This is a genomic window from Salinisphaera sp. RV14, from assembly GCF_052044135.1.
In the GTDB taxonomy this organism is placed as follows: domain Bacteria; phylum Pseudomonadota; class Gammaproteobacteria; order Nevskiales; family Salinisphaeraceae; genus Salinisphaera.
Genome location: NZ_JBQDYF010000001.1, coordinates 113692 through 171362, shown reverse-complemented (window position 1 = coordinate 171362; position 57671 = coordinate 113692). Strand labels below are relative to the sequence as shown.

The following is a 57671-nucleotide window of genomic DNA, read 5'->3' as shown; positions in this document are numbered from 1 at the left end:
CTACGCCATGGTGCTCAACAAGAAAAAACAGATGATCTGGCATTCGCCCTCATTGCTCGGCAGCATCGACATGCCGGCCCTGCCGGCCGTCGGCCAGTGGCAGCAAATGCGCCTCAAACGCGACAATGGCAATCAGCTGCTCACCCTGTCGTTCGGCTTCCGCTGGGTGACCGAAGGCGGCAAGGACTATCGCTATACCCTGGTCGTGGCCGAGAACACCTCCACCTTTGCCAAACAAATGCAGCGTTTTCAGGGCGTGCTGTGGACGCTGTTGTCGGTTTCGGCATTGATTCTGCTGATCGTCGAGTTGCTGATCCTGCGCTGGGGGCTGGCCCCGCTGCGCCGCCTCGCGCGCAACCTCGCCAATCTGGAGTCGGATGACGACCGGCGTCTCGAAGGCCAGTACCCGGACGAGATCCAGCCACTGGTCAGCAACCTGAACACCATGCTGGTCAACGACCAGGCACGCTTGACCCGCTACCGCAACGCGCTCGGCGACCTGGCGCACAGCCTGAAGACGCCCATGGCCATTCTGCGCGGCATTGCCGAGGACCCGACGCTGTCCGGCGAACAACGCAGCGCGCTGAGATCCCAGCTGGCACGCATGAATGACATCCTGGACTATCAACTGCAGAAGGCGGCCGCCGCCGGCAAGCGCAGTCTCACGCGTCGACTCGCGCTCGCCCCCATCGCCGAGCGCCTCGGCCGGGCATTGGCCAAGGTTTACGCCGAATCCGGCATCCGCTTCGACATCCGAATCCCGCCGACCCTGCGCGTGCCCGTGGACGAGGGCGACATCACGGAACTGCTGGGGACGCTGATGGACAACGCGGCCAAGTACGGCAAGGACCGCGTGATCGTGGATGCCCGGCGCAGCGACCAGGGCATGCTGTCGCTATGGGTCGACGACAACGGCCCCGGCTTCAGCGAATCCCAGCCGCACCGCCTGCTCGAGCGCGGCGTACGCGCCGACCGCACGCGCGAAGGCCAGGGGCTCGGTCTGGCGGTGGCCGCCGAGATCGTGCATTCCTACAACGGCGAGATCGAGCTGACTCGAAGCGACATGGGTGGCGGCCGCGTGCTGGTCACCATCGCGGAAAGCTGACCCGACCCGCCCCCCCTCTTATCTTGAACGGCATGACAGAGTGATCCGATGAGCAGCAACGAAAACGACACGCCGCTGGACCCTGAATCCATCCCGCCCGAGGCCCTGGATCCCGCAACCTATCACCGCGTGGTGGGGCCGGCGCTGCAGGCCGCGGCCGAAACCGCCGCCAAGCGGGGGCACAAGTATCTGTTCGACGACATGCCGGCCATGCTGGCGCTGGTCGATATGGTGACCCGGCTCGCCGACCTGTATCGCGAGCACCATCCCGAAGCCGCCACCGACAAGGCCGATCTGATCGACAGGGCGGCGACCGCCGCCTGCGTCATGGTCTTCCAGGAAGCCGAGTTGCCGCCGGACGCCATCGGCCAGTGCCTGGCGGCGCTCGAGACCGCCTACAACCAGATCAATGCGCAGGCCGTGCTCGATCCCGGCGTGCGCTACATCGCCATGGCCTGGTCGCATCTGGACGACGACGAGCGCAAGGATGCCCACCACTGCCTGACCCAGGCCTGCGAACACATGATCGCGGCAATCGAAACCTGGCAAAGCAAGGCCCATTGATGGGCCGGGTCTGCCGTCCCGGCGCCGGCATACGACCCGGCATCGCGCGCACCCGCGGCATGGCCGGCAGCCGCCGGCTGGCAGTGCGCGCCGGACGCCGTTGCGCGCGTTAATCGACTCGGCGCCAGACGCATGAGCCAGCGCCGGTCATGGGCTCAGCCCAGCGTCTGCCCCGGCGCGGCGTCTTCGAGCTGCGGCATGGATGTCAGGTGCGCAATGGTCTGGCGAATGTCCGAGCCGAGCAGACGCAAGGCATGCTCGGCCAGATGCCGCAGCGATTCGTCGATATACAGCCGGTTGCCTTCCTGACGCAGCAATCCCGCCTTGACCAGGGTCTGCAGATGGTTGCGGAACAAGCGCGCGTCGAAGAATTCCGGGCTGTTGCGACCGGTCAACAGTGCCATGCGCTCGGCCATGAGCTGGCACTGGCGCTCGAAGCGACCGCGTTCGACCACGCCGACCTCGAGATTGTGGCTCAGCAGCATGGCGGTCATGGCATAGCGTTCCAGCGATTCCCGCATGATGCGCGCCAGACTCATCAGCGCGGCAAAGGCCTGGCTGCCCGCCACCGGGCGGCGCAGCGCCCCCTTTTCGGTGCGCCACAACAGGCCGCATTCGATCATGCCCTCGACCGCATCGACCAACGCTGAGCGGCATTCGTCGGCCTGCCAGCGCAGGAACAGCTCGGAGGCCAGCAGTGGGTAGAGTTCGACGGCGTCGTCGAGCAATGCTTTTTCGTTACGCTGCTCGAAGTGGGCGAAAAAGTTCGCGATCAGCGACGGCAACGCGAACAGATGCATGACGTTGTTGCGGGTATAGGTCAGCAACACGGCCTGGCGTGAATCCACGGTCAGGATATCGCCCCAGGCGTGCGGCGCCCGGATCAGCCGCATCAATGGCTCCGCCTCGGCCAGCAGTGCCGCGCCGTCGGGCTCGGGCGCACTGGCATCGATGGAATACGGGCAGACATGCGCCAGCCGGGCCAGCAACGTCATGCTGTGGATCATCTCGTCCTCGGCCACCGACTTCTGTGGGGCGCCGAGCAGGATGAGACAAGCCAGGCCGGTGGCGTTGAGGGTGGCGGTTGCATTGATGCCGCGCATGACCTCGGCGGCCAGCGTATCCGTGAACTCCTGCAGCCACTTGGCGCGCGAATCCACGCCGAGTTCGGCCACGCGCTCGCGCCAGTCCGGCTGGTGGGTATCGGCGAATCCGCGCAGCTCGATCGGCGCGCCAAAGGAGACGAACACACGGCCATATTTACGTTTGAGCACCCGGGTGGAACCGCGCACGAGATCCCCCATGGTCTCGCCCTTCTTGACGCGCGTGCCGCGCAGTTCGTCGAAGTAGCCCTTGACCTCCATCACCCGGTCGTAGCCGATATACACCGGAACCACCGATACCGGGGCGTGACCGCTGGTGGCCAGCGCGCTGGCCACGGTCATCTGCAGCATGCCGGTCTTGGGCGCGAGCAGACGACCGGTACGGCTGCGCCCGCCCTCGGGGTAGAACTTCATGGGCTGGCCGCGCGCGACCAGCGTCTCGACATAGGCGCGGAAGACGGCGGCATACAGCCGGTCGCCCTTGAAGCTGCGGCGCAGATAGAACGCCCCGCAACGGCGCAGCAGGCCGCCGACCGGCCAGAAGTTCAGGTTCACGCCGGCCGCGATCTGCGGCAACGCCAGCCCTTCCTGATAGAGGATGTACGACAGCAGCAGATAATCCATATGCGAGCGATGGCTCGGCAGATAGATCACCTCGCGGTTGTCGTGGGCCGCCTCGCGCAGCCGCGGCAAATGCTTGACGTCAATGCCGTCGTAGATGCGATGCCAAAGCCAGGTCAGCACCCGCAACATGAAGCCGATGGCAATATTCGAGTAGTCGGCCGCGATCTCGTCGGCATACTCGCGCGCGCGCACCCGAATCGCGGCCACGTTCTTGCGCTCGCGACGCGCCGTTTCCGTGACTTCGGCAACCACCTTGGGGCTGGCCATCAAGGTGTCGATAAGCTGGGCCCGGCGCGACACCCCCGGTCCCAGCGTGGCGGCGCGCTGGCGCCGGAAATGCACCCGCAGCACGCGCACCAGCTTGCGTACCAGCACGCCGGGCGTGGCGGATTCGTCGACCACATTGCGGTAATCGATGGGCTGGCCGAAGTGCACCAGGGTGTTACGGCCGTTGGCGGCCACGATCAGTATCTTGCGCAACCGGCTGGAGCGTTCGGAATCGGCGAAAAGTATCCGGAAGATCGAGGTTTCCTGCACCGGATTGCGGCCCCAGAACACGGACACCGGCACCAGCTGCACATCGAACGACTGATCGTGCAGACCCCGGGCGACGATGCGTTGCAGCTCGGAGCGCTGGCGCGAGCGCCCCACCGGGACGGCGAGCACCACCGCGCGCCGGGCCGTCGGCAACCGGTTGCCGGCCAGATGGGGCCGCGGCATCCCGTGGCTATCGCAGACCGCCTCCAGCACGAGCCAGTCGAGCAGGCTGTTCACCGGCAGCACATAGCAGACCGGCTTGCTGATATCGAGCGCCAGCTCGTTGAGGTCCGACGGCGATACATGGGTGCCGATCCATGCGCGTAGCGGCCAGCGCACGAGCGGCATGAATATGAGCAACAGACGCAGAACGAATCGAAGCATGGGCGCTCAGCCGCGTGCCCCGAACAAACGCACGCCGCGGCGAATACGCTGGCCGAGGCGCCGTGCGAAACGCGCGAAGCCGGTGCTCGGATGGCGTCGCGCATAGTCCTCGGCGCTCGCGAGATGGGGCGCATGACGTACCCGCAGCTTGGCCAGCGCGCTGCGATCCGCGGCGGCCAACTGGTCGAAGACCCAGTTCCAGGGCCGATTCCAGCGCCGACCGCGACGCACGCGCGCCACGAAATCGACCAGATAGGGCCGATCGTCATCATCGACCAGGATATTGCCGCCGCCCCGCAGGTCGCCATGCGCCACGCCGCGCGCGTGCATCGCCGTCACCAGCGTATCCAGCCGCTGGTAGGCCACATCGCGCGGGCGCGCCCGCGCCCAGGGCGCCGCCGGGCAATACTCGACAAGCACGCCACGCGCATCGACCCGGCGGTACAAACGGGGCACGCCGTCCAGGCCATCCAGCGCCACCAGTGCGCTCACCTCGCGCCAGAGCAGCGCCGGGGCAAGCCAGCGGTTGAACCAACCGGGCGCGCGCCCGTAGTCCTTGAACACCGCGCGCGCCGCACCGTACTCGATCAGTACAACATCGGGCTCGGTCGGACCGCGGGTCTTGTAGTAGCGCGTCGCGGCCGCATGCAGCTGATCGCGCGTCATCTGCATGAGCGCTGCCATATCCGCGTCATCGGACACGAATCGACTAGTTGCTCTTGCCCGAGTCGGGTGCGGCGGCCGGAAAATCGCTGGAACCGTCGTCGGAGCGCGTCAGGCGAGCCGGCACGTTGCCGTCGTACACCGCCTTCTGGCGACTCTCCAGATAATAGCTGCGCACGAAGGCATAGGGATCGAACTGCTGCTTGAGCGTCGAATCAAAGCCAAGCAGGCTGGCCCGCAGGTTCAGGCCCTCGATCCCGCGCAGCGCATACGGCACCCAGGGATAGTCGTTGCTGATCGCGTTGACCTGGCTCATGTAGTTGATCGGGTTGGTGAACTGATCCCCGAATTTGCCGATCAGATCACGCCCGTCGGACGGCCCCAGCAGGGGCAGGTAGATGTACATGCCCGGACCCAACCCCCAGTAGCCCAGGGTCTGGCCGAAATCCTCGTCCGGGTGCGGCACGTGGAGTTTGCTCGCCACATCGAACAGCCCGCCCAAACCGACCGAGGTGTTGATCATGAAACGGCCGAGGGACTGGTTGAACTTGCCCCATTTCAACTGCAGCAGGCTGTTGACCATCGTCACCGGCTGGCTGGCATTGTCGAAGAAATTGGTCACGCTGGCCTGGACCCGCGCCGGGACGACCTTGTTATACACCTTGGCCGCCGGCCGGACGGCGTACTGGTCGGCCTTGTTGTTGAGCTTGAAGTCGAAGCGGTTGACCGGCTCCAACGGGTCCCACGGATCCGAAGGCGGGCTGTGGACACAGCCCGCCAGGACCAGCACGGACAGAAGACTGACCAGGGCGAAATGGAAACGCGACGTAGTAGGCATGAAGTTCTCAACCTCGGAACGGGCGCAGCCCCCGCGCTACTTCAAGGCGCGATAGTGGGCGAACAACTCCGATAGCGAATACTGCGGTGTGAAGTCATAGGTACGTGAGAACAGGCCACCATCGATGATCACCGAATACTTGAAGAAGTCGATCAGGTATTCGGGCGGCGCCAACCGACCGAGCGTGCGAACCGCGCGTCGAGCGAGTGCCGGAGGAACCGATGGCAGGAACAGGCGGCGGCATCCTGCCAGCTGAAGGGCGTCCTGATAGGTCACGTAATCGTCTGGTGCCACATTATATACGCCCGGGTGGTTCTGCTCGAACGCCGCGACCACGGCAGCCGACATGTCGGCAACGTGAATGAACTGCATCAACGGCGAGAACCCGACCAGGCACGGCGCCACCCGCTGGGCGAGCATGCGGCTGATTTCGTTCTTGATACCCGGACCCGCGATATTGCAGGGGCGCAGCACCACGATGTTGAGCTCCGGATGCTTGTACAGGTGAATATTGAACAGGTTTTCGAGTTCGACGGCATCCACGATCTCGGGCATGAGATTGGCCGCCCGCATCGGATACTCCTCGTCAATCAGGCTCGGATTACGCGCATCCGCACCGTAGACGTGGAAGGTCGACAACGCCAGCACCTTCTCCACGCCGTACTTGCGCGCCAGCCGCAACAGACGTGACGTACCCACCACATTGGCCGAATAGCGCCGGCCGCGGGTCGACTGGGTGAACCGGATACGGCCCAGATGCGCAATCCCGACGAAGTCATGCTCGCGAAACACGTCCTCGAACGGACGCTGATTGAAATCCACGACGTAGTCGACGGTATCGGGGTACTCATCCTGGACCCCCCGGAATTCGACGCCGACCACCTGGTAGCCGTGCTCGGTCAGATCGGCGATCACATGCTGGGCCAGCGCGCCGGCCGCCCCGGTAACCATGATCTTGCCGCGATCACCGTGCCCCATGCCGACTTTCGAGGCCCGGGGCTTCGGCGCGCCGACCGGGCCGCGGCGCGCCGGCGTCTTGCGGGCGTCCCGGCCGGCCGGCCCCGCGGAAGGCTTGTCGTCCTTGTTGTCGTCGCTTGCGCTCATGATCTAGAAAATACTCTTGCGCTGGGCGATGCCGGCATCGATCAGGTCGCGGATGGCGTCCTTGACCTCTTCCACCCGCCATTCCACATCACGCTCGCTGGTGACGTCGTTGGGGAAATGCATCGGCGGGCCGAAATTCAGAATCACCCGGGCCGGCAGCGGCACCAGCGGCGAGAGCGGAAAATACGGCATGCCCAGCATCTTCGCGAGCGGCCGGATATTGACCAGCGACGGCATGGTCTCCTCACAACCGACCACACCGACCGGCACGATCGGCGTGTTGTACTCCATCGCCAGATGCATGAAACCATGGCCGAAACGCTGCAACTGATAGCGCAGCCGATACGGCTTGCCCGAACCGCGCACGCCTTCGGGAAAGACCGTGATCGCTTCCTCCCGTTCGAGCATCTTGGCGCAGTTCTTGGCATCGCCGATCACACCGCCGACCGAGTTCATCCAGTTGCCGAGAAACGGTACGGAGGGAAACCAGCGCTCGATCATCGACCGAGGCAGGCGCGCCCCGTCGCCCTTGTTGGCGACGGCAAACGATACCAGCACCCCGTCCATGGGCAACTGGCCGCTATGGTTGCCGACGATCAGCAGTCGACCGCTGGCGGCCACGTTCTCCAGACCATGCGCCTGAACCCGGAAGTAGTTCTCGTACAACCAGCGCACTGCCGTGAACGTGATCTTGGCGGTATCCGGATTCAGCCCCCAGGGGTCGTACCCCAGGCTGCCGATGTTGCCCATCGGCAACCGATCCACGATCGACTCGACCTCGCGCGATACGGTCCGCGGCTTGAGATACTGCCGAATGCGCATATCACTCCTCGCTCGCGGCTCGGGGTCCGCCAGGCCGCCGGGGTTTACACTGGCTCAGTTGGTTCGAGCTTAGCACGCAGACCCCACCCATCTTGACCCCCGATATCGACAAACCAGCTCCGTCTGCCGAACACCGTATCGCGCGACTGCCGATCGAATCGATTGTGCGCGACCCAAATCAGGCGCGCACACGCTTTGACGAGGCCGGCCTGGCCGAACTGGCGGCCTCGATCCGCGAATCGGGGGTGATCCAGCCGATCGTGGTGACCGGCGATGCCGGACACGGTTACCGGCTGCTGGCCGGCGAGCGGCGCTGGCGCGCGGCGCAGCGCGCCGGGCTGGCCGAACTGCCGGCGATCGTGCGCAACGATCTCGATCCTGAACAGGCCCGCGTACTCGGACTGATCGAGAATCTGCAACGGGAATCGCTCGGCGTGATGGATACCGCCCACGGCCTGGCCCGACTGGGCGAGATCCATGGCCTGACCCATGACGCGATCGCCACGCGCATCGGCAAATCACGCGCCTACGTGAGCAATTTCCTGCGCCTGCGCCAGCTCGCCGCACCGGTCCAGGCCCTGCTCGACGAGAACCGACTGTCGATCGGGCACGGCAAGATTCTGGCCGGGCTGGATGTGCCGGCCCAGATCCGGCTGGCCCGGCGCGCCGTGGCCGAGCGCGTCAGCGTACGCCGGCTGGAACACTGGGTGCGCGAACAGGGTCAGCCGCGCGCGACCACCACCGGCGTCCCGCCCGAACTGGCAGACCTGGAACAGCGGCTGGCAGAGCACGTGGGCAATGCGGTGCACATCCAGTACGACCCGGGCCGGCGTCGGGGTGAACTGCGCATTGCGTTCCACGATCTCGATGAATTCGAAGGGCTGCTCGCCCGGCTGGGCTTCAACCCGGAACAGGACAACAGCGCGTAGCCGCTGCCGCGACCGGTGCCGGCGTCCTGCCTACTCCGGGTGATCGCTGTCGCCGGCCGGCTCGACCACCTCGGCGAGACTGAGATTCAGACTGAAACGCTCATCCGCGTCGCTGCCATAGTGCCCGTCGCGATCACGCTGATCGAACTGGACCATGGCCAGCCGCGCCAGGCCACCACGCGGGCCACCGGCCGGCCCCGACCAGACCCCCACACGCGGACCGCCCGGCATGGCCTGGGGCAACCGATCGCCATAGACGGCGCGCAGGGCTTCCGGCATCAAGGCAGCGGCCCCGGCCGCCAGCGGCGCCGTACTGATCTGCATGTCGATCCAGCGCCGCCGGCGCTGTTCAGCGAGCTGCAGACCGGCGCCACGAGGCAACCGCGCCACCGCCCGACGCGTCAACGAGGCCGCCGCCCGGCGCGCGTAACGCGTCAATGGATGCGCATCGGCGGTCGTTTCGTGCGCCAGTGCGACACGATCGGCACCATGTGCCGGCATGCGAAAACAACTGTCGATATGCCCGCGCACCCGCACCGTCTCGCCCATGCCCCGCTGACGGGCGGACAACGCCAGCGTGGCGGTGACCCACGCGGGCCCGCCATAGGGATTGGGCAGGGTCAGACGAAGACTGGCCTCGCGCGCGCCAGACCGATCCGCCGTCGCCAGACCGCCCAGCCGGGCGGCCCGATGCTTGATGGCTCGCCACATGCACGTGTCTCCGAACATGTACAATCTCGGCTTTGAGTATACGCCTGCAAGACGCCATGTCCGAAACACGTTATTTCCGTGTCCGCGGTCGGGTTCAGGGCGTGGGCTTTCGAGCCGCGACCAGCGACACCGCCCGCAAGCTGTCTCTCGACGGCTGGGTGCGAAATCGCGGCGACGGCGATGTGGAGTTGATGGCTCGCGGTGCGCCCGGGAATCTCGACGCACTGCGCGACTGGCTGCACGAAGGCCCCGGCATGGCCCGGGTCGGCGACGTTTCTGAACAGGCCGCCGACGAAATCGATCTGCCATCGCCGTTCACGGTGGCCTGACTCGGGGGCATGCCGGCTTGTTTCGCACCCAAAAAGAGGCCCGAATCGGGAGGGCATCCGATCCGGGCCAGCCAGTGGGCACCGCCAGGGGGCGGGCGGCACCCTGTAAGCGCAGCCGCTCGACTCGGGTAGGGTGCGGCTGCGCGGGCAGAGTCGGTGAAGGGGGAACACCGGTTCTGCGATGGCAACGGTATTGCGCCGTCGCCGTTGGATGAAAATATAGTCACCGGCCGCGACCGCGGCTAATTGAAATTCTCTCAAGGCAACATAGAGCTGCACTATACAGCTATTATTTCGAGTCGACTCAGCGACATACGAACGCTCGGTCGTCCGATCGGAGTGCAAAATGAACCAGGCCGCCACTGCCCACACCCGTCAGACCGCGCAGGAGGCAGCGCTGAGACGCACGTTTGCCATCATCTCGCACCCGGATGCGGGTAAGACCACCCTCACCGAAAAACTGTTGTTGTTCGGCGGCGCGATCCAGCTCGCCGGCACGGTCAAGGGCCGCAAGGCGACCCGCCATGCCACCTCGGACTGGATGGCGATGGAACAATCGCGCGGCATCTCGGTCACCACCTCGGTGATGCAGTTCCCCTACAACGAACGCATCGTCAACCTGCTGGACACGCCGGGCCACGAGGATTTCTCCGAGGATACCTATCGCACGCTGACCGCGGTCGACTCGGCGTTGATGGTGATCGACATCGCCCGCGGCGTGGAGCCGCGCACGATCAAGCTGATGGAGGTCTGTCGGCTGCGCACCACGCCGATCTTCACCTTCATCAACAAGATGGACCGCGACGGCCGGCCGCCGATCGAGGTACTCGACGAGATCGAGGAGATTCTCAAGATAGAGTGCGCGCCCATCACCTGGCCGATCGGCATGGGCCGGGCGTTCAAGGGCGTGTATCACCTGCTCGAGGACAAGGTGCATCTCTACGAGGGCTCCGACAACGAGGCCGGCGGCAAGACCGTGACCCTCGACGGCCTGGACGATCCGCGCCTCAAGGAAATCGCCGGCGACTACTACGACGAACTGCTGGAGGAAATCGAGCTGGTGCGCGAGGCCGGCTCCGGCTTCGACCTTGATCGTTATCTGGCCGGCGAGGTCACGCCCGTATTCTTCGGCTCGGCGGTCAACAACTTCGGCATCCGGCCCCTGCTCGATTCGTTTGTCGAATGGGCGCCGGCGCCGCGACCGCGCGAAGCCACCTCGCGCGAAGTCGTCCCCAGCGAAGAACCATTGTCGGGCTTCGTGTTCAAGATCCAGGCGAACATGGACCCGCAGCATCGCGACCGCATCGCCTTCATGCGCATCTGCTCGGGCCATTACAGGAAAGGCATGAAGATGCGGCATCTGCGCGCCGGCAAGGATATCCGCGTCGGCGATGCCATCACCTTCATGGCCAACCGCCGCGAGGCAGCCGACACCGCCTGGCCGGGCGACATCATCGGCATCCACAACCACGGCACCATCGCCATCGGCGATTGCTTCTCGGAAGGCGAGGATCTGGCCTTCACCGGCATCCCGAACTTCGCGCCGGAACTGTTCCAGCGCGTGGTCCTGCGCGACCCGCTCAAGGCCAAGGCCTTGCACAAGGGTCTGGACCAGCTCTGCGAGGAAGGCGCGACCCAGGTGTTCCGGCCCCTGCACAACAACGACGTAATTCTGGGGGCGGTCGGCACGCTGCAGTTCGACGTGGTCGCCGAGCGCCTGCGCACGGAATACAACGTCAACGCCGGCTTCGAGGGAATCGAGGTCTACACCGCCCGCTGGATCTACGGTGAGCCCCGCGAGATCGAGCGCTTCCGTAATCGCATGGATACCGGCGTGGCGGAAGACCACTCGGGGGCACTGGTGTATCTGGCCCCCTCTCGGGTCAAGCTACAGCTCACCGAGGAACGCTGGCCGGATATCACGTTTGCCAACGTGCGCGAGTTCAACACCGGCACCCAGGCATGAGAGACCACCCGCGGCGCAACCCCAAGCGTGTAAACCCACCACATTGTCCACAATTCACGCAGGTGGTGGTGGGTCGTTGAGGGTTGGCATTTCACGTTTTCAGTCCGCCAATGAACGCAAATGGCGGATTGGGTTCGAGATCTCTATGGTTTCGAGGCGCCACGTGACCTGTCTCTTCGTTCTTTAAGACATTTATCCGCAGATTTCACAGATTTACGCAGATGGCGGTGAGTCATTTGGGGGCACTGGTTCGATCGTGGCGCGAACGGCTGTCTGCTCTTTGTTCCCAAGGATAGCCTTCGAGTTCGGCGTGCTGGCCAACGCTGTCGCCGGTTCGCGCCTCGAATCCGCTACACCACGAAAGCACAACCGCATCTGCGTAAATCTGCGTTGATCTGCGGACCGTTTTCTTCGCCGAGCGAAGCCCGACAAGCACAACGGGGCCTAGCGAACGGTCGCCGCCTCCGGGATTGTCGTTTCCACGAGATCGAGGGCGAGCCCGGCCTTGGCCAGGCGCTCGCCCTCGCGATCCAGATCGGCCCGGGTGAGCGGGCGTTCAGCCAGCCAGTCGGCGTCGATCGAAACCGTCAGCGTGGCATCGCCGTGCGCGAGCGTCACCGGCGGTCGCGTGGCCGGATTGCGTCCGCGATGCAGGATCACGGCAATGCGTAGCGCCAGCACGATATCCCGGGTTCGAGTCTGCCAGGCGGACGGCAGCGCATCGATCAGCTCGGTACGCAGGCGTCCGCGGTGCAGTCGTACGATGGTCGCCAGCAGGTGCTGGTCCATCTGCGAGAAGCCGCGGATATCGGCGTTGTTGAGCAAATACTCGCCGTGCTTGTGATAGGCCCGGTGTGCCACGGCCAGGCCGATTTCGTGCAGCATCGCCGCCCAGCGCAGCACCCGGACCGCCTCTGCCATCCCCGCCGGGAGCTGGTCGCCCTGGTGGCCCTGGTGGCCGGATCGCCAGAGCCGGGCCGCAGTTTCGGCCACGCGCCGGCCATGATCGCGGTCGATGACGAAACGATGCGCGGCATCGTCGACGCCGTCGTCGCGCGAGTCGTGCGCCGACAGACGGCCCAGCAGGTCGCTGATCACCCCTTCCCGCAGCGCCTTGTCCGAGACCTGCATGGCGGTGACGCCAAGGCTTTCGAATATGCCGACAAGCACTGCCAGACCACCGGCGAAGATCGCGCGGCGCTCGCTCGAGACCCCGTCCGGGGCCAGTTTGTCCACGGAGCCCGCCTTGCACAGACGCCGTGCGAGCTTGGCGAGCGCCTCGCTCGTGATCGTCGCCCCGGGCGCGTCCGCGCCGACCACGCGCGCGATCGACTTGATGCTGCCGGAGGCCCCCAGCGCCACCGACCAGCCCAGTTCGCGGTAATCGTACGCCAGCGGTTCCAGCGCCAGGCGCGCCTCCGTGACCGCTGCCTTCCACGTCGTCTTGTCGACACGCCCGTCGGCAAAGAAGCGCGTGGTGTGTGTGACCGCCCCGAGCGCCACGCTCTCTGCCCGGCGCACCTGGGCACCACGACCGATCACCAATTCGGTCGAGCCGCCGCCGATATCCACCACGAGCCGCTGCGCATCGACGGCTTCCAGGTCTTCGGCCACCCCGGCATAGATCAGGCGCGCCTCCTCGACCCCGTAGATGATCTCGATCGGATGCCCCAGCGCGGCCTCGGCGCGGGCGATGAATTCATCGGCGCCCCGGGCCTGGCGCAGGGTATTGGTCCCGACCACGCGCACCCGGGCCTCGTCAAGCTGGGCCAGTCGCTGGCCGAAGCGGGCCAGACAATCGAGCGCGCGCTGCTGGGTTGCCGCATCGATCCGGCCGTCTGCAGAAAGCCCACCCGCCAGTCGTACCGACTCCTTGATACGATCCAGTACGCGCCTCTGGCCCTGCTCGGCCCGGACGATAAGCATGTGAAAACTGTTGGAACCGAGGTCGACGGCGGCGACCGTGACGGGCAGATTCATACGGCGGGGCTTTTCAAGGCGCAGTTCATGCGACTATCTTAAGCAGCTTGGGCAGGGGTTGCGAGGGCACGGCTTGGGGAGCACGACAACAGAGGGCACAAGCCCGACAGCCATGGCGCTGGCCGGCCGGGCGGCGACACTGCCCCGCCTGCGCAGCTACCGCCTGCTCATGATCGCCGCCGTGGCTCTGGTGGCCAGCGGATGCGCCAGCCAGGGACTGCAACGGGGCCATTCCGACCTGAGCCGGACCGGTGGCGGCTCGAAGTATCGCGACAAAAACGAAAGCGCCGAATCCGACCCCGGTATGCGCGCCGGCGCGACGGCCAGGCTGGACGCGGCGCTGCACCGGGTCTATGAACGCTGGGCCGGCACGCCGTATCGTTACGGTGGCCAGAGCCGCAACGGCGTTGATTGTTCGAGCTTCGTGCGCCAGACGGTGGATCGGGTTGAGTCCTACGAACTGCCGCGTACCGCCGCGGCACAGGCCCAGGTCGGGATGTCGATCCCGCGCCGCAAACTCAAGGCCGGGGATCTGGTGTTCTTCAAGACCGGCGCCATATCGCATCATGTCGGCATCTACCTCGGCCGCGGGCGCTTCATGCATGCATCGAGCAGCCAGGGCGTAACCATCTCGCGCCTGGACAATGTGTACTGGCGCAATCACTACTGGCAAGCACGGCGCATTCCGGGCAATCGCCAGATGTGATCGCCGATCGCGGCGACACGCCGCGGCCCGTGTTCGGCACACCCTTCACGATAGCGCGCCCCGCTGCCCTGCGATGAACCAAAAAAAGCCCGCGACGGTAACCGTCGCGGGCCGATGATGACCAACGTCTCGATCCTTCGAGCCCTCAGATCTGTTGCACGCGCCCCTGGTCGGACTGCGCCTGCTCGATCAGCCGATGGGCGACCGAACGACGCAGCATGTCCTGGGCCCGCTCGATGGCCCGGTCCAGACCTTCATGGCGGATCTTGAACTGCTTGTGCGCGCGGGCCTTGAGCTCATCCACGCTCGGGAATTCCGGCAACTCGACCTCGGCCAGATAGGCCTCGGCCGCGCTCCATTTGTCGCGCGCATGGTTGCGCAGGTCGTCCATGACGTGGCTGCCTTCCCAGCGCTCACGGATATTCGCGCTGATGCGATCGGGCGAGAAGCCGGCCGCGATGTAGACCGCGCACTTGTCGATGATCTTCTGGGTGGGCGGCTTCTCGTTGGCGAGAATCGACTTCGGCGGCTGGCGCAGATCCCAGACCAGCCCCACCTTGGAGAGCGCGACCAGCATGTAGTAGGTCGGATCGAACTCCCACCAGAAGAAGCCGTTGCGGGCGGTGGCCGGATAATAGTGATGGTTGTTGTGCCAGCCCTCACCCAGGGAGATGATCGCCGCCAGCCAGTTGTTGCGCGAGTCGTCACCGGTCAGATAACGCTGGCGACCGAACATGTGGTCCAGCGAGTTGATCGTGAACGTGGCGTGATAGACCAGGATGGTCGACAGCAGGAAGCCCACCAGAAAGCCCGACCAGCCGCCGAGCAGCGTGCAGATCACGGCCGTGATGATGCCCGGCATGTACTGGTGGCGCTCGATCCAGCGCAACTCCGGATACTTGGAAAAATCCTTGATCAGGTCCATGTCGGGATTGGAACGCGCCTCGCGATAGACCCAGCCGATGTGGGCGTCGAAGAAGCCGTAGTGGCGCGGCGAATGCGCATCCTCGGGCTCGTCGGTATCGCGATGATGCTCGCGATGCTTGGCCGACCACCAGAGCGGGCCTTTTTGCATCGCGGTGGCGCCGAGAAACGCCAGAATGAACTGGAATACGCGGCTGGTCTTGTACCCGCGGTGCGAGAAATAGCGGTGATAGCCGGCGGTGATGCCGAACACGCGTGCCACGTAAAGGAAAACGCACAGCGACACCGATACCCAGGTGAAGCCGGTCCACCAGATACCGATCAGGCCCAGGTGCATGATCCCCATGGGCAGGAAGTTCCACCAATCGAAGTGGTCGTCCATGTGCTGGTTCTGGGGGAACCGCAACCGCTTGGTCTTTTCGCTCATTGCTTGGCGAGCCTCGTCAGAAATCGTCAGTCTTTTAGCCGCAGTGTACAAACGTGCACAGCGTGTCCGTGAGTATGCGCAGGTTGAGAATCGTTTTCAAGAACTCGCCCTCCTGTTCGTCCATGACACCGGTGCCGGGCCACGGATCGTCATGTGTCCGCGTCGGTTTCCAGGCCGGCGAAATCGAATAGCGCGCCATCGGCCATCTGCGACGGCGCGATTCGCGTCATCGACCGGAAGATGCGCTCGCTGCGCCCCGGGTCCTCGGCCTCCCAGCCTGCCAGCATGGCCTTGACGTTCTGCCGCGCCAGGTTCTCCTGCGAGCCGCACAGATTGCAGGGAATGATCGGGAACTGCTTGAGACGCGAATACTTCTCGATCTCGGCCTCGGCGCAGTACGCCAGCGGCCGGATCACGACGTTGTCGCCGTCGTCGGACTTCAGCTTCGGCGGCATGGCGGCCAGGCGCGCGCCATGAAACATGTTGAGAAACATGGTTTCCACGATGTCGTCGCGGTGATGGCCGAGCGCGATGCGGGTAAAGCCGTTCTCGCGCGCATAGCGATACAGGATGCCGCGGCGCAGACGCGAGCACAGCCCGCACATGGTGGCCCCGGGCGCGATCTTCTCCGTGACCACCGAGTAGGTGTCGCGCTCGATAATCTCGTAGTCGACGCCGAGCCCGGCCAGGTAATTCGGCAGGATATGCTCGGGAAAACCGGGCTGTTTCTGATCGAGGTTGACCGCCCGCAGGGTGAACGACACCGGAGCGACCTGCTGCAGATGAAGCAGCGTATCCAGCAGGGTATAGCTGTCCTTGCCGCCGGACAGGCAGACCATGATGCGCTCGCCGTCGCGGATCATGCCGTAATCGACGATCGCCTGGCCGGCCTGGCGACGCAGCCGCTTGGTCAGTTTTTCGGCCGCATTCGAACCGGGCGTCAGTCCGGTCGGGGCCCGGGTATCGAGAACGGGAATATCGCTCATGGCGCGCCGCGCGCTGGAAATGAATCGACGCTCATTGTACCGGCGTGTCGATCGGCGCCGCTACGCCCGGTCGGCGTGCGCCGGCAACGAACTCAGACACGCGCGACGAGCTGGGCCATCACGCGCCGCGCCTGGGCCGCATAACCGCCGCCGAACAGACGCGCGTGATTGAGCAGGTGATGCAGTTGATACAACGGCCGCCGGATCTCGCGATAGCCGGGCGATGCCGGCCAGGCCCCCCAGTAGGCTTCGTAGAAATCGGGGGAGAAGCCCCCGAACAATTCGGTGAGCGCCAGATCGGTCTCGCGATCGCCATAATAGACGGCCGGGTCGAAGATCACCGGCCGGCCGGCACGGTCGGCCCCGGCGTTGCCGCCCCAGAGGTCACCGTGCAGCAGCGAGGCCTCGGGTTTATGTCCGGCCAGCAGATCCGGCAGGACAGCCAGCAGCCGATCGCCCGCGCGCGCGAGTTCGGGATAATCCGGCGCGAGCGCGTCGAGCATCACGGCCAGGCGATTCTCGCGCCAGAACTCGGTCCAGTCGGCGTGGCGGGCATTGTGCTGGGTGTTCGGGCCGAGCGTGTTGTCGCGCTCCCAGCCGTGGCGCGTGGCCACGATGCCATGCATCTCGGCCAGCCCTTCGCCGAGCCGCGTCATCGAGGCTCGCGTCGGCCGCGCCAGTTCGAGATATTCGAGCACGATGAAGGCGGTATCACCGTTGGCCGCGACCGCGATCGGCTCGGGCACCCGCAGCAGGGTGGCCTGTCGCAGCTCCGACAGCCCGGCCGCCTCGGCCTGAAACATGGCGTGCCGGTCGGCCCGGTTGGTCTTGACGAAGAAACGGCGGTCGCCGTCGGAAACCACGTGTGCCTGGTTGATGTCGCCGCCGAGCGCCGTGCGGTGATCGACCACGGTGAACGGGCGTCCGGTGGCCGCGCCGATCGCGGATTCGATGACCGCCCAGTCGCTCATATCGTCTCACTCTCGGCCTCGAGGCCGAGCTGACCGCGCAGCCGCGGGCCCACGCCGTGTTCGTTGCACAGTTGTTGCAGCCGCGCCGTATCGGGCACCCGTCGGGCGATGTCGCGCTGCGCGGCATCGAGCGCGATATCGCGCACCACGGTGGCCAGGCGCCGCGACAGACGCGCCTGGTCGGCGTGTGCCTTGAGCCGCGTGGCCAGCGATTTTGCCCCGCGCAGGTCGGCCACGCGCACGGCGTCGATATCGGCCAGCAGGGTGTCGATATCGGCAAAGCGCGACAACAACGCCGCCGCTGTCTTGGCGCCGATGCCGGGCACGCCCGGGATGTTGTCGACCGTGTCGCCGACCAGGGCGAGATAATCGGGGATCGCAGCCGGCGCCACGCCGAAACGCGCGCGAACCGCCGACGCGTCGTAGCGGGTTTCGCGGGCGTAGTCCCAGAGGATATCGCCCGGACCGAGAATCTGGGCCAGATCCTTGTCCGAGGTCACCACCGTGACCGGTTCGTCGGCCGCGGCGGCCAGCGTGGCGATCAGATCATCGGCTTCGTACCGGGGGCTGGACAGGGTCGCCACGCCGAGCGCTTCGGTGATCGCCCGGCAGACGCCGATCTGACTCACCAGCTCCGCCGGCGGCTGTTCGCGGTTGGCCTTGTAATCGGCGAAGAACTCGTTGCGAAACGAATGGGTCAACGATTCGTCGAATGCGGCCGCGACGTATGCTTCGTCGGTGGCCGCGAGCAGCGCGGTCAGAAACCCGACATAGCCGTGCACGGCGTTCAGCGGGCGGCCATCGGCGCCGGTGATGGAGTCCGGTAGCGCATGGAACGCCCGGAAGATATAGACACTGGCGTCGATCAGCAGCATGTGGGTAGTGTACTGACCGACGCCCGGCCCGCGCCATGCGCTACCGGCATCCCATTCGGAGACGTTCTATGATTCGCACGATGTGGCGCGCGCTCGCCATGGCTGCCCTGATCGGCCTCACCAGCATGGCAAGCGCTGTTCAGGCCGATACCACCCTGACCTACGTGGGCGCCAGTGGCCAGTACAAGGTCTATATCACGCCCAAGGCCGTGCGCATCGACGGCGACGGCAGCGGCTGGCAGCTGTACAAACGCGGCGACCCGGCGATCATCTCGGTGTCGCCGAAGGATCAGACCTATACCCGGCTCGACAAGAACACGGCCAGCGAAATCCGCCATCAGATGAGTGCGTTGCGCGCCCGAATCGAAAATCGCCTGCAACAGCTGCCGCCGGATCAACGCCCGGCCGCCCGCGCGGCCATGGCCGAAAAAATACCCGGACTGAACGGCAAGCGGGAGTCCATCGGACTGGATCACACCGGGGCCACCGACAAGGTGGATGGCATTGCCTGCCAGGTCATCCAGATCGTGCGCGGCGGCCGACCGGCGCACAAGATGTGCGTGGCCAGCGCCGAGGCGCTGGGGCTGTCCGACGCTAGCTTCCGCACCGTGAAATCGATGTTCGCCTTGTTGCGCGAGATGCTCAGCGGCACCGGCCTGGAGGGCATCGGCCTGCCATATCGAAATCTTTCGGGCATGCCGATTCGCTTCCACGACAGTCTGTCCGGCGAACAACGCGCCCTCGCCGCGTTGAACCACAAGCCCATTGCCGCCAGCCGCCTCGCCATTCCCGGCAACTATGTCGAGAAAAAACCCGAGGCCGCGTCCGCCGGTCGTTAAAGCCACAGCGCAAACAATGAACGGCCCGGAATATCAATTCTCATTCAAAATGAATGAAAAGTATATTCTTATGCCCTCGCTATCTAACCGAAACTATGGTTAGACTTTAGCCACCGGTGCGTCACCGGCCACGGAGATACGGCCGCCCGCCGGCCGACATATAACAACACCATCGACGACTCGAACATGGGCCGAACAAGAATATGACCGTATCGATTGCTGTAGCGAAGGAGACGGCAGCGGGCGAAAAGCGCGTTGCCATGGTGCCCAAGATCGCCGCGAAGCTGACCAAGCTCGACGTGGCGCTCACCGTCGCCAAGGGCGCCGGCGAGGGAAGCCGCATTCCCGACGAATCCTACGACGAGCGCGTGACGCTGTCGGGGCGGGCCGACGAGATCTACACCGCCGATGTGGTGCTCGCGGTCAATGCGCCGGAAGTCAAACAAATCAACAAAATGAAGAAGGGGTCGGTGCTGATCAGCTTCGTCCAGGGGCACAACAACCCGGACGTGGTCGAAGCGTTGCAGAACAACGGCATCACCTGCTTCGCCATGGAACTGATCCCGCGCATCAGCCGGGCCCAGTCGATGGACGCGCTGTCCTCCCAGGCCAATGCCGCCGGCTACAAGGCGGCATTGATTGCCGCCAATGCGCTGGAACGCTTCCTGCCCATGCTGACCACGGCCGCCGGCACCATCCGGCCGGCCAAGGTGCTGGTCATCGGCGCGGGCGTGGCGGGCCTGCAGGCCATCGCCACCGCCGGGCGGCTCGGCGCCAAGGTGTATGGCTATGATGTGCGCACCGATACCAAGGAACAGGTCGAATCGCTCGGCGCCGAATTCCTGGTGGCCGAGGGCGTGAAAGCCGAGGCCGACGGCGGCTATGCGCGCGAGCTGACCGACGACGAGAAAGCCCAACAGCAACAGATGCTGGTCGACAACATGGCCGACGCCGACGCCGTGATCACCACGGCCGCCGTACCGGGCAAGCCGGCGCCCAGGATCGTGTCCAGGGCCATGGTCGAGGCCATGAAGCCCGGCGCCGTGCTGGTCGATCTGGCGGCGGCCGGCGGCGGCAACTGCGAGCTGACGAAACCCGACGAGATCGTCACCCACGGCGCGGTCACCATCCACGGTCCGTCCAACGTACCGTCCCTGCTGGCCGAGCACGCGAGCGAAATGTATGCCCAGAACGTGTTCAACTTCCTGCAGCTGATCGTGGTCGAGGAAGAAGGCCAGGAGGACGCCAAGCCGGGCGAGAAGAAACACAAGCTCGCCTTCGACTGGGAGGACGAGATCCTGGCCAAGTCGGTGCTGACCCGCGACGGTGAACTGGTCAACGAGGCGGTCAAGGCCGCGCTCGGCGCCGCCAGTGACGCGCGCAACGCCAAACAGAAAACTTAGATTCGAGACGGCATTCGGGGAGAGAGAATCATGATTACGGGTTTTGTGGCGCTGTATATCTTCATGCTGGCCGCTTTCACCGGCTACGAGATCATCGGCCGTGTACCCAGCATCCTGCACACGCCGCTGATGTCGGGCTCGAACTTCGTGCACGGCATCGTGCTGGTCGGCGCGATGGTCGCGCTCGGCAACGCCGACGGTTTCTGGGAGACGCTAATCGGCTTCGTGGGCACGATGCTGGCCGCGGGCAACGCGGTGGGCGGTTATGTCGTGACCGAGCGCATGCTCGAAATGTTCAAGTCCTCCAAGGACTGATCCGAGAACAACCACGATAAAAGGGGTCACCTATGGGTTTCTGGGGCTTTCTCGTCAACGCGAGTTATTTCGTCGCCGCGGTACTGTTCATCTATGGCCTGAAGCAGATGGGCTCGCCGCGCACCGCGCGCAACGGCATCAAGGTCGCCGGCGCCGGCATGCTGGTGGCGACCCTCTTCACCTTCTTCCATCCGGCCATCCACGCGGGCGCCTGGCACTACATCCTCATGATCGTGGCCATCGCCATCGGCGGCTCGGCGGCCTGGATCTCCGGCAAACGCGTGCAGATGACGGCCATGCCGCAGATGGTCGCGCTGTACAACGGCATGGGCGGCGGCGCGGCCGCGGCCATCGCGCTGGTGGAGATGTATTCGCACGAGGCGTTTTCGGCCGGTTTCGCGCTGATCATCATGGCCGTGGTGGGCGCGCTCATCGGCGGCGTGTCGTTCGCCGGCTCGCTGATCGCCTGGGCCAAGCTGGAAGGCAAGCTGACCCGTGCGTTCCGCATCCCGGGCCAGCAGATCGCGACGCTGGCGCTGGCCGTGCTGATCGTGATCTTCGGCTGGGCGATCGTGGCGTCCGATTTCTCGGCGCCGGTGCTGGTCACGGTGTTCTTCTTCATGAGTCTGGCCTTCGGCGTGTTGCTGACGATCCCGATCGGCGGCGCCGACATGCCGGTCGTGATCTCGATGTACAACGCCTTCACGGGTCTCGCCGTGGCCTTCGAAGGGTATGTCATCGACAACCCGGCGATGATCATCGCCGGCATGGTGGTGGGCGCGGCCGGTTCGCTGCTGACCTATCTCATGGCCAAGGGCATGAACCGCTCGCTGACCAACGTGCTGTTCGCCGGCTTCGGCGTGGACGAGGGCAGTCAGGCCGAAGACCCCGAGGGCGAAATGAAGTCGGTCGAGGCCTTCGACGCCGCGGCGTCGATGGCCTATGCCGATAGCCTGATCATCGTTCCCGGCTACGGTCTCGCGGTCGCGCAGGCCCAGCACAAGCTCTGGGAGTTCGTGCAGGCACTGCAGAAGGAACACGGCGTGGATGTGAAGTTCGCCATCCATCCGGTGGCGGGTCGCATGCCCGGGCACATGAACGTGCTGCTGGCCGAGGCCGGCGTGCCCTACGACCTGATCTACGACCTGGAAGAAATCAACCCGGAATTCGGCGCGGCCGACGCCGCGCTCGTGATCGGCGCCAACGACGTGGTCAACCCGGCCGCCAAGGAGGACAAGGGCAGCCCCATCTACGGCATGCCGATCCTCAACGTCGATGCCGCGCGCGAGGTCTACGTGATCAAGCGCGGCAAGGGAACGGGCTTTTCCGGCGTGACCAACCATCTGTTCTTCGGCGAAAACACCCGCATGGTGTTCGGCGACGCCAAGCAGGTTTGTGCCGATCTGACCAGCGGGCTCAAACAGATCTAGTCGCGCTCCGGCCGTCGAATCGTGCGCACAAGCCGCCCATCCGGGCGGCTTTTTTCATGTCCCGATGCAGCCATCGACGATCGGCCGTATCCTCGACGGTCATGCATGAGCTCGCCCCACTCATCGCCCGCCTGCAGCGCCATCGCGCGCGGCGCAATCCGTTGCGTCGGCGACTCAAGCGCGCCGCGGTGGCCGCACTGCTGCGCGATTCGCGCCAGGGCGTCGAAGTCCTGGTGGTCGAACGCGCGCATCGCCCGGGCGATCCCTGGTCCGGCGACATGGCCCTGCCCGGCGGGCGCATCGAGGCCGTCGACGAAGCCAGCGCGTCGCGCGCGGCCTGTCGCGAAACCGCCGAGGAAATTGGCGTGGCGATCGATCGATCACTCGGCATCGGCAGGCTCCGCGACCAGCTCACACTCGATCATCGTCGGCGTCGACCAATGGTGATATCGCCGTTCGTTTATCGCTGGCCGCGCGATGCGACGATCACGCCGAACGCCGAAATCGCCGACTGGACCTGGGTACCGCTGGCCTGGCTCGACGAGCCCGCGAATCGGGGGCAGTTCACCTGGCGTGTTCGCGGCGTGCCCAAGTCGATGCCCTGCTACGACTGCGGCGATGGTCGCCGGATCTGGGGGCTGACCCTGCGCATGCTCGACGAGCTGCGCCGCGCCGGCCCCGGGGGGCGCGAATGACGGCATCAAAACTGTCCGCCCGCGTCACATACCGTATCGCCGCATCAGGCGCTGCGGCCACGGCCATGGCATCGAATACACAACAAATTGTGCACAAATCCACAGTGTTGCCTTCTTGTCGCAAACCCACGCGCCGCGCATGAGCCGCGCAAAATACGATCGCAAGCATCTGATTAAATTATATTTTAATAAAAAAAATCATGATGGAGGCAATATTGGCTTGTTCCCATGAGTGAACCGTCCCGATTTCATCCACGTACTTATCCACAGGCGCCAGAGCGTTGAGCGAGCAGGCTTACCCCGTTGTTCGAGTGGCCGTCCCCGTGCCGCTTTACGGCACTTTCGACTACCTTATCGCGCCGGATGCGGCGGTGTCGGTGGGCGCGCGTGTCCAGGTTCGCTTCGGGCGCCGACCGCTGGTGGGCGTGATCGTGGCCGTCGATGTGGCAAGCCAGGTCACGGTGGACAAGCTCAAACCCGTGTTGCGGGTGCTGGACGACACCCCCTTGTTCGACGACGCGCTGCTCAAGCTGCTGCGCTGGACCGCCCGTTATTATCACCACCCGCTCGGCGATACGCTGGCCACCGCGTTGCCGGCGGCCCTGCGGCGGACCGGGAGCGCTGCCGACAACGATAGTACCCGCAATCGCGGCTGGCAGGCCGTGGCCGAGCCGCCGGCCGATGCCGAGACCACACTCACGCGTGCGCCACGCCAGCAAGAGCTGCTCACTGTGATTCGCGCGGCCGATAACGCCGTGGCCCACAGCACATTGCTGGCCCGCTTTCCCGGCGCCGGGCGGCCACTGCAGGCGCTGGCCGAGCGCGGCCTGATCGAGGCCATCGAGCTGCCGGGCGGGCTGGAGACCGGCAGCGCCGGCTCCCCGCCGCCGCTGACCGCCGACCAACAGGCGGTGGTGGATCGGCTGCGCGAGGCCGACGGCTTTGCGCCGGCGTTGATCGAAGGCGTGACCGGCTCCGGCAAGACCGAGATCTATTTCCAGCGCATGGCCGACACCCTGGCCACCGGCCGCCAGGTGCTGTTTCTGGCGCCGGAGATCGGTCTCACGCCGCAGCTCATCGATCGTCTGCGCGCGCGCTTCGCCGCGGCCATCGGCGTGCTGCATTCCCAGCGCAGTGACGGCGAACGGGCCGATGTCTGGCGCGCGGCCGCGGCCGGCGAGGCCGATATCGTGATCGGGACGCGCTCGGCCGTGTTCACGCCGATGCCGCGGCTCGGCCTGATCATCGTGGACGAAGAGCACGACGGCTCCTACAAGCAGGGCGATGGCCTGCGCTACCACGCCCGCGATGTGGCCTTGAAGCGCGCCCAGGACGCCGCTATTCCGGTTCTACTGGGCAGCGCCACGCCCGCGCTGGAAACCCTGCACAACGCCCGCGCCGGGCGCTTCGACCATCTCCGGCTGGCCCGGCGCGCCACCGGTGCAGCCCTGCCGGCGATCCGGCTGATCGACATCCGCTCGCGTCCGCTCGACGGTGGCCTGTCCGACCCGTTGATCAACCGCATCCGGCCGCACCTGGAGGCCGGCAACCAGGTGATGATCTTCATCAACCGGCGCGGCTTCGCCCCGGCCCTGCTCTGCCACGACTGCGGCTGGAGCGCGCCCTGTCATCGCTGCGATGCGCCGATGACCATCCACGGCGCGATGAGCCGGCTGATCTGTCACCACTGCGGCAGCGCCGAAAATGCGCCGACCACCTGCCCATCGTGCGGCAGCGAGACACTGGTCGCACTCGGCGCCGGCACCCAGCGCGTCGCGGGCGCGCTGCGCAGTCATTTCCCCGACGTTTCCATCGCCCGCTTCGACCGCGACAGCATGAGCCGCCGCGGCCGGCTCGAAGCCCAACTCGCCGATGTCGCCAACGGCAAGACACAACTGCTGGTCGGTACCCAGATGCTGGCCAAGGGCCACGATTTCGCGCGTCTGACCTGTGTCGGCGTCCTCGATGTCGACGGCGGCCTGTTCTCGGCCGATTTCCGCGCCACCGAGCACATGGCCCAGGTCGTCACCCAGGTTGCCGGTCGTGCCGGCCGTGCCGACCGGCCGGGGGAAGTCTGGCTGCAGACGCGCAATCCCGAACACCCGATGCTGATACGCCTGCTGGGCGGCGGCTATCCGGGCTTCGCCGAGGCCGCCCTGGCCGAACGCGAGGCCACCGCGCTGCCGCCCTACGGCCATCTCGCCCTGCTGCGTGCCGAGGCGCACGAGCAGCAATACCCCCACGCCTTTCTGGCGGCGGCCGCTGAAACGGTCCCCATGGGTGGCGAGCTGGCGTGCTGGGGGCCGGTGCCGGCCCCCATGGCCCGGCGTGCCGGCCGCTACCGCGCGCATCTGCTGCTGCATGCGGCGCGTCGGGCCCTGCTGCATCCCGTGCTCGACCGCTGGCAGAGCCAGCTGGCCGAGCTGCCGGCCGCCCGGCGCGTGCGCTGGTCGATCGATGTCGATCCGCAGGATCTGCTCTAGCCGCCGCTATTCTTTTTGTGTTTCGGTCGTCGAAGAAAACTGTCCGCAGATCGACGCAGATGCACGCAGATACGGTTGTACTTTCGCGGCGTAGCGGATTCGAGGCGCGAACCGGCGACGGCGTCGCATGGGCTCAAAGTGAACAAGCCTGGCGGAGAACAAAGCGCGTACAGCCGTTTGCGCCACGATCGAACCAGTGCCGCAAATGACTCACCGCCATCTGCATAATCTGCGTAATCTGCGGACAAATGCCTTCAGGAACGAAGACAAAGGTCACGCGGAGCCCGAAACCAGGTCGGTCGCGAACCGGTCCGCAAATGAACGCGAAGTACGCCAATGGCGGGCTGGCATTTCGACCTGACGGATGAGCGGCGCCGTTGTGCTTTTCGGGCTTCGTTTGGCGAAGAAAACGGTCCGCAGATCAACGCAGATTTACGCAGATGCGGTTGTACTTTCGCGGCGTAGCGGATTCGAGGCGCTAAAAGGCGAGTGAGTTGAACGAAGCTTGCAACTCGAATAACTGGTTTGGGGGCGAAGCGCGTACAGCCGTTTGCGCCACGATCGAACCAATGCCGCAAATGACGAACCGCCATCTGCGTGCATCTGTGTTGATCTGCGGATAAATGCCTTAAGGAACGAAGAGACAGGTCAAGCGGCGCCCCGAAACCAGGCCGGTCGCGAACCGGTCCGCAAATGAACGCGAAGTACGCCAATGGCGGGCTGGCATTTCGACCTGACGGATGAGCGGCGCCGTTGTGCTTTTCGGGCTTCGTTCGGCGAAGAAAACGGTCCGCAGATCGACGCAGATTCACGCAGATGCGGTTGTGCTTTCGTGACGTAGCAGATTCGAGGCGCAAACCGGCGACGGCGTCGGATAGGCTCAAAGTGAGCAAGCCCGGCGGAGAACAAAGAGCAGGCAGCCGTTTGCGCCACGATCGAACCAGTGCCCCCAAATGACTCACCGCCATCTGCGTGAATCTGTGTCGATCTGCGGACAAATGCCTTAAGGAACGAAGAGACAGGTCAGGCGGCGCACCGAAACCAAGGAGGCCGAGAACCCAATCCGCCATTTGCGCTTTTTGCGTTGATTTGCGGACTGAAAACGTGAAATGCCAACGAACCAGCGGCGACCGGCGCGACCCGGGCCTGAGCCGCGTGCCGAGGCTGCGATCCAGTTTACTCGGGGCTGAAACATGGCCCGCGCCACCGGGCGGCGTTAGACTGCACGGTTTTCACCCGACCCTCTGCGTTGTTCTCGCCGTGAAAGCACTAGTCCAAGATCTGCTCGTCGACGCCGCCACCCGAGCCTGGCCCGATATCGACATCCCGGCGGATCCCCACGTCGAGCGCACGCGCGACGCCGCGCACGGCGATTTCGCCTCCAACCTGGCCATGCAGCTGACCAAGGCGGCACGCCGCAATCCGCGCGAGATCGCCCAGGCGATCGTGGATCAGCTCGGCGGCGACGAACGCATCGCCAAGGTCGAGATCGCCGGGCCCGGCTTCATCAACTTCTTCCTGGCGCCGGCGGCTTTCCGATCGGTGATCGACGATGTGCTGGCGGCCGGCGAGGCCTACGGCCGCTCGGATGAAGGCCAGGGCCGCAAGGTGCTGATCGAGTTCGTCTCGGCCAATCCGACCGGGCCGCTGCACGTCGGCCATGGCCGCCAGGCCGCGATCGGCGATTGCCTGGCCCGGCTCTACGAGGCGATCGGCTGGAACGTCACCCGCGAGTTCTACTACAACGACGCCGGCAACCAGATCGAGATGCTGGCGAAATCGGTCGCCGCGCGTTGCGCCGGGCTCACCCCCGAGGACGCCGACTGGCCGGAAGGCGGATATCGCGGCGAGTATCTGTCGGATCTGGCGAGCGCCTATCTCGAAGGCGCCACCGTGGTCGCCGACGATCGCGAAGTCACCGGCGCGGCCGACCCGAACGACATGCAGGCCATTCGCGAATTCGCGGTGGCCTATCTGCGCCGCGAACAGGACGAGGACCTGCGCGCCTTCGGCGTGGTATTCGACAACTATGCGCTGGAATCGGCCCTGTATGCCGACGGCCGGGTCGAACAGACGGTTGCCGCGCTGGTCGCCGCCGGGCACAGCTACGAGGCCGATGGCGCGCTGTGGCTCAAGACCACCGACTACGGCGACGACAAGGATCGCGTCATGCGCAAGGCCGGGGGCGGTTACACCTACTTCGTGCCGGATGTCGCCTATCACCGCGCCAAGTGGGAGCGCGGCTTCACCCACGCCATCAACGTCCAGGGCGCCGACCACCACGGCACCATCGCTCGTGTTCGCGCCGGCTTGCAGGCGTTGGATGTCGGCATTCCGGAAGGCTGGCCGGCGTACGTGCTGCACCAGATGGTTACCGTCATGCGCGGCGGCGAGGAAGTGAAACTGTCCAAGCGCGCCGGTTCCTACGTGACGGTGCGCGATCTCATCGACGAGGTCGGCCGCGATGCGACGCGTTATTTCCTGGTCGCGCGCAAGTCGGACTCGCATCTGACCTTCGATATCGACCTGGCCCGCAGCCAGTCGGAGGACAACCCGGTCTACTACATCCAGTACGCCCACGCGCGCATCGCCAGCGTGTTTCGTCAGCTCGACGAACAGGGCCTGGCGTATGATCGCGATTCGGCGGACATGGCACGTCTGGATTCGGAACACGAGCAGCGCCTGATCACGGCCTTGTCGCGCTTTCCGGAAGTGGTGACCGCCGCGGCCGCGGACTCGGCCGTGCAAAGCGTCGCGCATTATCTGCGGGATACCGCCGACGCATTTCACAGCTACTACAATGCGCAGAAATTCGTTATCGATGATGAGCCGTTACGCAACGCCCGCCTGACCCTGATCTCGGCCGCACGTCAGGTGCTGGCGAACGGTCTCGCGCTGCTGGGTGTATCAGCACCGGACCGGATGTAACGCAGTCTGCTTCGATCGAGAAGGTGTGGCAAATGGCCCGCGACTACTCTTCGCGCCGTAACAATCCGCCGGACAAGAACGGCAAGCGCAAGCCCGCCAAGCGGCCGACACCCGCCGCGCGCCCGGTACGCTCGAAGCCGAAGACCCCGCCGCGTAAAAAGGCCGGCGGCAGTGGCGGCGGCGCAGCGAACCGTGGCGCAGGCGCTACGGGCTGTATCTGGCTTTTGTGCGCTCTGTTACTCGGGGTGGTGGGCGTATCGGTCTATTACATCGCCAGCCGGCCGGCCGGCCACGGCCCGGAAAGCGTGAACGTCGAGCTCCCCGACAATCAGTCCGGCGCGAGTTCGGGCAACAACGCCCGAAGCGCAAACCGGGCTTCGAGCAGCGGCGCGGACAAGTCCGGGGCAGCGTCCGCGGAGCAAAAACAGAACCACCCGCGGTTCTCGTTCTACAAGATGTTGCCGAACTACAAGGTGGAAGTGCCGGCCGGACAGCAAGCCCAGCAGCCGTTCACCGACAACAAAGAGCCGCACGAAGTCGAACCGTCCGCCAATACACCGGCGCCCAGCGCGCCGAGCCATCCCACCAACCACTCCAATGACACTGCGCACGCGTCGACACCATCGAAGCCGGGCCCGGCGGGCCCGGGTTACGTCATCCAGGCCGGCGCCTTCTCCACCGAGAAAGATGCCGATCACCGCAAGGCCCAACTCGCCCTGCTCGGCGTGACCGCCGATATCGTCGATGTCCGGACCTCGTCGGGCAAAACGGTCTACCGGGTGCAGAGCAACACGCTCGAATCCAGCAATACCGCGCACTCGCTCGCCCAGCGGCTGCAATCGCACGGCATTGAGACCATGGTGCGGCAAACGCACTGACCCGCTCAGGATGAGCCGACGAAGCGGGCCACCAGCCGATTCCAGTCGCTGCCGGCCAGCGTCGCCAGAATCGCCCGGTCGATCGGCTCACGCAGCGGGCTGCCCTGCGGCAGCGCGAAGGCATAGTCCTGACGCTCGAAGGTGGTGGCGAGCACCCGCAGCCGGCCGGGAAATGCCTTACGGATACGGTATTTGAGCAACGGCGCGTCGTAGACCACGGCATCGACGCGATCATCGGCCAGCGCGGTCAGCGCCGCGTCCAGCGAATGCGTGGCACGAAAGCCGATACCGCGATCGGCGAGGGCGGCGGCGGCGGCGGAGCCGCTCACCGTCGCCACCCGGGCGTGGGCCAGATCGCTGACGCCCTGGATTCCGGTCGAGAGCCTGTTCACGGTCAGCGACGTGGCGATGGCGGCAGTGAAGCTGGAAATGATGATGATCGCCGCGAACATCCAGACCAGACCCACCAGGCGCCCGCCCAATGTGCGCGGCGACTTGTCGCCGTAGCCGACCGTGGTCATGGTCACCGCGGCCCACCAGAAGCCGCTGCCCAGCCCCTTGAACACACCGCCGCCGAACTCCTCGCGATTGTGACGGTGCTCGAAGGCCCAGACGACCACGCCCACCAGCAACAACACGCCGGCCAGCGCCGCCAGCGCGGTGAAAAACTGCCAGGAGAACAGACGCCGAATGGTCAGCCAGAGACTACTGCCCTGCGACGCCGGCAGGGCGATCGCCAGACCGGTGGTATAGAACGGATAGCTGAAGTCCACCCGGGCCTCGCGCGGCTCGGTGACCGTAAGCGCGGCCACCGACACATCGAGACTGCCGTTTTCCAGCCCGGTGAACAGGCCCGACAAATCGCGCTCGACATAATGGGTTTTCAGGTGCAGTTTCGCGGCCACCCGCTGCCACAGCGCAATCGACAGGCCGGTATAGCCGTTGGCGCCGTCGCGCATGACGAACGGCGGCGTGAGCTTGGTGCCCACCGTCAGTGTCTTGCCGCGCTCACCGGGCGGCAGCGCGCTGTCGATGCTCGCTTTGTCGGTCGACGCGCCGCTAGACGCCGGGCCCTGCGCCGATGCCGCCGCAGGGCACAGTCCACCCAGCAGACACAGCACAATCACGACCGCACGTGCGACCCTCCCCCGATACCGCATCGATCCCCCCGATACCAAAATTCGATCGATGCACGAGTATAGCGCGGGTTACCGCGATTATCGGCGAGCGGGATTCAGATCGGATCGAGCTTGGCGTAGCCGGCGATCAGCCATTTACTGCCGGCGCCATCGAAGTTGACCTGGACCCGTGCCCGCGCGCCGTCGCCCTCGAAGGCCAGTACCGTGCCCTCGCCGAATTTCTTGTGCATGACACGCTGACCGAGCCCGAGCCCAGCGGATTTGCCTTCGTTGCGGCCGATCGGGCCAGGCCGGAACACCGGCTGGGAGATGCCCGCCTGGGGGCGGGTTTCGCGCAGGTACTCGGACGGGATCTCGCGCAGAAAGCGCGACGGCGCGGCCAGATTCTCCTGGCCGTGCAGCCGGCGGACTTCGGCGTGCGAGAGATTGAGCTTTTCCATCGCCCGGGTCATGCCGACATAAGCCAGCCGGCGCTCTTCCTCGAGGCCATTGTCGTCCGCGACCGAGCGCTGGTGCGGAAACAAGCCTTCTTCCATGCCGACCATGAATACCAGCGGGAACTCCAGGCCCTTGGCAGCATGCAGCGTCATCAGCTGGACCGAATCATCCCACTCGCCGGCCTGGGCCTCACCGGCTTCCAGCGAGGCATAGGCCAGGAACTGGGTGATCTCGTCCATGGTCTCGTCGTCGTCCGCGGTATACGCGCGGGCGGCGGAAACCAGTTCGTCAAGGTTGTCCTTGCGGGCCTCGGCCTTTTCGTCGTTGCCCTTGCCGTGATGCGTCTTGAGATCGGTAACCGCGATGACATGCTCGGTGGCCTCGTGCAACGCCATGCCCTCGGCGCTGGTATCGAGTTCGTCGATCAGCCGGATGAAGTTCAGCACCGCGTTGGCGGCGCGCGCCGGCAGGCGCTGTGGGTTATCGGGGTCCGCCAGTTCATGGGCCGCCTGCCAGAGATTCATGGCGCCGGCCCGGGCGTGGGTGCGGATCTTGTCGACCGTGGTGTTGCCGATGCCGCGGGTGGGTGTGTTCACTACCCGTTCGAAGGCGGCATCGTCGGAGCGCGACTGCATCAGCCGCAGATAGGCCAGCGCGTCCTTGATCTCGGCGCGCTCGAAGAACTTCTGGCCGCCGTAGATGCGATACGGGATCTCGGCGGCGATCAGGCGCTCTTCCAGTACCCGCGACTGGGCGTTGGAGCGATACAGGATCGCCACGTCGGACCGCGCCCCGCCGTCGGCGATCCAGTTCTGGATGCGGGTGACGACGTGCTGGGCCTCGTCGTATTCGTTGAAGGCGGCATAGACGTCGATCGGCTCGCCGTCCGCGCCGGCGGTCCACAACTCCTTGCCGAGCCGCGACAGGTTGTGCCCGATCAGCCCGTTGGCCGCGGCCAGGATGGTGCCGGTCGAGCGATAGTTCTGCTCCAGGCGCACGGTCCGGGTGCCGGCGAAGTCATTCTCGAAGCTGAGGATATTGTCGACCCGCGCACCGCGCCAGGAATAAATCGACTGATCGTCGTCGCCGACGATGAAGACCTTGCCCTCGGGCCCGGCGAGCAGCCGGATCCAGGCGTACTGCAGCGCGTTGGTATCCTGGAACTCGTCGACCAGCAGATGCGAAAAACGGCGACGATAGTGCGCCAGCAGGTCGGCATTGTCGCGGCAGGTCTCGTAGGCGCGCAGCAACAGCTCGGGAAAATCGACCAGCCCGGCCGCCTCGCGCGCGTTCTCGTAGGCGGTATACACCCGGATCATCTGGGATCGGGCGTAATCCCCGGTATCAGCCAGGTCCCGCGGGCGCTCGGCGTCTTCCTTGCAGCTGTTGATGAAGCCGGCCATCTGGCGCGGCGGCCAGCGCTGTTCGTCGATCTCCAGACCACGCATGGCGCGCTTGACCAGGCGCAGCTGATCGTCGGAGTCGATGATCTGGAACGTCTGCGGCAGCTTCGCTTCCTTGTAGTGCAGGCGCAGCAGCCGATGCGCAATACCGTGGAACGTGCCCACCCACATGGCGCGGGCCGGCACGCGCAGCATCGGTTCGAGGCGCGCGCGCATCTCGCCGGCGGCCTTGTTGGTGAAGGTCACCGCCAGGATCGACTGCGGCGAAACCCCTTCCACACCGATCAGCCAGGCAATGCGGTGGATGAGCACGCGCGTCTTGCCGGAGCCGGCGCCGGCCAGCACGCGCAGGTGCGCCGGCGGCGCGCCGACCGCTTCGCGCTGAGCATCATTGAGACCGTCGAGGATTGCGGATACATCGTCCATGCGCGGATTGTAACCAAAGGCGGACACCGGCAGTTCAGCAGACGCTGGTAATCTTTGACTACCGAGTCATTCAACGCCGAGCCCATGACCCGTCCGATGCACCGCCTGCTGGTGATCGTCCTGTTTACGGTCGCGCTTGTCGGCTGCACCACATCGCCGACCGGGCGCAGCCAGCTCAAGCTGTTCGGCGCCCGGAAAATGGCGGCCATGGGCGGCCAGAGCTATGCCGAGCTCAAGCAGAAGACGCCGATCGACCACAACGCCGCCGACAATCGCTTCGTCGATTGCGTCGCCCGCGCCATCACGTCGGTGCCCGGCGTCGACAAGGCCACGAATGGACCGTGGCATGTCACGGTGTTCAAGTCGAAGCAGATCAACGCCTTCGCCCTGCCCGGCGGCAACATCGGCGTCTACTCCGGGCTGCTGCCGGTCACCCGGAACGGCGCCCAGCTCGCCGCCGTGATCGGCCACGAAGTCGGCCACGTTCTGGCCGGCCACCCCAACGAACGGATGTCGGAACAATACGCCACGCAAGGCGGCCTGTCCGTGCTGTCCGCCGCGCTCGGCGGGGCCTCCGGCGCGGGCAGCCAGGCCATCATGTCCGCACTCGGCGTCGGCGCCCAGGTCGGCATTCTGTTGCCGTTCTCGCGCGCCCAGGAAAGCGAGGCCGATCTCATCGGGCTGGAACTCATGGCCCGGGCCGGCTTCGACCCTCGCCAGTCGGTGAAGCTGTGGCGCAACATGACGGCCGCGTCGCATGGCCAGCAGCCCAATCAGTTTCTTTCGACGCACCCGTCGAACAACAACCGGATCCAGGCGCTGGAAGCGCATATGAACAAGGCGATGCAGCTATACGAGCAGGCCGGCCATCATCCGAACTGCCCGCACCCATAGCGCGGGTCGCTGTATCGCACGACACAGCGTCAGCGATATGGGCCACCAGCCATCGCGGCGCATGCCCCGGGAGCCTGTTGCCGCCGCTCGTTTGGTTCGGCGGTCCATCGCAGCGCGTGGCTCGCACGTTGCCGGCCGCGACGCCGTGCGGGCGATTGCCAGTCGCCTTTGACCCAAACGGGTATTGCGGTGCGCTGCAAAAGCGGTAGACTTCGATCAAGGTGGCTTCGTGCCACATTCCGTTGGTCTTAGTTTTGGTGTCATTGACGAGTCCGGACGGTTTTAAAGTAATGACACACGTTTGTTAGCTAGGATCAGTCCAGATGAATATTTACGTCGGCAACCTGTCGTGGAACACCACGGACGACGACCTGCGCACCGCCTTTGAGGCGTTCGGAGAAGTGTCTTCCGCGAAGGTCATCATGGATCGCGAGACCGGGCGTTCGCGCGGTTTCGGATTCGTAGAAATGTCCGATGACAACGCGGCCCGCCAGGCCATCGAAGGCATGAACGACAAGGACCTGCAGGGTCGTTCGCTGCGTGTCAACGAAGCCCGTCCGCGTGATGATCGCCCCCGCGGCCCGCGTCGCTTCTAAAATATAACCGCTGATCGTAGCGGGTCGGCTGCACGCCGGTCCGCGCGTGTGCATCGAGCCGGTCGTGTTCGCATGGCCGGCTTTTTTCGTGTCGCGCCGATGGTTCGGGTGTTCAATCGCCGCCAGCGGTGAACACCGAGGCCGGAAAACGCAGCGTCGTGTAGGGCAGATGCACGCGACGCATCACGACCAGCGCGAACAGCAGCGGGTTGACGTCGTAGATCGCGCGCAACGGCGCGACCTCGGCGCGGGTGATGAAGCCGGCGCCGGCCAATGCGTCCAGATCGATGGCATCCGCCCGCGCAATCGCGGGATAGGCGCTGCCGTAGCGTAGATGGCCGAAAAACTGGGGATGCTGAAGCAGCGGCTCCAGTTCGGTCTTCGGCCGATTCCCGGTCAACAGGCCGGCCAGGCTTATCGTCAGCGCCGGCTTGGTCTGGCCGTGGCGGCGCAAAAGAGCGAACAGGGCCGGCATCAGCTGCTGGCCACCGCCGCCGGTCGCGCCGCCCAGGCGCAGCCTTACGGCGACGCCGGCCGCCAGCGCCGGCTCGACCGCCGCCGGCGCCACCCAGGCCGGATCGTGATCGGGGCGGCGCAGCTGGCCCACGGCCACATCGAGACGCATGTGGTGCGCGGCCATTACCTTGTAGACCGCCTTCGCGGCCTTGCCATCCAGGTTGATCCGCTGCGCGACCGGCCACCAGCGCACGTCCTTGACCCCGGCCTTGGCCCAGCGTTTGATCGCGGCCAGTGCATCCGGCTGGCGCGGGTGAATCGACACCTCGGCCACGAGCGCTTTCGGCGCGCGCTTGGCAAGCCAGGCGACATAACGATTCGACACCATCGGCTCGGACTGATCGTCCAGCGGCGCGCCCTGCTTGTCGAACACGCCGGCCCGGCCGGTGATCTCGGCGCGATACGGCTTCGGCATGGCACGTATCTGGCGCAGCAGGCGCGAGATATAGTCGGCATCGGCGGTATCGTCGCTGACGATGCCGGCGGCGCGGTCGCGCAGCATCCGCGACAGCCATACGCCGATCGCCGGCACGCCATGGCCCCGTTCCTGGCTGTCGTTGGCAAAATTCGGCCCGGACAGCTGCCCGCGCGATACGATCCCGACGCCATGATCCACCACCGCGTGACCGTCGGTGCCGGCAAACGCCTGCTTGATCAGCTTCTGCGAGGCGGCCGGCAGCACCCAGGCCGCGTCCTCCGGGGCATGCGTCCAGCCTGCGCCATGCCGGGCCAACCAGCGCGGCCACCACAACACGACCAGCAATGCCAGGGCCAGCACCGCGGTCAGGAGGCCCCACGCCAACGTCGTTCGCCGCCGGGCAATGAACCGTCGCATACGCACGCCTCAGGCGGCCGCGGCCCGGTCAATCGACTCGGCGTGATGACAAGCCACCACGCCGCCGCGCAACGGACGTGCCTGCGGCACCTCACGGGCGCAATCGGCCTGCGCCCAGGGGCAGCGCGTCCGAAACACACAGCCCGAAGGCGGATCGGCCGGCGACGGCAGATCCCCCGGCAGGCGAATACGCCGACGCGCGCGCTCGGCGTCCAGGTCGGGGCGCGGCACGGCCGACAGCAACGCCTTGGTATAGGGATGCCGCGGCGCATCGAACAATTGATCCGCCGGCGCCTGTTCCATCAGCCGACCGAGATACATCACGCGCACGTCGTGGCTGATCTGGCGCACCACGGCCAGATCGTGGGCGATGAACAGCATGGCGACGCCGGTCTCGCGCTGGAGTTCCCTGAGCAAGTCGACGATACGCGCCTGGATGGAAACATCGAGCGCGGATACCGGCTCGTCGCAGATCAGCACCCTGGGCTCGACCACCAGTGCCCGGGCGATACCGATGCGCTGGCACTGCCCGCCGGAGAACTCGTGCGGGTAGCGGTTCAGCTGCGCCCGGGTGAGCCCCACGCGATCGAGCATCTCGGCCACACGCTGGCGACGCTCGGCGCGCGATAGCGCCGGATGCAGATGGCGCAGCGGCTCGGCCACGATCTGGCCGACCGTCATGCGCGGGTCGAGGCTGGCGAGCGGATCCTGGAAAATCATCTGCACCTCGCGGCGCAGGGCCTGCCACTCGCGATTCGAACCGGCCGTGATATCGCGCTCGCCCAGATGCAGCGTGCCGGCGGTGATCGGCGCCAGCCCGGTGAGCGCCCGGGCCAGGGTCGACTTGCCGCAGCCGGACTCCCCGACCAATCCGAGCGTGTGCCCGGCCCGCAGTTCGAGGCTCGCCCCGTCGACGGCGCGCAGTACCGGGGCGCTCTGCCAGGGCCAGTCCGCACGCAGCGGAAAATGGACCTTGATATCGTAAGCGGAAAGAACCGGCGGGCTGGGCATGGGGCGGCACTCGCGAAGAACGGCAGACATCGAATGGTACGCTGGCCCGGCATACGCGCCCACCCGGATGCGGCCCCGAAGAGCGCGAACGGAACATTGCTTGCGTACCGCTATCGGCAGGCCACCATACAAGAACCGGGCCAGACAGTCGCTTCCACCATCAGCGAAGCGTGACGATCAACAAGGTAAGGCATGAACCGCGCGGCACCGACGGATCTATCCGTATTGAGCTTCAACATGCAGGTCGGCGTCGGCACCAAGCGCTATCGCGAGTACGTCACGCGCGGCTGGCGGCACGTACTGCCGAGCCAGGGCGTGCGCGACAACCTCGCGCGCATCGCCGATCTGCTGGGTGATCACGACATCATCGGCCTGCAGGAGATCGATGCCGGCAGCCGCCGCAGCCGCTACGAGAACCAGATCCAGGCGCTGGCCGAGCAGGCGGGCTTCGCCTACTGGCGGGTCCAGGTCAATCGCGATCTGGGCCGGGTGGCCCAGCACGGGCTGGGGTTGATCAGCCGATACCAGCCATTTTCAGTCACCGAGCACAAGCTGCCGGGACGCCTGCCGGGGCGCGGCGCGCTGGTGGCGCGCTTCGGCTCGCCGGAGCACGCGCTGACCGTGGTGGTCACCCATCTGTCGCTGGGCGCGGGCAGCCGGAGCCAGCAACTGGCGGCCATCTGCGACATGGTGGCCGAGGACACGCATGTCATCGTCATGGGCGACACCAATTGCAGCGCGTACGATCTACTGGCCGACCCCGCGCTGGCCGCCAGCGGCCTGTGCGTCTACGACCGGCCGCTGCCCACGTTTCCGAGCTGGCGCCCCCGGCGCGGCATCGACCATATCCTTACCTCGGCCTCACTGCCAGTGCAGCGGGCCGGCGTGGTCGACACCCTGCTCTCCGACCACCGCCCGGTCGAGATGTGTATCGGTCTGCCGCGCGATCTCGGCCAGGCCCTGGCGGGCGCGGATTCGGCCGCGGCGGGCTGAAAAGCCCATGGCCACAGGCGCCGACGCACGGCCCGAGCGCTATAGATACGGCGAAAACAACCAGAAGAAAGAATCGCGCAGGCGCGTGGGCAAACGCCGGGCGGTGGCGTCCTTGTGCGTGTACATTTTGCTGCGCTCGATGGTGGCGGTCACATGTGCGGCCAGCGTCGCGATGGTTTCGACGTGGAACAGCTCGACGGCCAGCTCGAAATTCAGGCGCAGACTGCGCGGGTCGATGTTCGGTGAACCGATCAGCGCATAATCGTGGTCGATGATGAACAGCTTGGTATGCGCGAACGGCGGCGGCTGGAAGTACACATGGACCCCGCGCGCCACCAGTTCGCCCAGATCGTGGTGCGCCGCCCAGGCCACCGGCGGCAGGTTGTTGCGCTCCGGCAGCACGATCGAAACCTCGACACCGCGCAGCGCCGCGGCCTGCAACACGCCCACCAGGGCCGAGCCCGGAAGAAAATACGGGGTGACAATCAACACCCGCTCATAGGCGCTGGACACCGCGGTCACGAGCAGCGTGCTCAGACGCTCGATGTCGTGGGTGGGCCCGTTTTCGATCGTGCGACAGGCGGCATGGCCCATCGCCGGCAGCACGCGCTCGCTGACCGCGCTCTGCTGCCCGGTGGCAAACGCCCAGTCGGACAAAAACACCGCCTCGATCTGGCGCACGATGGGGCCGGCGAGCCGGAAATGCATGTCGGCCACGCCGCCCGCACTGGAGACGAAATGCCGGTCCCCGATATTCATGCCGCCGGTGAACGCGATGCCGCCGTCGGTGACCAGAATCTTGCGATGATTGCGCAGATTCAGGCGCAGCGCTGGCGGCCACAGCCGCGGCGGCAGGAAACGGGCGACCGTAATCCCCGCGGCTTCGAGCTCGCCAACCGGACGCTTGCCCGGCCATGCATACCATTCGCCCACGCCGTCGATCAGCACGCGCACGTCCACGCCGCGGTCGACGGCGCGTGACAGCGTCTTGATGAATCGCTGCCCCACCCGGTTCGTCTCGAAGATATAGGTGGTCAGATAGACGAAATCCGTGGCCGCCTCGATCGCCTCGATCATCGGCGGATAGGCCTTGTCGCCATTGTTGAGCACATCCACCCGATTGCCGCCGACCACCGGCCAGGCGGACAGGCGATCGCCGGCGGCTGCCAGGCCCAACCGCCGATGCCCGATGAAGCCGCGATAATCGCGCAGCACCGCATTCGCGCCCGGCCGGCGCGCGCCCAGCCCGTGGCGCGAGGCGCGATCCAGCCGCCGGGCACGAATGCGCACGCGATTGACGCCGAACATGTAGTACAGCAACGGCCCGAGCGGCGGAAACAGCAGCGAGATCCCGATCCAGCCGAAGGCGCTGCTCGGTGTTTCGCGGGTCAGCAAGGCATGCGCGGCAGCGGTCACGGCGCTACCGACGACGATCGCGATCGGCAGCCAGAATTCGATGCCGGCCAGCACCGCCTCGGGCGTGCTCATCGCGGCCGGCTCCGCGATCGGCCGGATTCCCGCGCACCTGTCGACTGCCGGCTGGTCATTCCCGTCACCCGTATTCCCAACGATGTCCGCCCTCGATCGCGGCGGCCGGCGTCGATCTTAGGGCCTGAATGAAAAACATGCACTCACGGCGCGCGGCGCACCGGGGCGCATCGCGGATGACCAACGCGCGCCGCCGGGACGAAATGTCCGCAAGCTACGGCAACGAGTGCGCGGAGCGAGCCCGGGATTCAGCCTTCCAGACGCGGAATCGCCGCCAGCAGATCGCGGGTGTACTGGGCTTCGGGTGCGTTGAAGACCTTTTCGATCGAGCCGTGCTCGACCAGATCGCCGCCGCGCATGACCAGCGCCCGACTGCACTGGCCGGCGACCACGCCCAGATCATGCGTGATCAGCAACAACGCCGTGTTGCTGCGTTCGCGCAGCTCGGCGATCAGTTCGAGGATCTCGTCCTGCACGGTCACATCGAGCGCGGTGGTGGGCTCGTCGGCGATCAACAGCTCCGGCTCGCAGGACAACGCCATGGCGATCATCACGCGCTGGCGCATGCCGCCCGAGAACTGATGCGGGTAGTACTTGATACGCCGCGCCGCCTCGGGAATGCGCACCGCTTCGAGCATGTCGATGGCGGCGCGCATCGCGGCGCGCCTGCCCATGCCGCGGTGCGCGCGCAGCAGCTCGATCATCTGGGTGGATATTTTCAGATGCGGGTTGAGCGCCGTCATCGGGTCCTGGAAGATCATGGCGATGCGCGCGCCGCGCACGCGCCGCAGCACCCGCGGTTTCGCCCCCAGCAGTTCGACCGGCGCCCCGCCTTTGCTGCCCGGCGCCAGCCGCGCCGAGCCCGTGACCCGGGCGTTGCCGGCCAGCAGACCCATCAGCGCCAGCACGCTCTGGCTCTTGCCCGACCCCGACTCGCCGACGATGCCGACCGCCTCGCCGCGCTCGATCGAGAACGACAGATCGTGCACCGCGTCGATCGTGCCGTCGTGGGTCTTGAAGTCGATCTTCAGGTTGTGGACGTCAAGCAGCATGATCGCCCCTACCGATCGTTCGGATCGAGGGCGTCACGCAGCCCGTCGCCGATGAAGTTGAAGCAGAACAGCGTCACCGCCAGGAAGATCGACGGAATCACGAGCAGCCAGGGCGCGCGGCCCATTTCGCCGACCCCATCGTTGATCAACGCCCCCCAGGAGGTCATCGGCTCCTGCACGCCGAGCCCGAGAAAACTCAGGAAGGACTCGAACAGAATCACCTGCGGGATCGTGAGGGTGACGTAGACGATGATCAGCCCCAGCAGGTTCGGCACCACGTGACGCGCGATGATGGCGCCGCCGCCGGCCCCGGCCATCCGGGCCGCCTCGACATAGGGCTGCTGCTTGATGGTGAGCGTCTGGCCGCGAACGATGCGCGCCATGTCCAGCCAGCTCACCGCGCCGATGGCAATGAACATCAGCAACAGGCTCTGGCCAAAGAACACCACCATCAGGATCACCAGGAACATGAACGGCAACGCATAGAGGATATCCACCGTGCGCATCATGAAACCGTCGATGCGCCCGCCCAGATAGCCCGCCGTGGCGCCGTAGGTCACGCCGATGAGCAGACTCACGAACGCGGTGACGATGCCGACCATGAGCGAGATGCGCCCGCCGATCATGCAGCGCACGAACAGATCGCGGCCGACGCTGTCGGTGCCGAAGATATGGGCGTGCGCCCAGGTCGGCGCCTGCCAGATCGCGTCGTAGTCCTGGCTGTAGTAGTTGTTGGGCGTCAGCCAGGGGCCCACGATCACGGCCAGGAGAATCAGGCCGAGTACCACCAGCGACGCCATGGCCGCCTTGTTGGCCAGCAGCCGGCGCATGGCGTCGCGGCCGAGGCTGTTGCCCTGGACGGCTTGCTCGAGCGCCTCTTGTTTGTTCGATTTCGCCATCAGTACGTCACCCGCGGATCGAGCCAGCCGTAGATGAGATCGACCAGCAGATTGAACGCGATCACGATCACGCCGTAGAACAGCGTGATGCCGAGCACCAGGGTGTAGTCGCGATTGAGCGCGCCGTTGACGAAGAAACGCCCGATGCCCGGCAGACCGAAGATCTCCTCGATCACCACCGAGCCGGTGAGAATCGCCGCCGTGGCCGGGCCCAGATACGACACCACCGGCAGGATCGCCGCCGGCAGCACATGCACCAGATATACGCGGGCGGTCGACAAACCCTTGGCGCGCGCGGTGCGAATGTAGTTCGAACGCAGCACCTCGATCGTCGAGGCCCGCATGATGCGCAGGATATAGGCGGTGAACATCGCCGCGAGCGTAACCACCGGCAGGATATAACTCTGCCAACTGTCGATGCCGCCGGCCGGCAGCCAGTTGTTCTCGACCGCCATCCACAGAATCAGCAACGGCGCGATCACGAAATTGGGCACCGAAATACCGCCGAGCGCCAGCGCCGAGGCCAGATAATCGGTGGCCCGGTTCTGTTTCACCGCCGCCAGCATGCCGAGCGGTATCCCCAGCGCCAGGGCCAGCAACAGGGCGAAACCGCCGACGGTCAGCGATACCGGAAAGCCCTGCTCGATCAGGTCGTTCACCGTGGTATCGCGATACTGATACGACGGCCCGAAATCGAAATGCGCGATGTTGAGAAGGTAGCGCCCGTACTGCTCGTAGATCGGCTCGTTCAAGTGATACTGGGCTTCCAGATGGGCCTTGACCTCCGGCGGCATCTGGCGGGCCATGGAAAACGGGCTGCCGGGCGCGGTATGCACCAGGATGAACGACAGGGTCAGCAGAATGAACAACGTCGGGATCGCGCCGAGCAGGCGCTTGATCGTATAGGCCAACATCTAGATCGTCCCTAGAAGCATCGATAGCGGGCCGGGCACCGGGCGGCTCATTGCGCGCTCTCCCCGGTTTTGGACTGGGGCTCGATATCCAGATACCGCGTGAGATACACCTCGAGCGGGTTGCCCACGAAACCCTTTACATAGGGTTTGATCAGGTGATGCGCCGCCGGGAAATACAGCGGAATGACCGGGTTGTCCTTGAGGATCAGGGCCTCGGCCTTGTGCATCACGGCGGTGCGCTTCGGGCCGTCGGGTATGTGTTCGGCCTCGGACTGCAGCCGGTCGTATTCCGGGTTGTCGTAGGCCGATTCGTTATTGCCCGAGGCCGAATTCAGGATCGAAAAGAAGGTGTTCGGATCCTGATAATCGCCGACCCAGCCGGCAAAGAACAGATTCACGTCGGGATCGTGCCTGTGAATGGTGCTGAGATACACCTTCCATTCCTGATTACGGGTGATGATGTCCGCGCCCAGCACCTTGCGCCACATCGCCGTGGCCACGATCGCCAGCTGCTTGCTGGCCTCGCTGGTCGGATACAGCAATACCGCGTGCAACGGATGATCCCTGGAGTAGCCGGCCTCGTGGTAGAGCTTGCGTGCCAGCGCGTGCCGCTTGGCCCGCGACAGCCTGGCCCAGGGATAGGTCACGCTCTGATAGCCGTGCATCACCGTCGGCACATAGCTGTAGGCCGGCAGTTGCCCGCCGCGCAGTATCTTTTGGGTGATGATGCCGCGATCCAGCGCCATCGACAGCGCCATGCGCAGCTTCGGGTGATGCTTGAACGGCGAGGTCGTCAGATTGAATACAAAGTAGTACAGACCGAGATACGGCACCGCATGATCCTGCTGCGGGATATGCCGTTTGATCGTTTCCAGCTTCGATGACGGTGCCGTGCTGGTGAAATCCAGCGAACCCGCCTGGTAGCGCGACAGCTCGGAATTCGGATCGCCGATCGGGTAATAAACCACCCGGTCGATGTGGGTGTCCTTGTTGTCCCGGTAGTACGGGTTGCGCTCGAGCACGATCTTGTTGTTGACGCGCCAGTACGCCAGTTTGTAGGCGCCGTCGCTGACCGCATGCGCCGGCTGGGTAAAGGCATTGCCCCATTTTTTCACCGCCGGCGGATACACCGGGAAACTGCTCGGGTGCGCCAATGTCTTCAGGAAGAACGGCGTGGGGCGCTTGAGCTTGATCTGCAGCGTGTACTTGTCGAGCGCCTTGACGCCCAGCGTGTCGGGATCCTTCTTGCCGTTGGTGATCGCCGCGGCATTGACGATCGGCGAATGAATATCCGCATAGGGCGAGGCGGTTTTCGGCGCCACCGCCCGGCGCAGGCTGAACACGAACTGCGGCGCCGTCACATGCTTGCCGTTCGACCAGCGTGCATCGTGGCGCAGATGAAAGGTATAGGTGGTGTGATCGGGACTGATATCCCAGGACTTGGCCACGCCGGGGATGATGTCGCCCTGGCGCGAATAGGTGACCAGGCCTTCGTCGAGGTCATACAGGATGTTCGCGGCCGGCACGCCCGAAGACTTGGCCGGGTCGAGCGTCTGCGGCTCGGCGCCGTTGCCCTTGCGCAGCGTCTTGGTGCCGTCGGGCGCGATATCGGGCTGAATGCGGTTGGGGAAGCCCGCGTTATCGCCGCTGCCGCAGGCCGTGAGCCCGAAGCAGCCCAGCAGCACCACGCTGATTATGCGAAGTCGGCCCATGAAACCCCTTTATCCCTGGCCCCACAGCCGGCCAGATTACAGCAAAGAAACGCGTAGCGCCGGCCACCCGGGCAAGGCACTGAACCTGCCCCGGTCGCGGACTACGCGCTCTTAGCAAGTTTCGCGCCGGATTTCTTGAGGTGTACCAGCAGCAGGGAAATCGCCGCCGGCGTCATGCCCGGGATACGCGTGGCCTGGCCGATGGTCGCCGGGCGAACCTCGGCGAGCTTGCCCGTCAATTCGTTGGACAGGCCGGTGACCGCGTTGTATTCGATATCCGTCGGCAAAACGGTGGCTTCGTGAGCGGCGGCGCGCTCGATTTCCTCGGCCTGGCGGGCGATGTAGCCGGCGTACTTGGCCTGGATCTCGACCTGCTCGCCGACGGCTGTCGCGGCTTCGGCCGACAGCCCGCCCGTGTTGGCCGGGCCGATCATGGCCAGCCCGGCCAGATCCGCATGCCCGATGCCGGGGCGCTTCAACAGCTCCGCCGCGGGCGTGGCTTCCTTCAGCGGCCCGCCGAGCAGCGCCTCGCCCCGGTCCGCGCCAAGATCGTGCGGCTTGATGGTGATCGCCGCCAGCCGCGCCTGTTCGGCGACCACGGCATCGCGCTTGGCAGTGAACGCCGACCAGCGCGCGTCGTCGACCAGGCCGAGATCCCGCCCGGCCGGCGTCAGGCGGGCATCGGCGTTGTCCTCGCGCAGCAGCAGGCGATGCTCGGCGCGTGAGGTGAACATGCGATACGGCTCGATCGTGCCACGGGTGATCAGGTCATCGACCAGCACGCCGATATAGGCTTCGTGCCGGCCCGGCCACCAGGCGGGCTCGCCCGCGGCCGCCCGCGCGGCGTTGATGCCGGCCAGCAGCCCTTGGGCGGCGGCTTCCTCGTAGCCGGTGGTGCCGTTGATCTGGCCGGCGAAATACAAACCGCCGATGGCTTTCGTTTCCAGGCTGTAGTTCAGCGCGCGCGGGTCGAAATAATCGTATTCGATGGCATAGCCGGGACGCGTGATATGCGCGTTCTCGAAACCCTCGATGGTGCGCACCAGCGCCAGCTGGGTGGCGAACGACAGGCTGGTGGAAATGCCGTTGGGATAAACCTCGGCCGCGGTCAGCCCTTCGGGCTCGATGAAGATCTGGTGGCTGTCCTTGTCGGCGAAGCGCACCACCTTGTCCTCGATCGACGGACAGTAGCGCGGACCGGCCGAATCGATCGCGCCGGAATAGATCGCCGATTCATGCAGCCGCTCGCGGATGATTTCGTGCGTGCGGGCATTGGTGTAGGTGATGTGGCAGGGAATCTGCCGCGGATGCTCGTCCCGGCTGCCCATGAACGAAAACACCGGCGCCGGCGTATCGCCCGGCTGCCCGGCCAGCCGCGAATAATCGATCGACTTGGCATCGATGCGCGGCGGCGTGCCGGTCTTGAGCCGGCCGACCGGCAGATCCAGCGCGCGCAGGCGCTCGGCCAGCGCGTTGGAGGGCGCATCGCCCGCGCGCCCGCCGCCGAAGCGTTTTTCACCGACATGGATCGTGCCGCCCAGGAACGTGCCGACGGTCAGCACCACGGTGGGCGCGTGAAACGCCAGCCCCATCGCCGTCATTACGCCGGCGACATGCCCGTCATCGACGATCAGATCGGCCACCGACTGCTGGAACAGATGCAGATTCGGCTGGTTTTCCACGATCTCGCGCACCGCCGCCTTGTACAACGCGCGATCGGCCTGGGCCCGGGTGGCGCGTACGGCGGGGCCCTTGCGGGCGTTGAGCGTACGAAACTGGATGCCGCCGCGATCGGCGGCGCGCGCCATCACCCCGCCCAGCGCATCGATCTCGCGCACGAGATGGCCCTTGCCGATACCGCCGATGGCGGGATTGCAGGACATCTGGCCGATGGTTTCAATGTTGTCGGTCAGCAGCAGCGTGCGCGCACCGGCCCGGGCCGCCGCGGTGGCGGCCTCGGTGCCGGCGTGGCCGCCGCCGACCACGATGACGTCGAACCGGGTCTGACTCTGGATCATGGCAATTCGCACCCTGCGCGGGCGTGTTGTTCGAATGGATCGCGGCGGGCGCATGCGCGCCCTGCATGCCGTCTTGCCAGCAAACGACGCGTGTGGGCGCCGTGTCTGAAACGCCGGATTATAACGCTTCGCACAACGTCCCGAGACGAATCCGGCCGAATTTCAGCTCACGGCGCCGGGCCGGCCCATGCGCGCGCCGCAACAGCCGGCACCGCATCATGTTATCGCCCGTTCGCCGAGCCGCTACGGCGGCTTCGACCCGGTCGACTACAGGCCCTGCGCCGCCGCGACGAACTGGCCGACCAGCGCACGCCATTGGGGGCGATTGCGGCCGTTGATCCGCATCCGGCCGTCGCCCAGCACGAGCCGCATGCGGTAACGTTGCCCGTCGTCGGACGGCACAATCAGATCGCGCGCCACCAGTGCCTGCACGCGGGCATCGATGGCCGCCTCGGGCGGCGCGCCGGCCGTGGCCCCGAGCGTACGCCCCAGCAACCGGCGCAGAATGGGCCGTGGCAACGAAAGTCGCAGCTGTGCCTGCAGCTGAGACAACGCCGCCGCCGCATCGCGGGGAGGCTTGAAGTCTTGTGGCACCTGGATATGTGCGCCAGCCCGGATTGCGCCGTCGCGCGTGGCGAGTTCGAACCGGCCGACCTGCACTTGCGAGCCCGGCGGCAACAACCCGGGCAGGATGTCGTGATACAGTTCGGGGGCGTCTAGCGCCCCGCCCGACCAGCCGCCCAGCCGGCGCCAGCGGTCGGGCAGTGCGGCCCAGGCCAGCGGATGCAGGCCGTGCTGGCGCGCATGGAGAGTGACCGTGCCCTGGGTGCTGTCGGGCAGCACGAGTTTCCCGATATGGAGCGAGACCGCGGTGGTGCCCGGTGCGGGACGGCGAGTGGCCAATTTTAAATGGCTCAGCCGAGTCGCGTGTCCGTGACCGTTGTCCAACGTGATCGAATCGGCGGTAAATCGACTGTTGGCGAGTTCTCCGCCGGGTGCCGGGTGCGCCTGGAAATGCAGATGGCGCCAGGCGATATGGCCCGCCGACTGGCGCACCAACGAAAACGAGGGCCAGTCCAGGCTCACGCCATGGATCCGGCGGGCGAGCCAGCCGAACTGCAGCGCCCCGGATACGGTCGCGGTCTCCACCTGTGCCACCGGCTTTCGACGGGCGACACTGAAGGTCATCCCCTTGAGCGACAGATGCGCCCGCCCGCGGCCGTCCAGCCGGATACGTGAGGTGACGGTCAGCGGACCGGGCGCCGGCGAGAAGACATAATGCGGCCAGAGCGACGTCAGATCGGCGTGAGTCCTGACCATCGCCAGCACCGGCATGCGCGACACCGATGCCGCGCCCCAGGCGAGCGGGCCGTGATCGATACGGCTGGCGAGCGCGATCACCGGGCAGGGTTGGGCATGACAGAGCGGCCCGATCGGGCGCAATACGACGGTTGCATGCGAGACGAACCAACCGCGATCGAAAGTCCGGCGCACCACTTGCAGGTAGCCTGGCACCGCGAGATGCGCCACGACGGCATCGAAACGCGCAGCCAGCAGCCAACCAACGCCATACGGCGCCGCCACGCCCAGCAGCGTGAGCGCCGCCAGGCCCCAGAGCAGCGTCCTGATCAGCCGCCGCAAAACAACGCCCGGCCATCGGTCGCGCCTGCACGCGCCACGCGCTGAATTCGAACCCGGAATCGCCGACCGTTCATAAATCGCATATTAGGCGCAGTCGGCGGCAACCGCGAAGTCGGCCCCGGCGCGCCGATGCATTCCGGTGGGGACCGCGCCGGTCTGGTATGTATCTTGATACGACTGTCCCGGAACCGGCGCGTTTGCGCCGTTGCACTTTTATAGCGCGCCGGCGCGTGCATACGCACCATCACGGCGCTCGACATCAGAACAGGCTGACTCCATGACCGATGCTGCCCGAGGCGCCACGCCCGACGAGGCGACCCAGGAAACCTTCATCGAGTGGCTCGCGCCGCTCTACGGCGACGGCGCCGCCCGCGACTGCATCGACGCAATGGCCGAGTCGGCACGGCACCACAATCTGCCCCGCAGCACCGACATGGCGGTCGATCAGTCGCTCAACCTGATGATCACGTACCCCGATATCGTCCAGCACCCGGGTCAAGCGCCGCTGGCCACCCTGCGCGATTTCATCGCCCAGAACATCGGCGATGCCATCACCGCCGTGCATCTCCTGCCGTTCTTTCCGCACAGCTCGGACGAAGGGTTTTCGGTGATGAACTATCGCGAGGTCAACCCGGATTTCGGCGCCTGGGAAGACATCCACGCGCTGGCCGACGACAAGCCGCTGATGTTCGATCTCGTGCTCAACCATGCCTCGCGCAAGGGCGTGTGGTTCGCGCATTATCTGGCCGACGCCGATCCCGGGCGCGACTATTTCATCGAGGTCGACCCGGCCACGGACCTGCGCTCGGTGGTTCGCCCGCGCGCCACACCGCTACTGGCCGAAGTGGTCACGGCCCGCGGCACGAAACATCTCTGGGCCACCTTCTCGGACGACCAGATCGACCTGAACTTCGCCAACCCGCGAGTGATGAACGAATTCATCGACATCATCTTCGGGTACGTCGCCCACGGCGCGCGGCTTTTACGCCTGGATGCGGTGGCCTTTCTCTGGAAGGAGATCGGCACGCCCTGCATCCACCTGTGGCAGACCCACCGCGTGATCAAGTTCCTGCGGGCGGTGCTCGAATACTATGCCCCGGGCCTGCAGTTGATCACCGAAACCAACGTGCCGCACGCCGAAAACATCTCGTACCTCACCGATGGCGACGAGGCCCACGTCGCCTACCAATTCGTACTTCCGCCGCTGGCCGCCCATACCCTGCTCACCGGCGACGCCACGCGGCTGACCGAATGGGCCTCCAGCCTGCCGCCGCTGCCCGCGGGCTGTCATTTTCTGAATTTCACCGCCAGCCACGACGGCATCGGCCTGCGCTCGGTCGAATCGATTCTTTCCGACGACCAGCGCGACGCACTGGTCGCGACCACCCGCGAGCGTGGCGGCTTCGTGTCGACCCGGGCCATGTCCGACGGCAGCACGCGTCCCTACGAACTCAACATCACCTATTACGACCTGCTGGGCGCGCCTGGGGAACGCGACAGCCTGAACCATATCGACCAGTTCGTCGTCAGCCAGGCGATCGCGATGGCGCTGGCCGGCATCCCGGCGCTGTATTTCCACAGTCTGGTCGGTACCCACAACGACCTGGCCGGGGTGGAAGCCTCCGGCCACAGCCGCTCAATCAACCGGCGGCGCTACGATCTCGGCGAGCTCAACTACCAGCTCGGCATCGATTCGCACCACGCCCGCGTGCTGGCCCGGCTCAAGCGCCTGCTCGTGGTCCGCGCCCGCCAGCCGGCCTTTCACCCCGACGCGGCCCAGTCCATCGTCGACCTCGGCCCCTCGCTGTTCGCGGTGCAGCGCGCCACGCGCGACCAGACGATCCTGGCGCTGCACAACGTCACCGACAAGCCGGTCAAGGTACCGGGGCACATACTGCCCGAGGCGCGCGTGCGCCGGAACGTCACGGCGGGCACCCAGATCAGCGGCGCCCAGCGCACGATTTCGCTGGCGCCCTACGAAATCGCCTGGATCAGCGATTAGGGCCGCAACACAAGCCGCGCGGGGCGCGCTGTCGCCAAGCCCCGCGCCGCCGGCCGATCAGCGAAACAGATAGGCCGCGATGAAACGGCGCTGCGGCCGATCCGGCTGGCCGAGCCAGGTGATCTTCGAGGATTTCGGGCCCATCGCCTGCTGGCCCTGGTTGACCACCAGCGCGCCCACGGCCGTATTCGATGACGGCGTCATCAGGCTTACCAGGCTCTGGCCGGAACAGTCGTGCGGCTTGCAAACGGTGAGCACGGCATAGCGCTGGCCCTCGAGGTTGATGTGCGAGACGGGCGTTTCCGTGCCCGTCGAGGCGACCCAGCCGTGTTTGGCCTGGATCGGCGCCACGAGCTTTTCATACTGGGTCATCCGCGCCGGCTTGGCCTTGAGCCACTGCGTTGGATAAACCGTATCCGAGGCGGCGGCGGAAGCCGTGGCCGTTGCGAGCGAAACGACGAGAACAACACCGGCGAACATGATTCGGCGCATGGTGACTCCTGGATGATGAAACAGCCGGCCGGGGACAAGCGCCACAGGCTTGACGCGAGCCACGCCCGAAGCCGGTCCGCAAGCGAGAATACGCCACCCGTCGCGCCCCGACGTTTACGGCCGGGCGCCTGTTCTACCCGCGCCGCTTGCCCACGGCTTCGTCATGATCGGCTTCCACGGCATCGTAGAAGTGGTCGAGAAAATCCGGGAATGCCGCGCGCACCCGGTTCCAGGTCGGCATGAACGGCACTTCCATGGGGTTGGCCAGGTATTCATCGCCGGCATGGATGATGGATTCGACGAACACTTCGACCGTCTTCTCCTCCTTGTGCCGATCCAGCGTCAGGCCATTGATCTGGGCATCGAAATAGAAGCGTTCCACGGCGTCGAGGGCGTTGCGCAGATACACCGCCTTGATCGTACGGATGGTTTCCGGGTTCATGGTCACGCCGTAGGTGGCGAGCTTGCGGTACAGCGCCTTGGCGATGTCGGCACTCATCTTGGCCAGGCCACCGTTGGCTTCGTGGTTCGAGACGTCCTGGTGTTTGTGATCGTAGTGGTCGGCGATATCGACCTGGCAGACCGCGTTCGGCCCGTAAGTGCGATGCACTTCCGCCAGAATGCCGACTTCCAGGCCCCAGTCGCTCGGGATGCGGATGGATTCCGCCACCGAAGCGCTCATCGCGCACTCACCGGACAACGGATAGCGGAAGCTGTCCATGTAATCGAGATATTCCATATGGCCGACCACGGTCGTCAGCGCGCGCAGGATCGGCGTCATGAACAAACGTACCACGCGACCGTTGATGCTGCCTTCGGCCACGCGCGCGTAATAGCCCTTGGCGAACTTGTAGGTGAAGTTCGGGTGCACCATCGGGTAGAACAGCCGCGCCAGCATGTCGCGGTTATAGGTGCGGATGTCGCAGTCGTGCATGGCCAGCACGCGGCCGCGGCCGGAGGCCAGGAAATAACCCATGCAGTTCCAGACATTGGCGCCCTTGCCCGGGCGCGCCGGGGCCAGACCTTCGCTGTCGAGCTGATCGTAGAGCGACTGCAGTCGCGGGCCGTCGTTCCAGAGCAGCCGATGGCGCGGGCCGAGCCCGCTGAAGAACTCGTGGGCGTGGGCATACTGCTCGGCGTTGGCGCCGTCCAGACCGATGATGATCTCCGACAGATAATCCACGCCGGAGAGTTGGTCCACGATCGCCGGCAGCGCGTCGCCCTCCAGTTCGGAATAAAGACAGGGCAGGATCAGCGACATCGGCCGCCGGCGTGAATACTTGGCCAGTTCCGCCTCGAGATCGGCGATGGGCCGCTCGTGCAGACGATGCAGGGTGGTGATGATGCCGTTCTGATGAAAATCGGCCATGCGGTGTCTCCCCGCCCGAATCGCCGCTCGAGAAGACCGGCGTTGCGGGCTAGATTTCCTTGTTGTCGATCAGCGCCTGGATGGCCGCGGCCCAACCGGCCGGCCCGATCCCCGGCGCGTGGCGAATCCGCCCGGTGGCCGGCGCCTGGTAGCTGCCGTCCGGCCGTGCCACCCAGTAACCGATGTCGGCGGCGGCGAGCATGTCGGCGTCGTTGGCGGAGTCTCCCAGTGCAATTGCAAGAATCGGGCCGCACGCCGCGGCAAAGCGCCGCCGCAGCCAGTTCAGCGCATCGCCCTTGTCGGCACGGCCGAGCAGATGCACGAACCGCCCGCCGCGTCGGGTGGTGAAGCCGGCGGCTTCGGCCCGGGCCGCGAAATCCCGTTCCGCGGCCTCGCTGTCTTGCCACAGCAGCGGCTCGGAGGCATCGCGCGCCTTCGCGGCGGCGGCGGCTTCACGATCCAGGCCGGTGGCGGCAGCCACCTGCCCGACGCTCATATCGCCGAATCCGGTGTAGCGGTAGCCTTCCGATTGGCGCAGGGCCACGGCCAGTTCGCGCAGCTTGTCACGATCGGCCCCGAGCGTCGTGATCACCAGATCGTCCGGATCGGAGGCGCCCTCGGGCGCAAAATAACCCCGCGGCACCGCGACCACACCGCCATTCTCGGCGGCGAATGGCGCGCTGTTGCCGAGCGCGCGGCGCAAAACGCGAATCTCGGCCGCGGTCTTGCTGGTGCAGAGGCACACCGGTACATCGCGTGCGGCAAGGGCGGCCAACGCGCCGGCCGCGGGCGACCAGTCGTAGCTGTCGTGGTCGAGCAGCGTGGCATCGAGATCGGTGAACACGACGGGCCGGGGGCGCGGTTCGGACATGACAACAGAGGCCGGGACGATACGTCCCAGTTTGCCTTATTAACCCGGCACAAAATATAGATGATTTTTCGGGTTAATAGCGCGAGTATGCGATCGCATGCTCGCCGCGGCCATTGGCCGCGAAGCCTTTGAAAATAAAAGACGGACAGGCGCCGGCTTTTATTTTTGAAGGCGTTGAAAACAGCGGATGAAGTCGGCTGTTTTGATGCCGGACCAATAATTGCCGGCTGTCCGGCCGCTTGCCTGCATCCGGCCCGATCTGTTCGCCGCCCCGGTGCCGGCCAGCCGCCCGCGCGCTCGTCCATTGGTCGGCGCGCCGACAGCGGTCTCCAACGCGGCGCTCGCACGAAACGGCAACAGACCCTAGAATCGGCGCAACAACGTCGGAAACAGCCCATGCGCATACTCGTCATCGAGGACAACGAAGACCTCGCGGCCAACATCATCGAATTCCTGTCCGCCCGGGGGCATGTGGTCGACAGTGCGACCGACGGCGTCACCGGACTGCATCTCGCGGTGGTGGATAATTTCGACGCGATCGTGCTCGATCTGATGCTGCCCGGAATCGACGGTATCGCCCTGTGCGAACGCCTGCGCGGCGAGGCGGACAAACAGACGCCGATTCTGATGCTCACCGCCCGCGACACAATCGATGACAAGCTCGCCGGGTTTGCCTCGGGCGCCGACGATTACCTGATCAAACCCTTTTCGCTGCTCGAGCTCGAGGCCAGACTGGCCGCACTCGGCAATCGCGGCCCGCGGCGCAGCAACCACCAGCTCAAGGCCGGCGAACTCAGCCTCAACCTGGACACCTGGCAGGCCGAACGCGAGGGCCGGACACTCACGCTCACGCCCACCGCCCTGCGGCTGCTGGAAGTGCTCCTGCGGGCCTCGCCCCGCCTGGTGCGGCGGGCCGAACTCGAAGCCGCCATCTGGGGCGATCATCCGCCGGATTCGGAGGCATTGCGCACCCACATCCACGCCCTGCGCGCGGCCATCGACAAGCCGTTTTCCAAGCCCATGCTGCAAACAGTGCCGACCATGGGATACCGCCTGGTCGCTCCGGACGCGGCCTGACGCGTGTTGCGACGGCGATTTCGTATGGGTGGCCGGGACCAAGGCCGATGAAGACAGCGATCGGCCGGCTGCTGCGCAATCCCTGGGACAGCCTTCAGTTTCGTGTCGCATTCGCGCTGGCCCTGTTCGTGGCCGTGGTGGTCAGCACTGTCCTGCTGGCCTTGTTCACCATCAATGGCCGGCTCAAGGCCGATCTACTCAACGTTCTCGTCGCCCACGAAATGAAGGAACTGGTCGCCGATTACCCCACCGAAGGCGCGGCCGCGATCCCGCATTCGGCCAACCTGACCGGCTATGTCGTGGGCCCGAACCAGCACGATGAGCTGCCCGACGCGCTGCGTGGTCTCGGGCCCGACGTCAAGGGCGTGACGCTGACCTTCGACCATCACACCTATCGGGTACGCACCCAGGCCATCGGCAACAAGCAGGCGTATCTGGCGTACGACATCACCGCGATCGAAAATCGAGAATCGCTGTTCAAGCTCATCGCCATCATCGCCGCACTGCTGGTGCTGGCACTGGCGGTGCCGCTCGGCGCGTGGATCGCCCGCATCAGCCTCAAGCCGATCAACGCCCTGGCCGAACACGTGGCCAACCTGCAGCCGGGCGCCGGCTCGACCCGGCTCGCAGCGCAATTCGAACACTACGAAGTCGGCGTGATTGCCCATGCCTTCGATCGCTTCATGAGCCGGCTGGAGGAATTCGTCGAGCGCGAACGCAACTTCACCGCCGATGCCAGTCATGAACTGCGTACCCCGCTGGCAGTGATCCAGGGAGCGGTGGAGGTGCTGCAACAGAACCCCCAACTCGCCGACAGCGGCCCGCTGACCCGTATTGATCGCGCTTCGCATCAGATGGCCGAGCTCATCGAGTCGCTGTTGTTTCTCGCCCGCGACGAGCAGGCCGACGGGGCCACCCCGTATTGCCGGGCGGATCAGGTGATCACCGAAGTGGTGGATGCCTACCGTCCGCTGATGGGTCGCAAGACGATCGAGATCAGCACGCTCGATCACTGCGAGATCGGGGCGCCCCGCATCGCCGTCGTTATCGCCTTCGGCAACCTGCTGCGCAACGCCCTGCGCCACGGGGGCGACGAGATCCGCATAACCCTGGCCGACCGGCGTCTGACCGTCGCCGACAATGGCGATGGCATGACCACCGAAGCACTGCAGCATGCCTTCGTGCGCGGTTATCGCTCCGGCCCGGGCGCCGGGCTCGGACTCGGGCTTTATCTGGTCAAGCGCGTGGCCGATCGATACCACTGGCGCATACGACTGGCCAGCCGGCCCGAGGAAGGCACACGAATCGAGCTGCAACTGGTCTGAGCGCCGGCGCCGGGTCGGGGTTTATCGTGATCGACGCCGGGCCCGGGCCGGTTTAATCTTCGCCTGACATATCGCTGACAGCGTTGGCAGACGACGCTGGTCATCCTGGGGCTCGTTGATGTTTCGTATGAGTCCGCGCCGGGCGCGGCCTGAAAATTGACCATGGACGGCAAGACGAGGCGTAGCACCCGCCGCGCGGCCCTGCGGCCCGGGCATGTCCGGCCCGCGCCACGACCGGGCCTTTCGCCCCGGCGGCGGCTCGCGCCCTGCGCGGCGCCCCGACGCAACATCAACAACCCCGAAACTTCTACCCGCCGAACCGAGCCGTGAGCAACAAGCGCACCGTACCATTCGAAGGCCTACGCGCGGCCGGCAAACGTTGGCAGCGCAACAACCGGCGTCGTTTCCATCGTCTGCTGGCCCGCCTGCTGGGCACACCCGAGGCCCGGCGGCGCCCGCTGGCGCCCGACACCCGGCGCATACTCGTGGTGCGCCTGAACAAGCGCCTCGGCAACATCCTGTTTCTCACCCCGATGCTGCGCAGCCTGGCCGCGACCCTGCCCGAGGCCCGGATCGATGTGCTCATCCAGACCCCGGCCCAGGCGAAGCTGTTGCAGAGCCTGCCCGGCATCGGCCGAATCTGGATTCAGGAAAACCGCCTGCTGTCGATGGTGCGCACGCTGCGTGCCATCCGCGCACAGCGCTACGACCTGACGATCGATCCGACCGGTAATTCCACCAGCAACCGCCTCGGCATGGTGCTCATCCCCGCACGCCAGCGCATGGGCTTCGCCCGGAGCGACCAGTGGCTGCCGCTGACCCATGCCGCGGGCAAAAGCAAGAGTCGCCACCAGGCATTGCAGGCCGTGGAACTGCTCACGAATGCCGTTTCGCAACCGCCGGTCACAACCTTCGACACGCTGGCCGTCTTTCCGGATGCGGCCGATCAACAGGCCGCTGACGACCATTGGCAGGCCGCCCTCGGCGAGCGCCCCCCCGGCGCGCCGGTGATCGGCTTCTTCAGTCGGGCGACCGGGCGCAAGATGCTGCCGCGTCATTGGTGGCAGGCTTGGATTCTGGAGGTTCGCCGCGCCGTCCCGGAAGCCATACTGCTGGAGATACTGCCCGGCGCGGACGCCGAGCCGGTGATCCCCGAGATCGCGCATGTCGCGATCAAGCCGCTGACGGAGCTGGCCGCACTGATGTCGCGCCTGGATCAGTTCGTCGCCGCCGACAGCGGGCCGATGCACCTGGCGGCAGCCTCCGGCACGTCGGTCATCGGGCTGTTCCGGGCCACCCTGCCCAGCGACTATGCCCCGCTCGGCCAGGATTGCGAGACCGTCGCCGGCGACGAACTGACGCCGGCGCACGTCGCGCAACGGCTGGCCGAGCGGACCGCCCGCCGCCGGCAGACGAACCCGCGGGTCAGCCGGCTGTAGTCACCACGTTGTCGGGCGTTTCCTCGAGAATCGCCCGGTTATCGCTCGCGCGCTCGACATCCGGGTCGGGGCGCGTCAGCACGCGGCCCAGGCTGGCGATCCAGTCGACCGGCAGGCCATGTTCGGCCGCGCCGGCGACCACGAAATCGCGATACCAGGCAAACGGGGTGAGCGCATCGTCCAGCCACGCCGCGCGCCCGCGATAGATCGCCGCCGTGATCTCGCCGCCCGCATGGCCTGTCGCCAGCTCCAGAAAATCATAGGCCGGGCCCTCGGCCGCATGCAGCGCATCCAGGCGCGTCGCGTCCAGCTCAAACAGCACCCCATGCACCCGATCGTCCGGGTCGCCCGTCGCGACCACGTTGCACTTGCCCGATCCGTCATCACCGGCGAGATGCCAGCACAATCGGTGCCCGTCGAGCCAGCCCGGCCCGACCGGTCGAACGCTGGGCACGCGCCGGGCCAGGCGCGCGGTACACATGTTGGACCCGTAAGCGAAGTAATACATAGGCATCGAGGTAGAACCGGCCAATCGGCCGATATCGTACTATGGCGGTGCGGACCACCCTACACCCAACCGGCCGGCGGCCCACGGCCGGCAAAGGAGACGAGGTATGGCCGAAAATACCGTCGTGATCGCTCCGGACAGTTTCAAGGGCAGCCTCGCGGCGATCGACGTCGCCCGCGCGATTGCCGAGGGCCTGACCGCCCAGGACAATCCGCCGCGCACGCTGATCGCGCCCATGGCCGACGGCGGCGAAGGCCTGCTCGATGCCGTGGCCGCAACCTGCGACGGTCACTGGCAGACGACAACGCTGGTCGGCATTCATGGCCGGTCGCTGGATGCGCCCTGGTACGTCATGGCCGACGGCCCGGTGGTGCTGGAATCGGCCACCGTGCTGGGCCTGCCGTTGATCGAGGCCGTGGACGACGCCCCGCCACTGGCCGAACGCAGCAGTTACGCGCTCGGCATGCTGATCGCGGATGCGCTGGATTCCGGCGCCACGGATATCGCCATCGGGTTGGGCGGCAGTGCCTGCAACGACGCCGGGCTCGGCATGCTGGCCGCGCTCGGAGCCACCCCGTACAACGCCGCGGGCGAGGTCATCGCGCCGAGCATGCACGGCCTGCTGGCGCTCGCGCGGCTGGACCTGTCCGGGCTGGACGCGCGCCTGGCCGATGTCCGTATCCGTGTGCTCTGCGATGTCGACAACCCGCTGCTGGGCGAAAACGGCGCCAGCCGCGTCTACGGCCCGCAAAAAGGATTGACCGACGGCGACATCGTCGAGGTCGAGGCCGCCTTCGAACACCTGGCCGAGACCACCGGCGCACGCGACCCGGCGGCATGGCCGGGCAGCGGCGCCGCCGGCGGCCTCGGCTTCGCGCTCGCACGGGTCGGCGGCCGGCTCGAATCCGGCGCCGAAGCCGTACTGAAGATGACCGGGCTGGCCGGGCACATGCGCCAGGCCCGCTGCGTGATCACCGGCGAGGGCCGTTCCGACCGCCAGACCCTGTCCGGCAAACTGCCGCTCGCCGTGGCCCGCGCCGCCCGACCCACGCCGACGCTATTGGTCTGCGGCGACATCGCCGACGATGCACGCC

General features: G+C 65.9%; 48 protein-coding genes (2 of these 48 only partly in view). 22 read left to right on the top strand and 26 right to left on the bottom strand.

The genetic code is table 11. The features are described 5' to 3' along the window. Positions 1 to 1105 carry the 3' portion of an ATP-binding protein gene (locus tag ACS8Y6_RS00770; protein ID WP_440848682.1) on the top strand. Its footprint begins 242 nt before the window's first position, so the window shows 1105 of its 1347 coding nt (coding positions 243-1347); its start codon lies off the left edge, out of view; it ends in the stop codon at positions 1103 to 1105. Positions 1106 to 1153: 48 nt separating this feature from the next. Then, entirely contained in the window at positions 1154 to 1669 is a 516-nt protein-coding gene (locus tag ACS8Y6_RS00765; protein ID WP_440848683.1) for a hypothetical protein, read from the top strand. A 155-nt stretch (positions 1670 to 1824) separates the two neighbouring features. Here the strand turns inward: ACS8Y6_RS00765 and plsB are convergent, their stop codons facing one another. From plsB to ACS8Y6_RS00740, 5 genes are read right to left on the bottom strand one after another with little or no spacing between them, the layout of a single operon-like run. Next, complete coding sequence (gene plsB, locus ACS8Y6_RS00760; RefSeq protein WP_440848684.1) at positions 1825 to 4317, bottom strand: glycerol-3-phosphate 1-O-acyltransferase PlsB; 2493 nt, start codon at positions 4315 to 4317, stop codon at positions 1825 to 1827. Positions 4318 to 4323: 6 nt separating this feature from the next. Next, on the bottom strand, positions 4324 to 5019 hold the full coding sequence (locus ACS8Y6_RS00755) for a hypothetical protein (protein ID WP_440848685.1): 696 nt from the start codon (positions 5017 to 5019) through the stop codon (positions 4324 to 4326). A 7-nt stretch (positions 5020 to 5026) separates the two neighbouring features. Continuing rightward, positions 5027 to 5818 (bottom strand): MlaA family lipoprotein, encoded by a 792-nt coding sequence (locus tag ACS8Y6_RS00750; RefSeq protein WP_440848686.1) that lies wholly within the window; start codon positions 5816 to 5818, stop codon positions 5027 to 5029. A gap of 36 nt (positions 5819 to 5854) precedes the next feature. Next, positions 5855 to 6922 carry an NAD-dependent epimerase/dehydratase family protein gene (locus ACS8Y6_RS00745; protein WP_440848687.1) on the bottom strand — a complete coding sequence of 356 codons (1068 nt, stop codon included), beginning with the start codon at positions 6920 to 6922 and terminating at the stop codon, positions 5855 to 5857. A gap of 3 nt (positions 6923 to 6925) precedes the next feature. After that, entirely contained in the window at positions 6926 to 7744 is an 819-nt protein-coding gene (locus ACS8Y6_RS00740; RefSeq protein ID WP_440848688.1) for a lysophospholipid acyltransferase family protein, read from the bottom strand. A gap of 92 nt (positions 7745 to 7836) precedes the next feature. Between ACS8Y6_RS00740 and ACS8Y6_RS00735 the strand changes: the two genes are divergently transcribed. Next, positions 7837 to 8673 (top strand): ParB/RepB/Spo0J family partition protein, encoded by an 837-nt coding sequence (locus ACS8Y6_RS00735; RefSeq protein WP_440848689.1) that lies wholly within the window; start codon positions 7837 to 7839, stop codon positions 8671 to 8673. Positions 8674 to 8703: 30 nt separating this feature from the next. Here the strand turns inward: ACS8Y6_RS00735 and ACS8Y6_RS00730 are convergent, their stop codons facing one another. Continuing rightward, complete coding sequence (locus tag ACS8Y6_RS00730) at positions 8704 to 9384, bottom strand: hypothetical protein (RefSeq protein WP_440848690.1); 681 nt, start codon at positions 9382 to 9384, stop codon at positions 8704 to 8706. Between the two features lie 56 nt (positions 9385 to 9440). Here ACS8Y6_RS00730 and ACS8Y6_RS00725 point away from each other — a divergent pair, with 56 nt between their 5' ends. Together ACS8Y6_RS00725 and ACS8Y6_RS00720 are read left to right on the top strand one after the other, a co-directional pair. Then, positions 9441 to 9713, top strand: a complete 273-nt coding sequence (locus ACS8Y6_RS00725) for an acylphosphatase (RefSeq protein ID WP_440848691.1) — start codon at positions 9441 to 9443, stop codon at positions 9711 to 9713. A gap of 346 nt (positions 9714 to 10059) precedes the next feature. Then, positions 10060 to 11679: a peptide chain release factor 3 gene (locus ACS8Y6_RS00720; protein WP_440848692.1), complete on the top strand. Its 1620-nt coding sequence runs from the start codon at positions 10060 to 10062 to the stop codon at positions 11677 to 11679. A 444-nt stretch (positions 11680 to 12123) separates the two neighbouring features. Here the strand turns inward: ACS8Y6_RS00720 and ACS8Y6_RS00715 are convergent, their stop codons facing one another. Continuing rightward, positions 12124 to 13659: a Ppx/GppA phosphatase family protein gene (locus ACS8Y6_RS00715; RefSeq protein WP_440854814.1), complete on the bottom strand. Its 1536-nt coding sequence runs from the start codon at positions 13657 to 13659 to the stop codon at positions 12124 to 12126. 112 nt (positions 13660 to 13771) lie between these two features. Here ACS8Y6_RS00715 and ACS8Y6_RS00710 point away from each other — a divergent pair, with 112 nt between their 5' ends. Next, positions 13772 to 14365 carry a C40 family peptidase gene (locus tag ACS8Y6_RS00710; protein ID WP_440849544.1) on the top strand — a complete coding sequence of 198 codons (594 nt, stop codon included), beginning with the start codon at positions 13772 to 13774 and terminating at the stop codon, positions 14363 to 14365. 145 nt (positions 14366 to 14510) lie between these two features. Here ACS8Y6_RS00710 and ACS8Y6_RS00705 read toward each other — a convergent pair whose 3' ends face one another. The 4 genes from ACS8Y6_RS00705 to ACS8Y6_RS00690 form a co-directional block, all read right to left on the bottom strand. Beyond that, positions 14511 to 15716, bottom strand: coding sequence for an acyl-CoA desaturase (locus ACS8Y6_RS00705; RefSeq protein WP_440849545.1), 1206 nt, complete (start codon positions 15714 to 15716; stop codon positions 14511 to 14513). 149 nt (positions 15717 to 15865) lie between these two features. Next, entirely contained in the window at positions 15866 to 16702 is an 837-nt protein-coding gene (gene ttcA / locus ACS8Y6_RS00700) for a tRNA 2-thiocytidine(32) synthetase TtcA (protein WP_440849546.1), read from the bottom strand. Positions 16703 to 16794: 92 nt separating this feature from the next. Continuing rightward, entirely contained in the window at positions 16795 to 17673 is an 879-nt protein-coding gene (locus ACS8Y6_RS00695; RefSeq protein ID WP_440849547.1) for a fructosamine kinase family protein, read from the bottom strand. Next, entirely contained in the window at positions 17670 to 18548 is an 879-nt protein-coding gene (locus ACS8Y6_RS00690) for a 5'-3' exonuclease (RefSeq protein WP_440854813.1), read from the bottom strand. Before ACS8Y6_RS00690 ends, ACS8Y6_RS00695 begins: the two co-directional genes overlap by 4 nt. Positions 18549 to 18616: 68 nt before the next feature. On the opposite strand from ACS8Y6_RS00690, the gene ACS8Y6_RS00685 reads away from it, so the two are divergent. The 8 genes from ACS8Y6_RS00685 (at position 18617) to ACS8Y6_RS00650 (ending at position 29519) form a co-directional block, all read left to right on the top strand. Next, positions 18617 to 19387, top strand: coding sequence for a hypothetical protein (locus ACS8Y6_RS00685; RefSeq protein ID WP_440849549.1), 771 nt, complete (start codon positions 18617 to 18619; stop codon positions 19385 to 19387). A gap of 203 nt (positions 19388 to 19590) precedes the next feature. Then, on the top strand, positions 19591 to 20790 hold the full coding sequence (locus ACS8Y6_RS00680; RefSeq protein ID WP_440849550.1) for an NAD(P) transhydrogenase subunit alpha: 1200 nt from the start codon (positions 19591 to 19593) through the stop codon (positions 20788 to 20790). Between the two features lie 30 nt (positions 20791 to 20820). Continuing rightward, a complete protein-coding gene (locus tag ACS8Y6_RS00675; protein ID WP_109992807.1) occupies positions 20821 to 21105 on the top strand; it encodes an NAD(P) transhydrogenase subunit alpha in 285 nt (94 codons plus the stop codon). Between the two features lie 32 nt (positions 21106 to 21137). Continuing rightward, positions 21138 to 22535 carry an NAD(P)(+) transhydrogenase (Re/Si-specific) subunit beta gene (locus ACS8Y6_RS00670; protein ID WP_440854812.1) on the top strand — a complete coding sequence of 466 codons (1398 nt, stop codon included), beginning with the start codon at positions 21138 to 21140 and terminating at the stop codon, positions 22533 to 22535. A 101-nt stretch (positions 22536 to 22636) separates the two neighbouring features. Continuing rightward, entirely contained in the window at positions 22637 to 23230 is a 594-nt protein-coding gene (locus ACS8Y6_RS00665; RefSeq protein WP_440849552.1) for an NUDIX hydrolase, read from the top strand. A gap of 281 nt (positions 23231 to 23511) precedes the next feature. After that, on the top strand, positions 23512 to 25713 hold the full coding sequence (locus ACS8Y6_RS00660; RefSeq protein ID WP_440849553.1) for a primosomal protein N': 2202 nt from the start codon (positions 23512 to 23514) through the stop codon (positions 25711 to 25713). Between the two features lie 1260 nt (positions 25714 to 26973). Next, the gene (argS, locus tag ACS8Y6_RS00655) at positions 26974 to 28641 is read left to right on the top strand and encodes an arginine--tRNA ligase (protein WP_440849554.1); all 1668 of its coding nucleotides are present in this window, start codon (positions 26974 to 26976) and stop codon (positions 28639 to 28641) included. A gap of 32 nt (positions 28642 to 28673) precedes the next feature. After that, a complete protein-coding gene (locus ACS8Y6_RS00650; protein ID WP_440849555.1) occupies positions 28674 to 29519 on the top strand; it encodes an SPOR domain-containing protein in 846 nt (281 codons plus the stop codon). A gap of 5 nt (positions 29520 to 29524) precedes the next feature. Here the strand turns inward: ACS8Y6_RS00650 and ACS8Y6_RS00645 are convergent, their stop codons facing one another. Both ACS8Y6_RS00645 and uvrD read right to left on the bottom strand, forming a co-directional pair. Further along, a complete protein-coding gene (locus ACS8Y6_RS00645) occupies positions 29525 to 30646 on the bottom strand; it encodes a transporter substrate-binding domain-containing protein (RefSeq protein WP_440854811.1) in 1122 nt (373 codons plus the stop codon). Positions 30647 to 30753: 107 nt separating this feature from the next. Continuing rightward, positions 30754 to 32925 (bottom strand): DNA helicase II, encoded by a 2172-nt coding sequence (gene uvrD / locus ACS8Y6_RS00640; protein WP_440849557.1) that lies wholly within the window; start codon positions 32923 to 32925, stop codon positions 30754 to 30756. Positions 32926 to 33009: 84 nt separating this feature from the next. On the opposite strand from uvrD, the gene ACS8Y6_RS00635 reads away from it, so the two are divergent. Together ACS8Y6_RS00635 and ACS8Y6_RS00630 are read left to right on the top strand one after the other, a co-directional pair. Beyond that, positions 33010 to 33819 carry a M48 family metallopeptidase gene (locus ACS8Y6_RS00635; protein WP_440849558.1) on the top strand — a complete coding sequence of 270 codons (810 nt, stop codon included), beginning with the start codon at positions 33010 to 33012 and terminating at the stop codon, positions 33817 to 33819. A 323-nt stretch (positions 33820 to 34142) separates the two neighbouring features. Then, positions 34143 to 34415, top strand: a complete 273-nt coding sequence (locus ACS8Y6_RS00630; RefSeq protein ID WP_109992817.1) for an RNA recognition motif domain-containing protein — start codon at positions 34143 to 34145, stop codon at positions 34413 to 34415. Between the two features lie 112 nt (positions 34416 to 34527). Here the strand turns inward: ACS8Y6_RS00630 and ACS8Y6_RS00625 are convergent, their stop codons facing one another. After that, positions 34528 to 35766 carry a hypothetical protein gene (locus ACS8Y6_RS00625; protein ID WP_440854810.1) on the bottom strand — a complete coding sequence of 413 codons (1239 nt, stop codon included), beginning with the start codon at positions 35764 to 35766 and terminating at the stop codon, positions 34528 to 34530. Positions 35767 to 35775: 9 nt separating this feature from the next. After that, complete coding sequence (locus ACS8Y6_RS00620) at positions 35776 to 36777, bottom strand: ABC transporter ATP-binding protein (protein WP_440849560.1); 1002 nt, start codon at positions 36775 to 36777, stop codon at positions 35776 to 35778. A 192-nt stretch (positions 36778 to 36969) separates the two neighbouring features. Here ACS8Y6_RS00620 and ACS8Y6_RS00615 point away from each other — a divergent pair, with 192 nt between their 5' ends. Beyond that, complete coding sequence (locus tag ACS8Y6_RS00615) at positions 36970 to 37770, top strand: endonuclease/exonuclease/phosphatase family protein (RefSeq protein ID WP_440849561.1); 801 nt, start codon at positions 36970 to 36972, stop codon at positions 37768 to 37770. A gap of 39 nt (positions 37771 to 37809) precedes the next feature. Here the strand turns inward: ACS8Y6_RS00615 and ACS8Y6_RS00610 are convergent, their stop codons facing one another. The 7 genes from ACS8Y6_RS00610 to ACS8Y6_RS00580 all read right to left on the bottom strand — a co-directional run bounded on the left by ACS8Y6_RS00610 (position 37810) and on the right by ACS8Y6_RS00580 (position 47494). Continuing rightward, positions 37810 to 39258, bottom strand: coding sequence for a phospholipase D-like domain-containing protein (locus tag ACS8Y6_RS00610; RefSeq protein ID WP_440849562.1), 1449 nt, complete (start codon positions 39256 to 39258; stop codon positions 37810 to 37812). A 248-nt stretch (positions 39259 to 39506) separates the two neighbouring features. After that, positions 39507 to 40310: an ABC transporter ATP-binding protein gene (locus ACS8Y6_RS00605; RefSeq protein WP_440849563.1), complete on the bottom strand. Its 804-nt coding sequence runs from the start codon at positions 40308 to 40310 to the stop codon at positions 39507 to 39509. A gap of 8 nt (positions 40311 to 40318) precedes the next feature. After that, positions 40319 to 41209, bottom strand: a complete 891-nt coding sequence (locus ACS8Y6_RS00600) for an ABC transporter permease subunit (protein ID WP_440849564.1) — start codon at positions 41207 to 41209, stop codon at positions 40319 to 40321. Continuing rightward, complete coding sequence (locus tag ACS8Y6_RS00595) at positions 41209 to 42123, bottom strand: ABC transporter permease (RefSeq protein WP_440849565.1); 915 nt, start codon at positions 42121 to 42123, stop codon at positions 41209 to 41211. The genes ACS8Y6_RS00600 and ACS8Y6_RS00595 overlap by 1 nt, the downstream gene beginning before the upstream one ends. A gap of 47 nt (positions 42124 to 42170) precedes the next feature. Beyond that, the gene (locus tag ACS8Y6_RS00590) at positions 42171 to 43835 is read right to left on the bottom strand and encodes a peptide ABC transporter substrate-binding protein (RefSeq protein WP_440849566.1); all 1665 of its coding nucleotides are present in this window, start codon (positions 43833 to 43835) and stop codon (positions 42171 to 42173) included. Between the two features lie 101 nt (positions 43836 to 43936). Beyond that, entirely contained in the window at positions 43937 to 45850 is a 1914-nt protein-coding gene (gene mnmG, locus ACS8Y6_RS00585) for a tRNA uridine-5-carboxymethylaminomethyl(34) synthesis enzyme MnmG (protein WP_440854933.1), read from the bottom strand. 270 nt (positions 45851 to 46120) lie between these two features. Beyond that, entirely contained in the window at positions 46121 to 47494 is a 1374-nt protein-coding gene (locus tag ACS8Y6_RS00580) for a DUF945 family protein (protein ID WP_440854809.1), read from the bottom strand. A gap of 277 nt (positions 47495 to 47771) precedes the next feature. Between ACS8Y6_RS00580 and ACS8Y6_RS00575 the strand changes: the two genes are divergently transcribed. Then, positions 47772 to 49496 (top strand): sugar phosphorylase, encoded by a 1725-nt coding sequence (locus ACS8Y6_RS00575; RefSeq protein ID WP_440854808.1) that lies wholly within the window; start codon positions 47772 to 47774, stop codon positions 49494 to 49496. Positions 49497 to 49553: 57 nt separating this feature from the next. On the opposite strand, the gene ACS8Y6_RS00570 is transcribed toward ACS8Y6_RS00575, so the two are convergent. From ACS8Y6_RS00570 to ACS8Y6_RS00560, 3 genes are all read right to left on the bottom strand, one after another. Then, positions 49554 to 49988, bottom strand: coding sequence for an Ivy family c-type lysozyme inhibitor (locus ACS8Y6_RS00570; protein ID WP_440849569.1), 435 nt, complete (start codon positions 49986 to 49988; stop codon positions 49554 to 49556). Positions 49989 to 50121: 133 nt separating this feature from the next. Then, on the bottom strand, positions 50122 to 51357 hold the full coding sequence (locus ACS8Y6_RS00565) for a glycosyl transferase (protein ID WP_440854807.1): 1236 nt from the start codon (positions 51355 to 51357) through the stop codon (positions 50122 to 50124). A gap of 49 nt (positions 51358 to 51406) precedes the next feature. After that, positions 51407 to 52228 carry an HAD-IIB family hydrolase gene (locus tag ACS8Y6_RS00560; RefSeq protein WP_440854806.1) on the bottom strand — a complete coding sequence of 274 codons (822 nt, stop codon included), beginning with the start codon at positions 52226 to 52228 and terminating at the stop codon, positions 51407 to 51409. A gap of 396 nt (positions 52229 to 52624) precedes the next feature. On the opposite strand from ACS8Y6_RS00560, the gene ACS8Y6_RS00555 reads away from it, so the two are divergent. The 3 genes from ACS8Y6_RS00555 to ACS8Y6_RS00545 all read left to right on the top strand — a co-directional run bounded on the left by ACS8Y6_RS00555 (position 52625) and on the right by ACS8Y6_RS00545 (position 56069). Beyond that, positions 52625 to 53305: a response regulator transcription factor gene (locus ACS8Y6_RS00555; protein WP_440849572.1), complete on the top strand. Its 681-nt coding sequence runs from the start codon at positions 52625 to 52627 to the stop codon at positions 53303 to 53305. Between the two features lie 47 nt (positions 53306 to 53352). After that, positions 53353 to 54630 (top strand): sensor histidine kinase, encoded by a 1278-nt coding sequence (locus ACS8Y6_RS00550; protein WP_440849573.1) that lies wholly within the window; start codon positions 53353 to 53355, stop codon positions 54628 to 54630. Positions 54631 to 54956: 326 nt separating this feature from the next. Next, positions 54957 to 56069, top strand: coding sequence for a glycosyltransferase family 9 protein (locus ACS8Y6_RS00545; protein ID WP_440854805.1), 1113 nt, complete (start codon positions 54957 to 54959; stop codon positions 56067 to 56069). Here ACS8Y6_RS00545 and ACS8Y6_RS00540 read toward each other — a convergent pair. Next, the gene (locus ACS8Y6_RS00540; RefSeq protein WP_440854804.1) at positions 56056 to 56577 is read right to left on the bottom strand and encodes a gamma-glutamylcyclotransferase family protein; all 522 of its coding nucleotides are present in this window, start codon (positions 56575 to 56577) and stop codon (positions 56056 to 56058) included. The genes ACS8Y6_RS00545 and ACS8Y6_RS00540 overlap by 14 nt on opposite strands. Positions 56578 to 56683: 106 nt before the next feature. Here ACS8Y6_RS00540 and ACS8Y6_RS00535 point away from each other — a divergent pair, with 106 nt between their 5' ends. Continuing rightward, a protein-coding gene (locus tag ACS8Y6_RS00535; RefSeq protein WP_440854803.1) for a glycerate kinase crosses the window boundary here: on the top strand, positions 56684 to 57671 show its 5' portion. The gene runs 143 nt beyond the window's last position; only the first 988 of its 1131 coding nucleotides appear in the window; its start codon is at positions 56684 to 56686; its stop codon lies beyond the right edge, outside the window.

Bases quoted from the DNA above. Each gene is read 5' to 3' on its own strand.
- ACS8Y6_RS00740 (WP_440848688.1), bottom strand. From the start codon at position 7,744: ATGCGCATTCGGCAGTATCTCAAGCCGCGGACCGTATCGCGCGAGGTC.
- ACS8Y6_RS00570 (WP_440849569.1), bottom strand. From the start codon at position 49,988: ATGCGCCGAATCATGTTCGCCGGTGTTGTTCTCGTCGTTTCGCTCGCA.
- ACS8Y6_RS00650 (WP_440849555.1), top strand. From the start codon at position 28,674: ATGGCCCGCGACTACTCTTCGCGCCGTAACAATCCGCCGGACAAGAAC.
- ACS8Y6_RS00690 (WP_440854813.1), bottom strand. From the start codon at position 18,548: ATGCTGCTGATCGACGCCAGTGTCTATATCTTCCGGGCGTTCCATGCG.
- ACS8Y6_RS00600 (WP_440849564.1), bottom strand. From the start codon at position 41,209: ATGGCGAAATCGAACAAACAAGAGGCGCTCGAGCAAGCCGTCCAGGGC.
- ACS8Y6_RS00765 (WP_440848683.1), top strand. From the start codon at position 1,154: ATGAGCAGCAACGAAAACGACACGCCGCTGGACCCTGAATCCATCCCG.
- ACS8Y6_RS00590 (WP_440849566.1), bottom strand. From the start codon at position 43,835: ATGGGCCGACTTCGCATAATCAGCGTGGTGCTGCTGGGCTGCTTCGGG.
- ttcA (WP_440849546.1), bottom strand. From the start codon at position 16,702: ATGAGCGATATTCCCGTTCTCGATACCCGGGCCCCGACCGGACTGACG.
- ACS8Y6_RS00635 (WP_440849558.1), top strand. From the start codon at position 33,010: ATGACCCGTCCGATGCACCGCCTGCTGGTGATCGTCCTGTTTACGGTC.
- ACS8Y6_RS00595 (WP_440849565.1), bottom strand. From the start codon at position 42,123: ATGTTGGCCTATACGATCAAGCGCCTGCTCGGCGCGATCCCGACGTTG.
- ACS8Y6_RS00705 (WP_440849545.1), bottom strand. From the start codon at position 15,716: ATGAGCGAAAAGACCAAGCGGTTGCGGTTCCCCCAGAACCAGCACATG.
- ACS8Y6_RS00715 (WP_440854814.1), bottom strand. From the start codon at position 13,659: ATGAATCTGCCCGTCACGGTCGCCGCCGTCGACCTCGGTTCCAACAGT.
- ACS8Y6_RS00710 (WP_440849544.1), top strand. From the start codon at position 13,772: ATGGCGCTGGCCGGCCGGGCGGCGACACTGCCCCGCCTGCGCAGCTAC.
- plsB (WP_440848684.1), bottom strand. From the start codon at position 4,317: ATGCTTCGATTCGTTCTGCGTCTGTTGCTCATATTCATGCCGCTCGTG.
- ACS8Y6_RS00680 (WP_440849550.1), top strand. From the start codon at position 19,591: ATGACCGTATCGATTGCTGTAGCGAAGGAGACGGCAGCGGGCGAAAAG.
- ACS8Y6_RS00630 (WP_109992817.1), top strand. From the start codon at position 34,143: ATGAATATTTACGTCGGCAACCTGTCGTGGAACACCACGGACGACGAC.
- ACS8Y6_RS00685 (WP_440849549.1), top strand. From the start codon at position 18,617: ATGATTCGCACGATGTGGCGCGCGCTCGCCATGGCTGCCCTGATCGGC.
- ACS8Y6_RS00575 (WP_440854808.1), top strand. From the start codon at position 47,772: ATGACCGATGCTGCCCGAGGCGCCACGCCCGACGAGGCGACCCAGGAA.
- ACS8Y6_RS00555 (WP_440849572.1), top strand. From the start codon at position 52,625: ATGCGCATACTCGTCATCGAGGACAACGAAGACCTCGCGGCCAACATC.
- ACS8Y6_RS00675 (WP_109992807.1), top strand. From the start codon at position 20,821: ATGATTACGGGTTTTGTGGCGCTGTATATCTTCATGCTGGCCGCTTTC.
- ACS8Y6_RS00720 (WP_440848692.1), top strand. From the start codon at position 10,060: ATGAACCAGGCCGCCACTGCCCACACCCGTCAGACCGCGCAGGAGGCA.
- ACS8Y6_RS00565 (WP_440854807.1), bottom strand. From the start codon at position 51,357: ATGGCCGATTTTCATCAGAACGGCATCATCACCACCCTGCATCGTCTG.
- ACS8Y6_RS00745 (WP_440848687.1), bottom strand. From the start codon at position 6,922: ATGAGCGCAAGCGACGACAACAAGGACGACAAGCCTTCCGCGGGGCCG.
- ACS8Y6_RS00730 (WP_440848690.1), bottom strand. From the start codon at position 9,384: ATGTGGCGAGCCATCAAGCATCGGGCCGCCCGGCTGGGCGGTCTGGCG.
- ACS8Y6_RS00695 (WP_440849547.1), bottom strand. From the start codon at position 17,673: ATGAGCGACTGGGCGGTCATCGAATCCGCGATCGGCGCGGCCACCGGA.
- ACS8Y6_RS00665 (WP_440849552.1), top strand. From the start codon at position 22,637: ATGCATGAGCTCGCCCCACTCATCGCCCGCCTGCAGCGCCATCGCGCG.
- uvrD (WP_440849557.1), bottom strand. From the start codon at position 32,925: ATGGACGATGTATCCGCAATCCTCGACGGTCTCAATGATGCTCAGCGC.
- ACS8Y6_RS00725 (WP_440848691.1), top strand. From the start codon at position 9,441: ATGTCCGAAACACGTTATTTCCGTGTCCGCGGTCGGGTTCAGGGCGTG.
- ACS8Y6_RS00610 (WP_440849562.1), bottom strand. From the start codon at position 39,258: ATGAGCACGCCCGAGGCGGTGCTGGCCGGCATCGAATTCTGGCTGCCG.
- ACS8Y6_RS00625 (WP_440854810.1), bottom strand. From the start codon at position 35,766: ATGCGACGGTTCATTGCCCGGCGGCGAACGACGTTGGCGTGGGGCCTC.
- ACS8Y6_RS00750 (WP_440848686.1), bottom strand. From the start codon at position 5,818: ATGCCTACTACGTCGCGTTTCCATTTCGCCCTGGTCAGTCTTCTGTCC.
- ACS8Y6_RS00615 (WP_440849561.1), top strand. From the start codon at position 36,970: ATGAACCGCGCGGCACCGACGGATCTATCCGTATTGAGCTTCAACATG.
- ACS8Y6_RS00670 (WP_440854812.1), top strand. From the start codon at position 21,138: ATGGGTTTCTGGGGCTTTCTCGTCAACGCGAGTTATTTCGTCGCCGCG.
- ACS8Y6_RS00540 (WP_440854804.1), bottom strand. From the start codon at position 56,577: ATGTATTACTTCGCTTACGGGTCCAACATGTGTACCGCGCGCCTGGCC.
- ACS8Y6_RS00550 (WP_440849573.1), top strand. From the start codon at position 53,353: ATGAAGACAGCGATCGGCCGGCTGCTGCGCAATCCCTGGGACAGCCTT.
- ACS8Y6_RS00620 (WP_440849560.1), bottom strand. From the start codon at position 36,777: ATGCCCAGCCCGCCGGTTCTTTCCGCTTACGATATCAAGGTCCATTTT.
- ACS8Y6_RS00560 (WP_440854806.1), bottom strand. From the start codon at position 52,228: ATGTCCGAACCGCGCCCCCGGCCCGTCGTGTTCACCGATCTCGATGCC.
- ACS8Y6_RS00605 (WP_440849563.1), bottom strand. From the start codon at position 40,310: ATGCTGCTTGACGTCCACAACCTGAAGATCGACTTCAAGACCCACGAC.